This window comes from Leptospira ellinghausenii, from assembly GCF_003114815.1.
GTDB lineage: Bacteria > Spirochaetota > Leptospiria > Leptospirales > Leptospiraceae > Leptospira_A > Leptospira_A ellinghausenii.
On the sequence record NZ_BFAZ01000010.1, the window covers coordinates 230686 to 275635 of the forward strand.

A 44950-nucleotide genomic window follows, 5' to 3' on the forward strand; every position below is an offset into this window, starting at 1 on the left:
GATTCGAGGTGCCGCTGGTGCTGCTATCTTGAATGCTGAGTTATTGTATAAAAAAGGATATTTTAAGTAAGGATTATCAAACCACATGTTGGATCCAAATCTCCCAGAATTAAAAGTCATGGACTACACGGCCTGCCTCCAAAAGGTGCAGGCTATGGATTCTCGCGGAGATTTTTCCTACAAGGGGATCTATAAAGTTCTACTTGTTATCTTTGAATGGACAGATAAATTTTTACAAAACAAAGTTTTGCCTAATGTCGAACAGATTGAACGGGATAGTTCCATTGACAGAGATCGGACAGAAAACTATGTGATCGATCTAAGTTATAAACAAAACCCTGCAATCATCAAGAAATTAAATGTTTTGGAGTTCCATCCGAATGAAGCGGGGGATCCAGAAAATCCTAAAACCTACATCAAACACAATACAGTTTTTGCAAGGCCAACTACATCTGATGGTGGAACGGCTTTCCGATACGCACTTGGTTTAAACGAACTTTCAACGTCTGCCATCAAGGGATGGTTCAATGAAAAACGTAAGTATGTTGGTAAAGAAAAAATGCGGAAAGTCATCAAGGCGGCTGTTGATGCCAATAGACTTTTTGACACATATGCTTCTACGGAATTAGGAAATTTGTTCCAATGCCCTTATGACAAAACAAAGGTGCAAAAAGATGCAACGATTGTCATCCACCTCAAGCCAATTCTCAAACAATTGGTAGATGATAAAATTTTATTTTTCTTTCGAAACGACTCTGCTTCTAGGCCAGCAAACAAAAGTGTATTCTTATACAATCGGCCATCGGAGATTTCGGATCGGTATGATGCTTATGTGGATTATGCTAAAAATACCATTTATCCTGCGTTAAAAAATTTGGGTGTAATGGGTGAGATCACTGAAGACTCTTGGAATTCACCTAAAAACATATTAACCGAAATCAAAGGATATATGAATGAATCGTATGGTGACCAAAAAACTCTGATGGAAGAGTGTTTGGTGTTAAATGAAATCATCGAAAAAGATAGAGAAAAAGAAGAAAAACAAAAACGAAAACAACAAATTGAAGATCTAATGGCTTTCCTTGCAGAAGCAGGTAGGATTGTTGAGGTAAATTTACTTCGTGTGAGTGGAGAACCTCTGACAGATGAATTTCGAGCTATGTTATTGTCTCAGCCAGACGTTTTGTACGCTGAATATGCAGACAAACGAGTGTTCAATGAATTTATTTTGCATAAATCTTGTATCCCACAGGCGATTGAATCAGCAAAACGAACTTTCCAAATCAAACATTCTGATCTAGAAATCCGTGTGCTGAATCAAATGAATGTAACACTGCATTTGAATGATGAAAGCCCAAAAAGGCTTTTAGAAGAAATTGAAGCTCAAAGTTTGTTTCAATTTTTGCCATTTTTTACAAGGTTATGGAGGATGATTATGGGTAATATGACAGTCCATAAATTCGAAATCCCTCCCATCAAAGCGAGGCTCCAACAACAACTCACAAAAGATTTAGCTAGTCAGAAAGTTAAAAAGATATCACAAGAAAAAGAAAAACTCGTCAAAGCTAGACTGAAAGAAAGAGAAGAAGCAGAAAAAGACGCAGAACGAAAATCAAAACAAAGCCATACGCAAACCTCAACTTCAAACAATTCACAAGATGATGATGAAGATTCAGAACCAGTGAAACAAGGTAGTCCTGAAGAAGAGAAAAAATGGAAAGAATCCATTGAGTCCATTGTGCGTATCTTGGATGAAGCTTGGGAGTTTGGTGTGTATCCTGATCGTGAATATGTTTTATCCAAACTCAACGGAAAGTTTACTGAAGAGAATTTGATCTTTTTTCTAAAAAAATTTGGCGGAAAAGAAATCTACAGTTTCCCAATCCGTAACCAAAGAGAAAAGTTTCCTTGGCCCATTTTGATATCAACTGGGTATTTGAAACGACATGGCAAAAAACTATTTGATAAAGTTTCTGCAGAAAGTGAACGCCAAAGAAATGATAAGTTCCCCAACCAAGAAAAATTCGACCTTGCGGAATCGCAGTTAGATTTTTTAAACCGAATTTTACCCAAATTAAAACCATAAAATTATGCCAGCAATTGAACAACTAAGAGCAAGAAAAACAAAGATCGTATGCACCATCGGTCCTGCGACAGCATCCAAAGAAATGATCCGAAGTTTAGCTTTGGCGGGGATGAATATCGCAAGGATCAACATGAGCCATGGTGACCATGAATTTCATCGTAAGATCATTCGAATCATTAAATCTTTAAACAAGGATGAGTTACACAAACATCCAATTTCGATTCTATTGGATACACAAGGACCTGAAATTCGAACTGGGGATGTACAGAATGACTTACACTTAAAGGTGGGAGAAACATTTACATTTCATATCATACCAGGTATGGAAGCTGAAGCGCAGAGTGTTTTTGTAAACTACCGAGATATCGTAAAAGATTTAAAAGTAGGTGATAAGGTCACAGTTGATAACGGTTTGATTAACCTCGCCGTCCAAGAAATCAGAGAAAATGAATTGATTTGCACTGTGTTAGACGGTGGAAAACTAGGATCCAGAAAACATATCAACTTACCTGGAATTCGTGTAAACATTCCTTCGATCACACCCAAAGACCAAAAGGATATTCTCTTTGGATTAGAAGAGGATATTGATTTTGTAGCTCTTTCGTTTGTTCGATCAAAAGAAGATGTCTTACAATTGCGAGAGATCATCGAAGAAAAAAAACACCATGCACAAATCATTGCCAAAATTGAAGACCAAGAAGGTCTAAAAAACCTAGATGAGATTATCAAAACTTCTGATGGAATCATGGTGGCGCGTGGAGATTTGGGTGTTGAAATTGAAATTGAAGAACTCCCGATTGTGCAACGACGGATTGTCAAACGTTGCCAAGAAGAGGGGAAACGAGTTATCGTTGCGACTCACTTACTCGAATCAATGATCCACAATCCCTCTCCTACTAGGGCAGAAGTCACTGATGTTGCGAATGCAGTTTACGAAGAAGCAGATGCCATCATGCTTTCTGGGGAAACAGCAATGGGGAAATACCCAGTTCGTTGTGTTGAAATGTTGGATAAAATTGCACGTCGAATGGAGATGTCGATAAACTTAGGTCTTGCGGCACAAAGAAAACCTAAAGACCAAAAGGAAGAAATGGCAAGATCAGCTGCTAGTTTAGCGGATTCGATGCAAGCACATGCGATCATAGCCATCACAAGACGTGGAATCACTGCGAATAATTTAGCATCCTTTCACCCAAGGTATCCAATCGTTCATGCATTCACCAATATGACATCCGTTAGGCGAAAGCTTTGGTTAACACGTGGAGTTATCCCTTACCGAGTGGATTTTTCTTCTGATCCAGAAAAAACGATTAATCTTGCAATCCAAACACTTGTGAATAATGGTTATTTACAAACTGGTGAAAAGGTAGTTATTTTATCCGACATCATTGCCGGAGAGGATCGAGTCGAAACGATTCAAGTCCGCGAAGTAAAATAAGTTCATGTCATTTTGGAAATCGATGATTGGGTTGGTATTTTTATCAACAATTGTCGTTCTTCCAATTTATTCGGAAGATAGAAGTTCTGATGTTCCTGAATGGTTGGGTGAGTTCAAAAAGTTAGATGAAAAGGAACTCGCTAATAAAAAAGAAGGCTGGTATGCAACTGGCTTACCCCTTTTTGGGAATGATGCAGTTAATGGATCTGGACTTGGGCTTTTAGCCAATATATTTTATAACGGAACAAAAAATGATTCCTCCTTCAAGTATACACCATACGAACATATGTTCAATGTCGGTGTATACCGAACCAATCGTGGCACTGAAAACAATTACCTTGCTTGGGATGCTCCTTATTTTTTAGATACAGCCTACCGATTACGATCCTATGTGGGCCATGATGCAAGTTATTATAACCAATATTTTGGTGTTGGGACCGAAAGTTTACAACCATTGTATTTCAGAGATCGGAATGCAGATGGGAGCAGAATTGTTCGAAACGCAACCTATTCAGATTTTGAGAATGCCAATTCGTATGCAAAGAACAGAGGCCCAGGACGTGAATTAACATCGACTCAACATTATCATGACTACCAATTTGAAACAACCTATGGTCAATTCAACGCTGATAAAACGATTTTCCAAGTTTTTAGAGTTTGGGGAGGTGTTGAGTTTTCGAAAAATGTTGTTAGGCAGTATGACGGTAATTCGGTTGCTGCTAAAGAGCCACTAACCGGGATTACGGTTCCTGCAATTGAAGATTCTTCAAAATTAACAGAAGATTCAAACTCTGGGAAAATCATAGGTGTACATGGTGGAAATTTAAACTATGTGAGGAGTGGCATTGCTTTTGATACCAGAGATTATGAACCTGATCCAGATCGGGGTTGGCTTATCGAATACAATGTCAATAAAGCGGAAAGAACAATAGGTTCGGATTTTAATTACCTAAGACATTTTGGTCAAATTAAGAATTTTTACCAACCATTTCCTAAATTATTCGAAGAGTTTGTCATCGCACAACGGGTTGCACTGACTAAGATAGAAGGCGAAGTGCCTTTTTTTGAATATCGATATTTATTTTCTATTGATGGACCTATGGGAGCATTAGGTGGACAGAACACATTACGTGGGTATAGGCAAGAACGTTTTGTAGGTCCTGTGATCGGTTTTTATAATATTGAACTTCGTTATCGGGTTGGAAGTTTTTCACTTTGGGATCAGTTTTTCCAATTGAGCATTGTTCCATTTTACGATGTTGGTCGAGTTTGGGATAAAATCAAACAGGTAAGCACAATGGATTATAAACATTCACGTGGATTAGGATTACGGCTGATTTGGGACCAAGCCACCGTAATCCTAATGGACTATGCTTATTCACGTGAAGACCAATTATTTTATTTAGACATTGGCCATACTTTTTAATTTTTTAGTTAAATCTTTCTTTTCGAATCACTTCTACATCGTTCATAAAGATCACCATAGGATATTTCTCTAAATATTTTTCTGAAATAATTTGAAATATCTTTAGTGCTTTACCTTCCGAAACCAATGATTCTAATCTTATGTTTTTTCCTTCCCAAGATGTTAGGTGCTCGTTATTGATTCCCTCTCCTTTTGCTTCACTGATCGTATATCCTTTGACATTCATAGATTTGAGCTCTGACACTAATCGATCTTGGAGAGCTTCATCAGCAATCATTGTAATGAGTTTTGCTTTTTCTAATTTCATTTTAAACTCCGTAAAGGTATTTCGAAACAGTTAAATAGAACGGTAATCCAACTGATAGGTTAAAAGGGAAGGTAATGGCAAGTGATGCTGTGAGATAAATGGCGGGACTCGCTTCCGGAATCGCAATCCTAACAGCTGCAGGTGCAGCAATATAGGATGCACTTGCACTGAGAGTTCCAAGCACCATGGCTCCACCCATCGAGAGACCTATGAACTTTCCTAAGTACAACCCAAACATGGCGGTGCAAATTGGGAAAAGAATACCAAACCCAATTAAAAATACACCAGCTTTTTTTAGATCGGCAAGTCTCCTACCTGTTACAATTCCAACTTCCAATAAGAATAAAATTAACATTCCACGGAATGGTGCTTCAAATAGGGGAGCAAATTGTTCATGACCTTTTTTCCCAGAGATCATTCCTATGATAAGGCCTCCCAATAGTAATAAGGTTCCTTTCCCTGTTAGCAGTTCGTGTAAAATTTTTCCCCAAGAAGATTCTTCGGTCTTATCAGTTGGATTCATTTTTACAAGTAATAATGCTACAAGGATTGCCGGAATTTCCATGATAGCAAGCATACTAGGCATAAAACCTTCATAGGTAATTTGCAAAGAATCCAAAAAAGCGAGAGCTTCACTGAATGTAACAGCTGATACCGATCCGTAGTGCGCTGCCAGAGCAGCTGCATTTGCTCTGTCATATTTACCGAATTTTGTAAGTAATCCATAGGCGATTAGCGGTATTGAAATACATAATAACAATGCTGCCATCGCTGGTTTATAAAATTCTACTAAGGTTGTATTACTTAATTTAACTCCTCCTTTTAGCCCGATAGCAAATAAAAGATAGATGGTTAAACCTGCATACATACCATCTGGGAATTTTAAATCACTTTTGATGATGGTTGCAATGATTCCTAGTAAAAATGCTAGGAACATTGGTGTTTGTAAATTTGCAACTAATGCATGTAAAATGTCCATCGTGGTTACCTATTTTGTAATAGTAGAGATGTATTCTTCAGAAAGATAATTTACTTTCCCAGTTTCTAAATCGTAAACAGCTCCTACGATTTGTAATTGGCCTTTGTTATAATATTTAGATAGGATGGGGTCTAGTTTACGTAAGGAAACAACTTGGAATGCAACGTTGGCTTTTACTGCGTTGTCCAAATAATCACCTTCCATATGTTTTACTTTTTCTGCAGCGGGTTTAATCGAATTGGTTAAAGCAATGATGTGACCAGGAACATCATCGGCCTTACAAGCAGCACCAACAGCACCACAACTCGTATGGCCGAGAACAACAATCAAATTGACTCCTAACACTGCCACAGAAAATTCAATCGAACCCCAAGAAGCATATGTCGAAACTTGGCCTGCTGTTCTTAAAATGAATAGATCACCAAGTCCTTGGTCGAAAATGATTTCATTTGGAACTCTTGAATCAGAACATCCAACGATGGTTGCAAATGGGTTTTGCTTTTTTGAAACTTCTTTAACACGTTCTACTGATTGGTTTGGACGAATTGATTTTCCTTGTACAAATCTTAAATTCCCTTCTACCAATCGTTGTAGTGCATCTTTTGCCGAAATTCCGGCACTGTTTGTTTGCGCCACTACCTGAGTAGAAATCGATAAAATCAGAAAACTGATGAGGAACTTGGTACCTTTCATTGAAATTCTCCTTAGTGCTTCCAATCCAACTTGGAAGTCCCAAATATACACAAAAATAATTCGCGAATATAAATACACGAAAAAAAATACGTATGATTGAAAAAATGTTCCCTGTCCCAAGTCCAAACGTTTGAAAGTGGCTTTTATTTGGAGAGGGCCGATAGGGAAAAGGGTTGGATAGGGAGCCAAGTGGCTCAATTTTCAATTAATTTTGATTTTGGAGGAATTGGTTGGCTTAAAAAGGAAAAGTGATCTGGTTTTTTTGTATTCCCAGATCTACTTTCCGACTTCGTTTCCAAGGAACCCTTTTTCTATTTCATTGGAATTTCAATGACGAGTAACTCGGATTTTACATCTGCTTGGATTTTGTATTCATCTACTCCCCAAAGTCCCAATGCATCTCTGCGTTCTAAGGTTGTGCCTTCCGTAGAAATTTTCCCTTGGATGAGGAATACATAAATCCCTTGGTTAGGAGCGTGTACTTTGTAAGATAGTGAATGATTTGGTTCCAAAGTAGCGAGCGAAAAGTACGCGTCTTGGTTGATCCATACAGCTTCTTCATCAATTGGGGAAACGACTGTTTGGAATCGGTTCAAACGACCAGCTTCTGGAAATGTTTTTTGGTCATACCTAGGTTGGATATTGGCTACCTTTGGTAAGATCCAGATTTGTAAAAAATTGACTTTCTTATCTGAGCTGTGATTGAATTCGGAATGTTGGATCCCAGACCCGGCAGACATGATTTGTACATCCCCTGTTTTGATGATACCATTCGTACCTGTACTATCTTTATGCGCCAATTCTCCAAAGAGTGGGATGGATATAATTTCCATATTTTGGTGGGGGTGAGTCCCAAATCCCATGCTAGGTTCTACGATATCATCATTTAATACACGAAGTGCACCAAAATTGGTTTTGTCAGGGTGGTACCAGTGGCCGAAACTGAAGGAATGGTGGCTGTCCAACCAACCAAAATTGACATGCCCTCTTTCTGAGGCAGGGTAGAATTTTTTTTGAATGTAGGTTTTGATCGGGTTCGTTGTTTCCATATTAAATAGTTTAATATTAAACTAAAATTTGTCAACTGAGTTTCTATTTCCATTCACTAAAAAAAGAAAATCACTTTCCAATCACTTTGAATCTTAAAGGATCATCCTATGTCGAAAAGATCCTTAGAATCGATTCAAAAGAAAAAAAATTGGTTAGAATTAGGCCCAGTTTATGTCAATCGAGTGAGGTTTTTACTCGCTGGTTTTTATATTATCGCTACTTTAGGTTCGTTCAAAACGTCCACAACCCTTCAAACTACAAGTTATTTAGTAGGTATTACTTGTATGTTTCTCTATGGAGGTTTGCAGGCTTATTTATTTAAAATTGGCAGACTCAATGCCTTTTTCCCGAAGTTATTCATTGTTTTGGATATTACCGTATTATTTGCAGTCACTGCATCTGGACTGATGGGTGGAAGTACAGTTGCTGCCGATTTAATTAAATCACCAACCTTATACGTATTGTATTATTTTTATGTTGTATACTCTGCATTTCTCTTTTCGAAACGGACGTTACTCACGAGTACTTATTACTCAGCTTTTTGTTTGGTATTAATTTTAATCATCGGTTATGGACAAGGTGTTTCCTTTAAAGAGGCAGAAGGATTACAAAGTGAGAAGGGAACTGTTGCCATTTCAAATGAAGTATTTAAAATTTTATTTCTAATTTGTTTCGGTTACCTAACTTCTACTGTTTTAAATTTATTAAATGAAATCAAAAATGAGTCAGATGAAAAACATAAACTTGCTGAACTGGAAAGAGAAAATGCAAACACTCTAAACCAAGATTTAAAAAGAATTGGATCTGAATTATTTAATACACTCAAAAGTATTCGTGAACTTACAAACGATTTTAATTTTCAAATAGAATCTCAAGACGTTTCGATTCGAGATCTTACAGAATTTGTTTCATCATTTTCAGAGAGTATACAAACTTCAGTAGAGAATATTGGAAAACAACATTCTCAAATTACTTTACTCAATCATAAATCGGATACATTAAAGTTGAGTATCGCTGAAATTGGGAAAGTAGTGGAAGATCTCAATTCCAATATGAGTGATTTCCAAGATAGGAGTAATGTACTTTCAGATACTGTAAAAAATTTAGAAGAAAGATTACGTTCTGTCAATATTTCCCAAAAGGAAGTAAGTGAAGTGAATGATATCATGGCAGAAATTGCTGATCGTACCAATTTATTGGCATTAAATGCATCCATAGAAGCAGCAAGGGCTGGGGAACATGGTCGAGGTTTTGCAGTAGTTGCCCAAGAAGTAGCGAAACTAGCAGAAAATTCGAATGAAAATGCAACGAAGATTAAAAAGATCATCACAACTTCTAACCGTTATATTCAAGAGGGAACAGAACTAGCTTCCACTGCCTTTAATCAAACAGAGACCCTTCAATCAAAATATGATCTGCTAAGTGGTGTGATGAAAACTGCGACATCCAAAATTAATTCACAAAAAGATATAAATAATGAAGTGCTGGAAGCTCTTGATTTAATTGAATCGATTTCTAAAGTATTGGACCAGGAATCGAAAATATTAGATAAAGATAAAGAACAAATGGTTGCAGTTGTTCACCAAATGGAAGAAATAAATCGAAAAGTTGTGATAAATGCTAGAAAAATGGGTGATAACACATCAAGTTTGGAAAATCAGGCAAAAGAACTTGCATCTGAATAAACAATTTTAATGAAATCAAAAATTCTAATATTCTTAATGATAGCAATGCCAAGTCTTTTGAAAGCCGAGCCAATTGGGAAAAGATTCGCATTCGTTGTTGGCGTTAATGAATATAAGGATTTGTCCTTGGCAAATTTAAAAACCGCAAAGAATGATGCGCTTGGGATGACAAAAATTTTATTCAGTTATGGATCGTATAATCGTATCCAAACTTTAGTCCAGGAAGGATCCGTTAGTTCCATACCTACTAAATTTAACATTTTAACTCAACTTGAATTAGTATTAGAAGAAACCAATCCGGAAGATCTTTTCGTTTTTTATTTTTCGGGGCATGGTGTTGTTGATTATAATGATAAGGTTTATCTTTTACCAGAAGATGCAAACCCTCAAAAACCATTTGAGACTGGGATAGCCGTTGAACATCTGATTGAATTAACTAGAAAGTTTAAGCTCAAACGGGTAGTTTTTTTTATCGATGCTTGCAGAAATCCAGAAGATGGAAAGGAAGAAGTTGGAAGAAAATACTTAGAAGGAACAAGTTTTAAAGACTCAGAAATTGTCTCTGTGTTTTATTCAACAAAAGTAGGTTATTCCAGTTTTGAAGATCCAAAATCTGGATATGGTATTTATACAAAATATTTAATTTATGGATTAGAAGGTAGAGCGGATTCCAATTTTAATGGTGAAGTAACTTATTCCGAATTATCGAATTATGTAATCCAGTCAATGAAAGATTGGACCAAAGAAAATCAAAAATTACAGAAACCATATACCAAAGAATATGCGGAAAAAGCAGAAGATACGATCTTAACCTATGCAGTGAATCCAGAAACTTCATTGGCTGATGCACCACTATTTAATCCATATAACCCAACTTATGCGTTTCGATCTTTCCTGATTCCCGGTTGGGGACAATATGCAAGGGGACAGGAGGAAAAAGGTAAAATTTACATGTCGATTTTTGCGTTGGGAGTATTGTATGCAGGTTACCAATACAACCAATTCCGATCGGACAAACATGCATATGAATCTGCAATAGGGATCCCTCCGAATCCGAGAATTACTGAGACAGTATTGCTAAATTATTATTTAATCGAACCACACAGACAACAAATGGAAACATCACGAGCAAACTTATCTCATGCTCTAACTGCATTACTCTTCATTTGGTCCGCAAATGTGTTTGATTTTTATCTGTTAGGTCCAAATCCTAAAGAAAAATCGGGTGTTTTTTTAGATTTAGACTTGGAAAATCAAGGTTATATGGGAATCAATCGAGTTGGGAAATTGGGTTATGCGATTAGGTTTTAATTTAATTTCAATCTTCTTGGTTCTGCATTGTAATGTGAAAGCACCCAATCAGAATGTTTTTGATCCGACGAATATTATTGGAAGTTCTGCTGTTGTATTACTCGGATTGGGATTAGGTGATGAATTAAAGATCACTTCCAGATATAAACAAAATGATTATCCAATTTTTGTAAAAACAGAATACCTAGATTTAGATTTAAGTGCTCCAGCTGCCAATTATTTCTCAAAATCAAATTTTAAGATTTCAGATCCTTACCAAAATGATTTAATTTTGCGTGATGTATTCCCACTATCGGATTCCCGGTTAAGAGTTTTGTTTTCTGTGTCATCCAGGTCTGAATGGAGAGAGCCAGTTCTTTTATCCATCACAAAACCAGAAACAATGAATGAGTTTTCTTTCCCAGGGAAACAACTCGAGTTTCGATTTCCATATCCAAGATTTTATGGTTCGATCTCGGAAGCAAAGGGGAAAATCTCAGCATCATATTTAAATGATGGAAGAATCATTTTGGTTGGTGGAGTTAACCCTTCTGGCTCAACATTGTCAACGGTAGAGATTTGGGATCCAGAGACGGGTGTATCAAAGGTATTACCTTCGTTAAACGAGGGTATGACGGGTCTATCGATCTGTGTTCAAAAAACCGGGAAGGTGTTTGTTTCAGGTGGGAAAACTGTAGCTGGGAATGTATCTACAACCACTCAAATTTCAGACAAAATTTATTCTATCGATCCATCTACTGAAACTGTCACAGAACTTTCCTTCCGTATGGTCCGGAGGCGTTTTGGTCATTCCATGGTTTGCCTTGGTGATGGAAGTATCCTGGTTTCAGGCGGACAATTTCAAGTAGGAGTCGATCCATCTGCCATCACAAAAGATCATGAATTGATTTCGTTAGCTGGAAATTCCTCTGTTTTACTCGATGGAGCATCAGACTTCCCAATAGGAATTATTTTCCATGCAATTGAATATGACGAAGCGAATTCTCGCATTTTATATTTTGGTGGCAGAGATCGACTGGATTCATACGCATTTTTTTCCAACACAGTTTATACAATTAACACAAACAACTTCAGTTTGACGAGTTTACCAGGAAACTTCGCAACTGCAAGATCAAACGTAACCAATTTAAAAATGCCGAACATGGATCGTGTGTTATTCGGTGGGATGAACCGCGAAGCTACTGGTTCAAAGGCGATCGAATCATGGAACGAAAGTTTATCATCTACTACTAGTCTTGGGTTTACAAGTCGATTTAAAAATGGTAGTTCAATCGTTAGATTTTCTGATGAACAAGTATTTTTCACTGGAGGAGTCGACACTTATTATAAATCGGGAATTTTAGAGATATATGATCATTTTGAACGTAAGAATTTTATAGTAGACACTATGATGTCTCCAAGATCGGAACATTCCGCCTTTTTAACGACAAAGGGCATTGTGATTTTTGGGGATTCAGCTTTGACTGATAATAGGGTGGAAGTGTATGGGAAAGATTAGATTTTTCTTTTTCGCCTTACTTTTGATATCCTGTAAAATACCTTCAGGATCGAATCCATTAGATCCTTCGTCTCCAGTAAATCTTGGATTGTTGATGTTAGGTGGCGATTCGGTTGTGAAAATGGAGTTCTCTTCCAATCGTGTTCAGCCTGGAGGAGTCCTGTATGTTTCAACAAATCATGATTTTACAACGAAAGCAAATGGTTTAAGATTGCCTATCTCCAATTCAGGAATGAATCCAATTTCACAAGTAATTCCACGAAGTAAATTTTTATATGAAATTCGGATGTCGCCATCAGTAACAACTGGTAAATTCACTTTAAATTTAAAAGACTATTATCTGAATGAATCCCTGTTGGTGAATCCAGAGTCTTTTGAATTTGAGATAGATTCAAATCCTCCGTTATTACAGTTAAAAACTGGGAATAGTATTGATATCTCTGAGTTACAAACTGGTTTTTTGGATATAGAAGCAAATGAAGAAATTGTTTGGGATGGAAATATATCTCAAGTGAATCTTTCGGGGAATGCAAAAAATACGTTGGTTGTATCCGATATCATCGTCTCACAAAAAAATATTCGATTGTTGTTTGCGGGGAATCCAAACGCCAATGGAGGAATTCTTACCATCAGTTTTAATGGCGTAAAGGACAAAGCTTCTAATACCCAAGGTACAATTGCAGTGCCAGTAAAAGTTTTTGCATTTAAAAGTGGTCCCAATATGAACATTGCTAGGCGTTCTTGCGTAGGAATGGAACTCAATGATGGGCGTAAAATGGTTTTAGGTGGTAGAGCAAAGTCTGGTGTTTTGATTAATGGGAACGGTACATTAAGTAGTGCAGAATATTATAATTCTGTGACGAAGGAATTCACGTTTGCTCCCGATATGATTTACCGTCGGCAGGAATTTGCTATCGTTAAACTTTTAGATGGAAGGTTATTGGTTTCAGGAGGATTTGGGGGAAAGGTTGGAAACCCATCGAATGGAAGTTTAAATTCCACTGAAATATTTGATCCCATTACTAATTCATGGACAGAAGGACCATTACTTACGACACCTAGACAACTTCATAAAATGACTGTATTACCAAATGGTGATGTTTTAGTTGTTGGAGGGCTTAGTCCATTTTCTCCGTTTCAATCTGTTTCGATGGTAGAACTGATTCATGTTACTGCTGATCCTTACAGTATGACGGTCGAAACGATTGGTAATCTTGTTGATTCTCGCGGCAAACAATCACAGGTGGTTTCGGTAATTGCTGGTAAGGTGATCATTACGGGAGGGGAAAGATCGGATGTAACAGGGCCGAATCCAACCGATTATTATGCGCGTTCGATTGATAGCATTGAAATATATGATATCAGTACGAAAACCCTATCGACTTCCTCTACAAAAGTAACAAAACGTTTCAATCATTTTACTCATGCATTAAGTAATGGTGAAGTTTTAATATTAGGTGGAATTAGTTCCCGTTTTGATGACAACCAGCCAATATTGCGAGCCCAGATTTATAATCCTATGACGGATACCATTCGTGACCATAAAAATCTTTTATTTGGAAGAGAATGGGGAAGTTCCTTTATGTTTCCATATGGTAAAGACCAAATTATTATTGCAGGTGGTTTGGAATATCGAACTGTCAATGGTAATACATATGATACAATTTTGGATACAGAATCATGGTCCGAATCTGATCATCGATTTTATCTGACTGGTAGATCTCTAAATGCAAGATGGGATGGATGCGAAATCCAATATTCCTCCACTGGTGGTGGAATGATATTAGGTGGTAGGATAGGAAGTATACTTGCAAATACGGAGGAATATAGTTTTGAATAAAATTTATTTCTCATTTGTACTCTTATTCTTTGGATGTATTGTTCCGGGTGACTTTAAGAATGTTTTTGATCCAAAATCAATTTCAGGTCTTTTACTTGCTTCCGTGGGAAATGCTGGTGCATTTGAATGCAAAGAAAAGTCAAATACCAAATCATTTGGCAATATTGACCAAGTATTATTGCAATGTAACCGAGAACTTGCATCCTTAGACACGTCATTCCTGGCCGATCTTAACGAACAAACATTTTCAAATATTAGTTTTACCAAAATAGGCAATGATCAACTTTTGATTCAATTTGACCCTATTACAAGTGATGGTTGTTACGAAGTAAATTTATCGAGTGTTGTATCTGGTTTAGGTGAAACATTATCTCAAAGTAAATATCCTATTATTGTAGATACACAACTACCAACAGTTAGTTTAGTTTCGTATTTACCAATTACCGATTATACATTTTTTACTGCTAGGTATTGGGATTTTGAGAGTACTGAGCCTCTCAATCAATTTGGTCTTCCTTCCTTAAGTGGAAAATTAGCTCCTTTTATTGTATTTCGTTCTATCCAAAAAATAAGTGATACTAAATTTCGTGTTTATTTCGAAACTAATTTTTCTTCGAATGAACCTGGCTCCATTACCTTTAGTTTTCCAAATGCAAATGATAAGGCACTCAATGTAGTAACCAATACAATCACAATAAGACTCATAGGATTGGTTCCAGGACCAAGTTTAAACTTTGGACGTTCTGAATTTGATGCATTTCAAAATCAGAATGGAGATGTAATTGCAATTTATGGATACAATTCCAGTGCCGAGATCCTACGTCGTGGTACAAACTCTTTCCAATTAACAAATCCTAGTTTACCTGAAATCCATCGTGGTGAAAGGGGAGTAATGTTAGATGGGAAACGATTGCTGATTACGGGTGGGATCAAGTTTGCAGTGGCGACTGCTCTCACTGAGAGTTATGTATTTGATACGGAAACCACATCCTTTACCCAATCTGGTTCTATGGTGGAACCTCGGCACATGCATGATATTGTAAAATTACCGAATGGGAAGGTAATGGTGATTGGTGGTATTAGCAATTATACACCTGTTTTACCAGGTATGTATTTTACTACATTAAACACGGCCGAAATTTATGATCCAAATACAGAAACATTCACTCAACTTTCAAATCGATTAAAAACACCAAGGTCATTTTCTTGTTCGGTGGTTTTGAATGATGGAAGAGTGATGATCATTGGTGGAACCGACGGAGTTTTTGCTCCAAAAGATACGACCGAGTTTTTTGATCCAAATACAGAAACATTTAGTTGGGGACCTAATTTGCCAACACCAGTTGGTGCATTAAAATGTTTAAAACTTTCTGACGGGAATGTTCTGATTTACGGTGCACAATTGTCAAATTTAAGTAATGCGACTATGTTATATGATGTTTCAAAGAATCGAATATTGACAGTTGCAAATTCATTGTATAGAAGAGAATGGAGTTTTGCTTTAGAACTTCCAGATGGTGGAGTTTTATTTTATGGTGGAGCTTATCGTTATAATACAAGTGAACCAAGTCGGATGATTGAAAAATTGGATTATGCCAAGAGTAATAGTTTTTTTGAAATGGGAATGTCCAGGATCAGTGTATCCAAACATAGTGGTGTAAAATTTTCAGATGGAACCTTCTTGTTTTTAGGAGGAGAATCTGGTGGATTTTTCAATCATGGAACTGATTTTTACGGATTGATAGAATAAAATGCCACATGACAAGGGACAAATTTATGGTTCATTTAAAAAGATTTGTATCCCTGAAGTTTTGCTCCCAATGGAAGCAAGTGAGCTCAGACCAAAGTTATTAGAGTTAAAATCTGAATGGGAAAACAACAAACTCACTGGTAGTGAAGTTTCCTATCAAATTGTATTATTATATTTAGAAAAAAGGGTCAAACGACATCCATTTCTCAGAATGGGACAAAAACTTCCAAATCGTGATTCTTCAAAAGACTTTTTAGAAGTAGTTAGGTTTTATGGAATGCCAGATACGGTTCGATATGCGCTTTGGAAATGGAGTCGATCTGAATGGAACATACAACTCATAGATTATAATCCCAACTCTTTGGAGATGTTGGAATCTCAGAGTAAAGGAATTCGTTATGCAACGATTAGTTGGGATGATGCATTGGCTGGCACTTTGGTAGAAGGGAAAAGAGACGCTTTTGAACATCTACTCCACGATTTAGCACATGCGTATATGTTTTTTCGTGAAGATTATGATTTTATTGGTCAAACGAAATTCTTTCAACTTATGTTGGATGAGTATGATGATTATAAATCTTACTTGGAAAACGATCTAAGATTTAAACAAAAATTTGAATATTGTATATCCGATATGAATTCTCATCCAGCTCATTTATCTGCGTATTGGAATGCAATTCGTAGGGAAGCTGGTATTCCAGTATTTGAACTAGAAACAAAGATTTAAAGTTTTGGATTGTTTTTATGACGATTTAAATCACGATTAGTGTTTTTTTGAATGGTTGACTTGATAACATCTTGGAGAGAGATCCCCATTTGATTGGCTAGACAAGTTAAAACAAATAAAATATCCCCAATTTCACTTGGAATCTGTTCTGCTGATTCACCTGATTTAAAAGATTGATCTCCATACTTTCTAGCCATCAATCGAGACAATTCTCCTACCTCTTCTACAAGAATTGCTAAATTTGTAAGTTCCGAAAAATAGCGAACACCAATTGTTTGAATCCAATCATTTACTTCGTTTTGTAACTGATTTAGGGTGATCTCATTTTGGTCCAAGTTTTTTCTCCAATTCTTTGGAAAGAATATTTGAAAATTCAATCATACCTTGTTGGTTTAAGTGAATTAAATCGAAACAGAATTGTCCATTTTTGTCACCTAACGAATCTTGTAAGTCCATTTCATCAAGTGTTTGATGCCCTTGTAAGGCTTCTGACAATCCATCCTTCCAAACTTTCATTCGTCCTTCGTTATTGACTTTACGGATAACGTCTGAATAAGGAGCAAAAACATTGATGATGTGAATCTTTCGATTCCCAATAAAATCGTACATTTTGGTAAGCCTTCGAAAATAACGTTTGGTATCTTCGGTAGCATCTGAATCTTTGGGGACAATACTTGCAATACCACAAGTTTCAAACAACATCCTTCGATGATCAGGATTGGAACCTTTTGGAATTTCGATGGGTAAGTGTAGTGCAAGTCGGTTCATACAATCTTCAACACTTGTTAGATTGTATTCATCAATCGATTCGGGATGATCATTTTCATAATCCCAAGGATTTTCATTTGGATTTTTATTTTTGCGTGAGATCGCTTTGAGTCGTTCATTGAAATTAATCACAAAATCAGACATATCTTTTCGATATGCTACTGATTTAGAAATTAGATAGAGATAATTCGAAAAATTTAATTGGTATTCAAAATCTAAAACGGTTGGTATCGCTTTAAAATTTCCGAGTTCGGATAACATTGCAAGTGTAGGGTCTACTACATAATTGCGATCAACCCAAGGCATGCCAGGTTCCATTACATGAAGAATGATTTTAACATTAGGGAATTGGTCTAAGTATTCTTCTAAAATACGATGTTGGACCACTAATTCTGATCCTCTGACAGCAATGGATTGTGTTTTCCATCCTAATTTTTTCAAATTCTCATTGAGAATACGAATGCTAATGCCTTCGAACGCAACAGATGTTCCAACTATCAGAATATCAGGATTTAGAACTTCCTTTTTTGATACAACATGTTCCGTAACACGATTGATATTGGATGCATAAGAATTCTTTTTCAAAAACGGTTTGTAAAAACCCAGTTGTAATATGAGTTCAAAAAGCAGAAGAAAAATAAATACAGTAACTATCTTCTTATCTTTCAAAAAATGGATTGTTTCTTTTGTTAAGCTCATAATTAAAATTGAAAGTAGAGGAAGTTCTGACTTTCAGTTACTCCAAATAATAGTAAAAGTAATAGATTCACGATAACAAAAATTGAATATTTCATCCAACTTCCTGTAAGTAAAGTTGGGATTTGTCTCTTAGAGAAAATATAACTTGCTGTAAAACATATGACTAATAGAATCCCAAATCGATAATTCATCCAACGTGTAATGGGAACTCCCGAATCATTCATGAATAATAAAGCTTTCATCATCGGAATTGCTTTTTCCATTGTCTCTGCTCTAAACATGATAAAACCAAATGCTAAACAAAACATGGTAAAAATCCGAGAGAATAATTCGTATGATTTTCCACCTTTTTCATTTAAGAATTTTGAAACAGGAGTGTCACCGTAGAACTTATGAGTTAGTAACATAGTCCCTTGCCAAATGCCCCAACCCACATAATGGTAAGCAGCGCCATGCCACAATCCAGCAAATAACCAAGTGATCATGATGTTACGAATGTACATAATGACACTGACCCTGGATCCACCTAATGGGATATAGATGTAATCTCGTATCCAAGTGGAGAAGGAGATATGCCATCTAGACCAATGGTCTGCAATATTTTTGCATGACATTGGAAAATTAAAATTAGCATTAAATTGAAATCCGAACAATCGGGCGACACCAATTGCAATGTCCGTATAACCCGCAAAATCAAAATAAATTTGCCATCCAAAAGCCAAAGCACCTGTCCATATTTCGATAGAATTCAAATTTTGATAGTTTGCAAATGTAGAATCTACTACTTTTGCTAAATTATCAGCAAAGACAATTTTTCTTGTAAATCCGATTAAAATTAGAGCAAAAGCTGCTTCTATATGTTCTTTATGAACACTTAGTCGATAATCCAAATCACGGAAAAACGTTTCTGCACGAACAATGGGACCTGCAACCAATTGAGGGAAAAAGGCTACATATAAAGCAAAGTCTAAAAAGGATTTGCGGGCCTCAATCTTACGGTTGTAAACATCAATCGTATAACTCATAGATTGGAATGTATAAAAAGAGATACCCACTGGTAATATGATATTTTGTTTTTCAAACTGAAAGGATCCTAATAAGTGGATATCGTTTATCACTCCTAATAAAAAATCGGTGTATTTGAAAAAACCAAGTGTTCCAATGTTAACTACAAGAGATAAAACAAGTAACCATCCTCGTTTAGAATCACCGTCTTGTTTTGATTCAATCGCTCTTGCTGCAAAATAGTCGATGATGGTTGAAAAAATTAGAATAAACACATATGGATTGATTTTTAGATCACAATACATTCTGTCCGAGAAGTATTTTAATCCACTGTCCGCCATCGCCGAACATGAGATTGATGATGGTTGCCATGCCATGTAAAAATAATAACTGGCAAGTAAGAAGAATAACCTTTGCCATCTATTTTTTAGGATATTGCCAATGATAATGGTGATCAAAAAGAAGACTAAAAATTCAAGTGAGTTAAATAACATAATGGATTACCTATCTGTATATGGATTCTTCTGCTAATTTTTCGACAGGTCCCTGGATTCCTTCTGTGTAACCAAACTTTGGTCCAATGGATCTAGGTAATGTTGAAAAAGTGAAGTTTGTTAAGAAATAGAAAATAAAAAGAAAAGAATAAGACATATGTAAAATTGCATTGGAAAATTTTGGCAGGACTTTGATTTGGAAAGAACTTAGGATATAAGAATTTAGAATCCAAAGGCCAATGATGGTTCCAACCCAGAATTCAAAAAAATACCCTTCCCACCATGTATAAAATCCAATGGAAGGAACTAACCAAAAGAACATAATTAAGATTTCTGGTTTGAATTTTGTCCACATTGTACGGAAATTCAAAATTCCTAAACTCAAACTAAAAATCCAGAACAAAAGATTTAAATTGTAGGGTAGGTGTTTTGGATTTTGGAAATCAAAAAGATTCACTCGTAATTTCGGAATCACATTTTGGAAAACGAGGAATGCATCTCCGATCCCTCGATAAAAGTACAATACATAATTTTTGTCCTCTCCTAGGCTTGTTCCCCAGCGGTTGATGGCTGCATATAAGAACATCCAAAATGAAAAATGTTTTTCATCAATTGGACCTAACCCTCGTTTTAAGATGATGAAACCTACAAATAAGTAAGAAAGGATAGTTGCTGCGCCTAAACATGTTAAGTAGATGAAAATAATCCTTAATTTTTTACCTAAACTTCTATTAGGAGACAAAAATATTGCCATCGGTACCATTCCAAAATGAATCACATTTGATTGGTGGAAGTAAATAGAAAAAAGTTGGATTAACCACAAAATCGCTATGTGTTTTTGATTTAATCCCTTTCGTAAGAAGTAAATAGTAAATAGAAATAATAAAGCCATCAAACAAGAATGAATGAGTGGTGTATCGTTGTGTAGACTGTAAAACCAAAATGCTTGGCTCACTTGGATGACCATCGCAAGTACTACTGCAAGAAAAAAATCTTTGTATAACTTATAATAAATCCAAATGAAAACACCCAAGAAAAAAAGAGAAAAAGTTAATATTCTCAATCTTAAAAAAAACATAATATCCGTTGTAGGGTAAATGGAACGTATCATTTTCCAATACAATAGACCCGAGGATTCAAATCCGAGATGGTGAGGATTAAAAAAAGCAGATTCAATCCTATCTTTTTGGATATTTAGCGCGTATACACATGAATCCCAATCAAAGGCTCTGGATAAATACCTGAGGTGGAATAAAAACAGTCCTAAGAGGAGTAGGATAATAAAAAGTTTTTTCAAACTGAGTTTGCCTTCTTATCGTTTTAACAATCGATTGATGATGATTTTATTTTTTTTATATGGGAAAAAATAAGGAGATGAAAATATCTCTTTCCCTTCTTTTTTCCAAACCAGTCGGTTGAGTCCCAAAAAATCAATGAGTCCACCATGTTCATATGATAATGATAGACCTTCTACATCTAATTGGTATTGGTTTAGTTTTTTGCCAAGTCCAGAATGACTGATTTGCCAAACTTCGTTTTTGACAATTACAGTGCGCACATTCCACTTTGAAAGTAATCGACTAATATCAATTAATAGAGAGAAAGAAATATAAAAGTAAACAAAAGCGGATAAATAGTGATAATACCTGAGTTCATCTAAAAATGGAATTTTTAAAACTTTTGTGATTTCCAATACACCAACAAACCAAAAGAAAAAATTTCCAAGGAAATGAATATAAGGTAAACTGAAATAAAAGAAAAGTGATGCGCCTACAATCAATATAAGAGATGGGATTGGGTTTGTATACAATTCATCATAAAGCGAAGTACCAAAATACTTTGATTCTTTTTTGGATTTGTATTCTTTCCATTTTGAAAGTAATCGTAGGATATGTTTCATAAAAATAGTACCTCTTCAATTTTTTTAGCGGTTTCTTGCCATGTCCACTTCTTTGTTGGGAATTTTGGCGTTCTTTCTTTGGTGTTGTTGGACATGATATGAAATGCATTTGCCCAAGCATTTGTATCTTTTGCGGGAATGTACAAATCACACTGATCCGATAAAATTTCTTTGAAGACTGGAATGTCGGATGCAACACAACGTTTGTCTTCTAACATCGCTTCTAATAGGGGTAATCCAAAACCTTCATGTAAAGACGGGAAAAAAAATGCCTTACAAGATTGGAATGCAGAAGCCAAAGTGTTTTCATCTGGGTTTTCTATGAATTGGATTCCTTTGGCTCTGATCTCTCGATCATTTAACTTTTGGTAAAGTAAATCACCTTCTTCTCCCCAACCTTTTCTTCCCATAATCAGGAGAGAATTTTTATCTTTTGGGTATTTGGTTTTGAATTGTATGAATGCGTCCACCAATCGATTGATATTTTTTCTAGGTTCTAATGTGCCCACTGTTAGAAAAAAATCTTTTGGGAATTTGATTTTTAACTTAGATCGATTGGTTTTGACCTTAGTTACACCAGGGTAAACAACAATGCATTTGTCTTTGCAATTGGGCCGAAATTCGATGATTTCTTCTTTTGTATTTTTGGATAAACAAAAGATCATATCAGCATTTTTTAATGTGATAGGGGATAAAAATTTATGTTGCCAATAATTCCATTTTGCCATGGTTTCTGGAGCGGAAATAAAATTGAGATCATGGTAGTTTACGTAACTGGGAATTGGTAACTTAAAGATAGGCAACATTTGGATGGTTCCCCAAAACACTTCGATTTTATTTTGTTTTAGCCTTTTTGGTAAAATAAAATTTAGATAGAGGGGGCCTGGGATAGACTTTGGTTCAACCACCAAACATACGTTTGGGTATGACAGATCATTAAAAACAACATGGATGGGTTTGTTGCTAAAAAAATAAAATTCTTTGTCTTTATGTTTTGGTATGATTACCTTTAGGACTTCCGCCAAATAACGAGAATTCCCGGTAATGCCATAAGCAAGGGGTCTGGCATCAATTCCGATTTTTGTTTTCATTGAGTGCAAACCTAACAATATAAAAATACAAAAAACTAGTAGAATAAAAAAGAATGGAAAACATAGAAAGGAAGGATTCGACTTTTTGACCAACAAAGGTTCTATGACTGAAAATAGGTAAACATAAAATCAAAATTAGAATATACAATTCCTTAGTTTCGATTTGGTTCGAAAAAACCTTGTTGAGTATAAAATAAACAGGGATCAAACAAATGATATAACTATGGATCCAACTGATCCCACTAAAAAGGGCAGAGATTAAAAATAACAAGGAGATAATCGTCCATTTTTGGTTTGGTTTTCTCCACAAAAGTAGTAATGGTATTCCATAAACAAAAATGAAAAGCAATTGGATTAGTTTGAGAACAGAAATGGAAAGGTTCAAAAAAGGTAATCCGTAAGTAGGTTGGTTGATAAAATCAGCACCTGAAACAAAATACTTCGCAAGTGTTGAACTTAATGATTGGTTGTTTTTCCAAGAACGTAGTAGTGGATTGTTTAAAGCATTCCCAAGAATTTCAGTCATCCATTCTTTTGACATTTGAATTGTATAATCCCAATGATACAACAATGGAAGAGCATTCCATAAAACCAAACCAATCAAAAACCAGAAAATCCGACTGTATTTTTTTTCATAAACAAAAACAAAAAGAAAAACAAGAGGAGTGATCTTGATACTCACAGCTAACGCAAGTAATAAGCCACCTAAAAAATGATTTTTAACCAAAATAGAAATCAATACAAATAAGATGAGGAGGATACCTACTTGGTTGTTTTGGATATGGCTTTCTATGAATCGAAAATTAAAAAGGATTGTAAGGATTAGAATTAAATATGGAAACTTTGTTTTTTGGAGATTCAACTCTTTGTTTTGAAAAAGGAGGAACAATAGAATTAAAAATGAAATCCAACTTACGATCTCAAATACAAGAGCTGCATTCGTTTCTGATAAGTAGGTGATTGGAATGAGTAAAAAAGAAAATACGGGAGGGTAGATGTAGGTAGCCGTTTCATTTTGAAGGGCTAGAAGTAAAGGTAGATTTTCAGGCCGAAATAAATCTTCTGCTGTTTTGATTTTGGATTGGAGGTCAAAAGCTACATCGAATCGGTATAAATTTTCTCCTGTTACCCATCGTTCACTCGCATGGTAATAGTCCAAAAAATCAGATTTTTGGTGGGAACGATTCACAGAAGTGACTAAAAGGAATAAAAAAAGAACAGTGAGGATCCATTTCCCCTGTCTTTCCATAAGTTCTAAAAATTTCCACATAGTTCTCCTACCATTCCCAATATTTCTGGTTAATTGACAAGGTTTTCCTAAGGTGATTCCAAGATGGATTTTTTAGAAGAATTTGATTTTCATTTACCAGAAGAACAAATTGCGCGTTTCCCTGCTAAAAATCGAGATGAATCGAGATTACTCCTTGTAGACAAATCGAAGGAAACGTTTTGGGAAGCACCACATTTTCGCAACATTGGGCAATGGTTACGACCTGGCGATGTTTTAGTATTTAATGATACAAAAGTTTCGTATCGCAGGGTGTTTTTACAAGTGGAATCAGGTCGAATTCACGAATCCATTTTTTTAGAAACTGTGGATGATTCTTCCTTAGTTTGGACTTGTATCCTGAAAAATAGGGCAAAATTAAAGTTAGGTGATAGCTTATGGCCTGTGGGATTCCCAAATTTTCGTTTTCGATATGATGGGAAAGAGGAAGAATTGTCATTACTCGTATCCGACAAAGAAATTTCAGATTCAGACTTTGAGATTTTTGGAACAATTCCAATCCCTCCTTATTTAAAACGCAAAGTCAACGAAGAAGATAAAATACGATACCAAACCATCTTTGCAAAAAAATCAGGTTCTGTTGCAGCACCAACAGCGGGCCTTCATTTTACAGATTCCTTAAAAGAAGAACTTGTCCAACAGGGAATCGAATTTGTTCCAGTGAACCTGCAAGTAGGTTATGGGACATTCCGTCCATTGACCGCCGAACAATGGCAAACTAAAACCTTACACAAAGAAAAATATGAGATCACGGAAGAAACAGCGAGTCGATTGAACACTGCAAAAAAAGAAGGTCGTCGTATCATTGCGATCGGAACTACGTCTCTTCGTGTACTCGAAACTGTATTTGATTCTCAACAACAGAAATATAAGGTAGGTCTGGGTCAAACTGACATATTTTTGTCGCCAGGTGACAACATTAAATCCGTACAAGGACTGATCACAAACTTTCATTTACCGAAATCGAGTTTGTTATTACTCGTTAGTGCCTTTGCAAATAGTCGACTCGTGATGAATGTTTACCGGTATGCATTACAGAACCATTTTCGTTTTTACTCATATGGTGACTCTATGTTCTTATTTTAAAAATAGGTTTACATTCACTTTGGATTAGGAAATATGTTTTTACAGTTTCTTTATGAACTCCCCTCAAGCTTCTGTTTTTGTTTCACTCATTTCTGGCTTTGGTCTTCTTGCAGTGGTCACTTTGACACCGATCCAAGAAAACCAAGTCAAAAAATTGGAAAACTCAACAAAACTCTCGTTAGCTGAAAAAAAAACTCTAAATTCTCAGATTGAATCCAATCAAAGTTACTCCTATCCAAAACAATCTGAATTTTCAAGAGTCCCACGTGAGACCCTCGTATCTTTTTCACTGGGAACTCCTGGCGTTTCCTTTCGTCGCGGGGTTAAACGTAGCAATTTTTCTTACTCTTATTCACGAATTGATTCCGATTTTTCTCCTTCTTTGTATTCGGCACTAGATGCAAAACAAAGTGGAGAACCATCTTTATCTCAATTCATTTTAAATGCGCCATTAAATCCATCTGCGAGTTTGATTTTCCGTCAAATAGAAGCAAACAAACGTACGTTATATGATCCAAAATTACTTTTTGAATACCAAGGTAATTTTTCTGCTTCTCCCTTCTTAAAAGTACAAACTTCAGTTTATAATGTAAAAACTGATAACGCAGTAGTATCGAGTGGAATTGATGGTGGTAAATTTTCTTTTTTTTTCGGCTGTGACAAAATCCAACTAAACCTTCGTTATAATTATGTGAACCAAAGACCCAATGCTTCCAATGGCCAACTTAGTTTTATTCCAGCACAGGACATTGCTTCCCTCGGATTCGTTCTCTTTTTGGGTCCAAACAAAAATTATTCACTCTATGTTGGTAACCAAATTTTTAATGTTTTTAATGACCCTTTATTACAAGTGAGAGACCAAAATGGTCGATCCCCCGAAACATTTTCAGCATCGTTTCGTGGCAAACACCCAGGCAAACTCAAAACGACTTTTTTTCTCAATTTTCAAAATCAATTTTATAAAGACGGTATGCTAGTTGGGGTTCCTGGTGGATATATGGTTGGGAATGCTTTTAATGGGAAATCGTTTTATGAATATGTTACCTCACTTGGAATGGAAGTTGCGTTTTAATTTTATCCTTCTTTGTTTGATTTCAATTCCACTTAGCTCTTGTTATCTGGGAGAGGAAAGGGAATCAAAACCCAAAAAACCAACCACTCCTCCATTAGAACAACTCGCCACTTCTTTATCCGAGAAAGGATTTTATTTCCAACCAGAGAGACTTGTTGTCCTGACATTCCTCGACAATGAAGGGAAAAAAAGTCCATATGGAGATATCCTCGCAGAAAAACTCACTACGGAACTCGTGAAAAGAGACCGCTTCCAAATTTTAGATCGATTGGCAAACCAAAAGGTATTAAAAGAAGCTGGTCTCAGTTTGGATTCTCCTACAGACACTGCCACCTTGCGTAAAATAGGTGAAGTTCTCAAATTGGATGTCATTATCACAGGGATTGTGACTCCTTACCAAGACGGAGTTTTTGTCAATACAAGGCTCATTGAAATCAAAACAGGACTCATCCTAAAGGCGGATGAGGTTTATGTCCGAATTGACGGTTGATGCCATTTCACTTCCCTAAAAGAACCAATTTTACTGATTTTAGCTTCTGTAGTTTAATTTTCGATTGATTCCCTTTTTTCCTACGGTCTGATAGGTATAAGAGGTTCAGATGGCATTTGATATAGAAATGATCGCGGCTCGTTATTCCAAAATGGAAGCGGCCATCACACAAGCCAGGAAGATTGTGGGTCGACCCCTCACTCTCACAGAGAAGATTTTATACAACCACCTTTGGGATGGAAACCCTTCCAAGAGTTTTGGACGTGGTGCAGATTATGTTGACTTTGCGCCAGACCGAGTGGCGATGCAAGATGCAACAGCACAGATGGCCCTTTTGCAGTTTATGCAAGCAGGCAGAAAAAAAGTGGCAGTGCCTTCTACAGTACACTGTGACCACTTAATTACAGCAAAAGAAGAATCAGGCAAAGACCTTGGCATTGCTGTTACAGAGAACAAAGAAGTTTATGATTTTTTATCTTCCGTTTCCAATAAATATGGAATTGGGTTTTGGAAACCAGGTGCTGGGATCATCCACCAAGTTGTTTTAGAAAACTATGCATTCCCAGGTGGGATGATGATTGGAACTGACTCCCATACAGTGAATGCTGGTGGACTTGGTATGGTGGCAATCGGTGTTGGTGGAGCTGACGCTTGTGATGTGATGGCGGGACTCCCTTGGGAACTCAAATGGCCAAAAGCAATAGGTGTCAAACTCACAGGAAAACTCAATGGTTGGACTTCTGCAAAAGATGTCATTTTAAAAGTAGCAGGGATCCTCACAGTCAAAGGGGGAACGGGTGCGATTGTAGAATACTTTGGTCCAGGTGCGGAAGCTCTTTCTTGCACAGGAAAAGGTACAATTTGTAACATGGGTGCCGAAATTGGAGCAACCACTTCCACATTTGGATATGATGCTTCTATGGAACGTTACCTACGTTCTACTAACAGAGCTGATGTGGCAGATCTTGCCAACAAATACAAAGCACACTTAACTGCTGACCCTGAAGTGTATGCAGACCCAGCTAAGTACTTTGACCAAGTGATCGAAATTGATCTCAATACACTAGAGCCATACGTGAATGGTCCTTTCACACCAGACCTTGCGACTCCCATTTCCAAAATGAAAGAAGAGGCAGCGAAAAATGGTTGGCCGCTCAAAGTAGAAGTAGGTCTTATCGGATCTTGCACAAACTCATCGTATGAAGACATCTCTCGTGCGGCTTCCCTTGCCAAACAAGTGGCTTCCAAAGGTCTCAAAACCAAAGCCGAATTTACCATCACACCAGGTTCGGAACTTGTAAGATACACAATCCAACGAGATGGTTTTATTGATACTTTCAACCAAATTGGTGCAAAAGTATTTTCCAATGCTTGTGGACCATGTATTGGGATGTGGTCTCGTGTGGGGGCTGAGAAAAAGGAAAAAAACACAATTGTTCACTCCTTCAATCGCAACTTCCAAGCACGCCAAGATGGTAATCCAAACACCTATGCTTTTGTGGCATCACCAGAAATCACAACAGCACTTGCGATTGCAGGGGATTTAGGTTTTAATCCACTCACGGATTCTTTAACCAATGAAAAAGGGGAAAAGGTAAAACTAGACCCTCCTACAGGAGAAGAACTTCCTAGCAAAGGTTTTGCGGTTGAAGATGCAGGTTATGTGGCTCCAGCAGCAGATGGATCTGGTGTGCAAGTGATTGTGGACCCAAGTTCCACTAGACTACAACTCCTTGCTCCATTCAAAGCTTGGGAAGGAACAGACCTCAAAGGATTGAAACTTCTCATCAAAGCCAAAGGGAAATGTACAACAGACCATATCTCAATGGCGGGCCCTTGGTTAAAATTTCGTGGTCACTTGGATAATATTTCCAATAACCTCCTCATCGGTGCTACAAACTTCTTTAATGGCAAAACCAACGAAGTGAAAAACCAAGTTTCAGGAAACTACGAACCAGTCCCTCAAACCCAAAGAGCTTACAAAGCACAAGGGATTGGGTCGATTGTAGTTGGAGATGAAAACTATGGGGAAGGTTCTTCTCGCGAACACGCGGCGATGGAACCAAGGCATCTTGGTGTAAGAGCAGTACTTGTAAAATCGTTTGCACGGATCCACGAAACAAACTTAAAAAAACAAGGGATGCTTGCACTTACGTTCGCCAACAAAGATGATTACGATAAAATCCAAGAAGACGATTCAATCGACATCATCGGTCTCACTTCTTTCCAAGAAGGAAAACCACTCAGTTTGGTTCTCAATCATAAAGATGGAAAAAAAGATGAGATCCAAGTGAACCATACTTACAATGCGCAACAAATCGAATGGTTCAAAGCAGGTGCTGCTTTGAATTTGATGAAAGCGTAAAACAACTCGATGAAACACTTGCCAGAGTCATTTCTGGCAAGTCCTTCTTTTTCATGCCAACTCCTAAATCCAAAAAAAATATAAATTCAAATTCCGAAACCAATCCAAACAAATCGAAGGCCTCAGTTGGACAAGAAACAATGGATGAATCCATTGTATGGACAGGGGAATCTTCCAACCAAACAAAAGCACAAAAAGAATTTAATGACGCTCTTCGCAAACACAAAGAAACTTTAGAACGTTCCAAAGAAATAGAACCTTTATTCCAATTGGTGAACGAAACGTACTTAAACGTTGTTTTACCAGAATTAAACAAACAGAAACAATTGGAACGGGAACGATTTGAACTGATGTGTTCGATCTTAATGGAAGAAAAATTATCTTTTGGGAAAATGCAAAGAGAGTTTTTACGCCGGTATTTGCTCGATATGTGTAATGATAATTTGACAGAAGACCCAGAATTTTATACTCCATTTCGAGACCAGTTGGAAACCAAATTTGAAAAATTAGAACGGATTCGTTACAAAAACCAAATGGAGTCTCGGATCAAACAAACCTTTGGAATGGATATTGATTTGGATGATTTCAATCGCACCCAATTTGATTCCGATGAAGAAAGAGAATCTCACGAAGAAAAATACAGAGACTTCCGAGAAAAGTATGAAGAATATAGAGCAGAATATTTTCGAAAATCAAAGTCTGGATTCAAAGACAAAAAAAAATCCAAAGCACAACTGGATAAAGAAAAAAAACAATTAGAAGCAGAACGGTTGTTAAGTACTGACATCAATACCTTATTTAAGAATCTAGCTAAACTCATCCATCCAGACAAAGAACAAGATCCTGTATTACGTGAAAAAAAAGCAAAACTGATGACCAAACTCTCTGGTGCCAGGGATAATATGAATATTGCTGAAATTTTAGAAATCAAACTCCAAGTAGACGAACTCATTCCAAACCAACAAACTGATGTATCGTTTCATGATACCTCCATCAAACGATTTGTTGGGATCATCAAATCTAAAATCCGAGAATTGGAAGATTCGATACGGCAAAGATTTTTTTCCCATCCTCTCATGGCAGATTTCCCTTCCAGTAAAATCACAAAAGAATCATTGGATGTGTATCTAAAACGAGTGAAACTTGATAACCAAATGGTGACAAAAGCGTATCAAAAAGAAGTGGATCAGTTAACCAAAGAACCAAAGTACATTAAAGAGATGATTAAAGAGCTGCAAAGTTTAGGAGTCCAATTCTAATGAAAGGATTTTTAAAACAAAAACAAACAGGCCTTGGTAAAAATGGAAAAGAATTTGGAAGTGAATACTGGTCCGAAATTTACGGGAATGGTCTAGATGTAGACGGTTCTTATAATGCCAAACAACATGCAGACTATCTAAAAGCTCTTTTCCAACTTATGGAAATTCCAGTTTATAAAATAGCCGACTTTGGTTTTGGAAAGGGGATTTTACTTCGTGAGATGGTAAAGGTTTTTTCGCCAGTGAAGGTGTATGCAGTGGATGCGTCTAAAGAGGCTTATGAAGATTTGAAGAAAAAAGATTGGGTCAAACGATCAGATAAGTTTCATATTTACCATGAATCATTGGAAACATTAATTTTGCCAAAATTGGAAAAGGAACCAGTGGAACTTGGGATTTGTAATTCCGTGATCCAATACTTATCTGATAACCAAATTCCATCTGTTTTAGAAAAAATGGCAAAGTATTGTAATTATTTATATTTTACAGTTCCAACAAATGTAGATTATGCGGTGATGAAAGAAGAAATGTCCTTTGTGGATCCATATGCATTTTCCAGGACAAAACAAAAATATAGAAAGTGGATCGCAAGGGACTTCGAAATTGTTGGTTACAATCTATTACAAAGTAAATGGTTAGGTGAAAAAGGATTTAAAGAAGATTTTTTTCGGATCTAAATCGATTCTGATTTTGGAAAATAGTGCTCGAGACTAAACAAGTATGACAGAAATTATTCTCTTCGAACAATACTTATCCTTAGACTATTCGATTTTTACAATCCTTGGGTATCCCTTATCGTTATTAGAATTTTTAGGTACTACATCTGGACTTGTCTGTGTGTACTTAGCTTGTAGGAATCATATCCTGACTTGGCCCATAGGAATTTTTAATTCGATTTGTTTTTTCTTTTTATTTTTCCAAATCCAATTGTATTCGGATATGTTGTTACAAGTTTATTTTTTTGGATCTAGTATTTATGGTTGGATCATTTGGAGAAAACGAACCGGTCAATTTACGAAGATTGTATCATTAGGGAGAAACAAAAACTTTTTTGTGATTTTCCTTTTGATCGTCGGAACCTTTGGCCTTGGGTTTTTTACAAAACACTTGCCCATTTGGTTCCCAAGTTTGTTTGCCAAACCACCTGATTATTTGTATTGGGATGCATTTACAACTGTAACAAGTATCATTGCCAATTTACTGCTTGCCCAAAGAAAATTGGAATCTTGGTTTTTATGGGTGTTTGTGGATATCGTTTGTATTGTTTTGTATTCTCTGAAGAATATTCCTTTTGTGACAGTTGAATATGTGATTTTCCTTCTCATTGCTTTTTATGGTTCGTGGCATTGGTACAAGGAGTATCGGGAGAATCAAAAATCGACTTCTATATCGATATGATTCGGAAACGATCAAACAGATACTGTATTCAATTGTTTGATCGTTTGATGGATTCGAATTCCTTTGGTTTAGACTTTGATTTTGCGATTTTCTGGTCGTAAGTACCAGGAAATCGCAGTTAAACTTAACAGTAACAAAGATGGTAAAACTTCTGTTATGGGATGTCCACAAGTGATGTGAGAAATTGCCGCTCCAGACATCGCAAAGAAGAACCCTGCATACGCCCATTCTTTCAGTAGTAAAAATTTTGGAACCAGTACGGCGATGACCCCAAGTAATTTCCAAACACCTAGAAGAGTGAGAAAGTAGGTTGGGTATCCCAATTGGTTTATCTTTTCCACTTCTTCAGGAAGTTTCAAAAGTTGGACGATGGCTGTGGAACTCATACCCAGTGATAACCAAAGGGTAAAGAACCAATATAGAATTTTGTTTGTTTTCTCTGACATAAATGATCTCCTAAATAAAAAATGTAATCCCTAATTTGAATGGATTCAGTATTCCTAAACAAAACTTGAACTATCAATGATTCTTTTAATCGTTTAATCCTTTTCCAATTAAGATATTGGGGATATGTTTTGTGATTCTTTCTTCTCTTGTTTCTTTTCGTTTTGCAGAATTAAAGAAGAGTAGGTACCCTCTTTGCCTACCGGGAGTTAACTCTTGGAATGCGGTCTGTAATTTTGGATTTTGTTCCAATATTCTTAAAAACTCTTCTGGAACTTCAAACTCTGAAGTTTTTTTCAAAATTGGTTTTTTCCCAGCTTTTTCCAACTCGATTGCATCTCTCATAAATGCCTGAATCGTGTTTTTTGATTTTGTAATTTGTTCTGCTGATTGGAAACGCATTTGCCTAGCAGCTTGTACGTTTTTTGTTTGTTGGATGAGAATTTTTTTTGAGTCTTTTAACAATGCACCTTTGAAAAATAAAATCGCAACGTATTCTTTGAATCCATGTAATAAAAATACATTTTGACCATTTAATGTGTAACAAGGTTGTCCCCATTTAATTTCTTCAGTGAGTTTACTCTCGAGTGCAAGGGAACGTAGGATTTGGAATTCTTTTTTCCAAGATTTTACTTCATCAAAAAAAGAGTTTGGATTTTTGGTGTTACTTTTTTTTGGCTTTGGTTCCATATCATTTAACCTATGTTATAATTTAATCCATTCACTGTTTTGTGATTGTTTGCAATCGGTTGTGGGCCATATTGATCCCTTGGGCAAATGGCATCTTCAGTAGTTTGTCTCTTTGTTCCACAGATTGAAATACAATTTGCATTGTGAGTTTGGATTTGTTTTCGGAAATGGATTCGATGGTAAAAAATTCGAGTTGGATGGGGAATCCTGTATTTTCCATTTCAAATGTGCGGACAAAACTTTGGTTTTCAATCAGGTTTAACAATACACCATTGGCTCGAAAAAGGACTATGCCCTCTGGAGATTTTGTTTCAAACACATAACTTCCATGATTTCGTTTTTCAAATTGGATTACCTTGTTTCCCATCCATTGTTCGATGAGTTCTGGTTCTGTATGAGCCTTAAAGACAAGAGATGCTGGTAAATCAAATTCACGTTCAATCATTAACTCTTGTTTGCCGTCTTCGGCGATCACTTTTGTTTTGAGTTCCATTCCAAATTCCTTATTCTCAAACGATTTTCATTATGCCTTCGGTTTATATTGTTTCATCACGGATTCCAATTTGTTAAACCTGTCGTCCCAGAGTTTACGGAAAGGTTCGATGAAATGGGCAATTTCCTTCATCTTATTTGGGTTTAGGTGGTAGTACATCTCACGGCCAATGGGTTCTCTTTGTAACAGATCACATTCGGTTAAGATGAGTAGGTGTTTGGAAATGGTAGGTCGTTTGGAATCAAATTGGGAAGCAATCGCTCCCGCTGTCATGGATTGGGTGGCCACAAGGAGGAGGATGGCCCGCCTTGTGGGATCTGCAATTGCCTGAAACACATCTCTTCGTAAATCCATTATGTAGCCATTTGACTAATCAATTATATGTAGTCATTTGGCAACACATTTTTTTGCCTGCATTCAATGCTAAATTTGGAAAACCAGATTCTATCCTGCGCCAGGGAAACGGAGGGCGAAGGTCCTAGTGGCGATTCGCCAACTAGGACGGGAGCGAACGCGGACCCCGGAGTGGCCCGGTCGTTAATGTTTGGGAGTTTGGCTTTCGAACCAATCCGAGGCGCCCAAATCTTTGCCCTAATGAATGGATGATCTGGAAGTCCTTAGACCGGCTTTTTTCTTCGGATCCTTTTGGATTGGCGAGGTCCTGACTGTCATGAGTTTGTGGCATGAAACAACAGAACGGAAATAACAAAAGGTATTTGGGCTTACGAATTCTTTTTGATTTTGTCGGCAACAAACGCTTTGTAGGCGGGGCTACCAAAACTCACATCCATCCGAATGATTTCTGGTGCAATGTAAGGATGGTGTTTCATGATATATGCTTCGATCGCATCATACTTGTCAGCTTTTGCCTTGAGTAGGATTTTGTTTTCGGTATCGACTGTGATTTTGCCTTCCCAAAGGTAAACCAGTTCGACTTCAGGGAAAATGGTTCCTGAGACGATGATCCCTTGTTCCAACATTTCAGAGATTTGTTCTTCCGCCATGTCGCGGTCGCCTATTGTGGTAAATACTAAAATTTCTTCCGATGCCATGTTGTCCTACTGTTGGTACTAGGATCGGATGTGGAAGGGCAAATCCTTATTCTTTTGGTGTGTCCTTTTGCAAATAACTTTGGATTCCATCTTTGGCTTTGTCTAAAATGCCAGATTCACGAAGGCTACGAACCACTCTTTGCCAGAATTTTACTTTGCCTTCTAATTCGATCCAACCAAGTGTTAAGTCCATTCGTTTGATCTTGAGTAACATCCTTAATTCGGACAAAGTCATATCTTTTGGGTCTTTGTCGAGGTAACGGTTGTGGTCTTGGAAGGGGTTAAATACCATACAAATTATTTACGGAAGACAAAAGATAAAAAGAGGATTGCAAAAACTAAAAATCCAAACCCAGTTCCGAAACTCGCAAGGATGGGATCCCCACTTACTAAAAACTTTTGAATGCTTAAGAATACTCCGTACGAAGTGTACACAAGCCCAAGAAAGATGAGAATGAGAGCAGTGAATACCCAAACCGTTTTTTTAACAAATTTTTGCACATAAAACTGTACATTTTTTTGTAAATATATCACCATCACTTCGATGTATGATACAAGTTTGGCGATGAACTCTTCGAAGGTGGCTTTTAAACCACCTTTTTTGCGTTGTTTAGAGTGTTTTTCGTCCAATTATTTCTTCTTAAAAAACCAACCAAGGGCAAGGCCAAGACCAAGTCCAACTCCAAAACCAATCACAGCTGCTTTTTGTGGATTTTCTTTTACATAGGAACCCACATTATCGATCACTTCTTTGGCACGAATGGATGCTTCTTCGCTTGCTTTTCCTAACTTTTGTTTGATGTCACTTACTTGTTCCATATACTTCTCCTTGGCTCTTTGTTCAATTTCCTTGGCTTTTTTCTCATACAACTTAATTTCGTCGATGAGGGACTTTTCTTTTTTCACTTCTTCCATAACGTATGTTAGTCTGGTACAACTATGTTTTCAAAATTGTCAGTGAAACGATATCCAATTCCCCAAATGGTTTCAATCCATTCTGGTTGCGCGGAATTTTTTTCCAGTTTGGAACGAATGCGTTTGATATGGCTATCAATCATCCTTTCAAAACCATCCCATTCCACTCCCCAAACGGATTCCAAAATCATTTCACGAGAAAAAACTTTTCCTGGTGAACCAGCGAGTAGTTGTAAAATGTCGAATTCTTTCCGTGAGATGTTGATGATGTTTTCGTTTAACGTAACACGACGACGAATGGAATCAATTTTTAAGGCACCACGAATGATCTCACCCGCTTGGCCCACATTTGGTTTGATCCCAATTTTTTTATCCCAACGACGAAAAAAAACGTCTACACGAGTTTTGAGTTCCCGAACGGAAAATGGTTTTGTGATGTAATCATCAGCACCTAACTCGAGTCCCATGATTCGATCAATTTCTTCCGTTCTTGCAGAAAGGATAAAAATTGGAGTACTTTCGTCTGATTTCCGAATGCTACGGCAAATTTCCATACCATCAATGTCTGGAAGTGAAAGGTCAAGAATCACTAAATCAGGATGATTGGATTTATAAAATTTCAATCCATCTTCGCCATTTTCAAAAACGGAGGTGGTGTAATGAGCAGAATCGAGAGATTTCCGGATTAGGTTCCCGATGTCCGGATCGTCCTCAATTACCAAAATATTTTTCATGTTTTTCCCTTGAGTTCTTTCTCAATTTGGTTCTTGTAGTAGAAAAAAAAAGTAAAAAATGGAATCGGGAACACAAAGAGAACTAAAATCGTGGGCAATGTTTGCCATCACAGGAACAAGGCTACGTCCCTTGGAAGTGACGGAAAAATTAGGCCTAACTCCCGACTATTACCATGGTGGGGATGTAAAAGACATCGAAAATATGACAATTCCGAGTCATTGGCAGCTCAATTCTAAGTTAGGACCTGAATTCGCTGCCCAAGATCATATTTGGGACATCCTCAAAACTCTTGGACCCGTTCGCAAAGAACTGAAAGAGTTCACAGAAAATTTTACTTCTACGATTTACGTCTCGGTTGAGTTTGCGTCTGAGTTTACCAAAGGAGTCACTCTCGACAGAAGGACGATGCTTTTGTTAGGTGAAATGGGTGTCGAATTGGAAATTATCCCCTGGGAACTCGGTGGGACTCCCTGAGGGTGGTTTCATTGGGGAATACCAATCGGATGAGGCCAAATCGTTTGAGGTAATGGTAACTGGATAGGGTGAGACCATTCAAAACCAAAACTCTTTTTTTCAATCGAAGGTCTCTTGCCATATTCAAGAGTTTGGTGAGAAGGGTGATGGGTAAATAGGGCATATTCGAGAGGTCGATTTGGATATGGGATCTGGTTTGGAAAAATAACATATGCATCACAGAGTCCAATTCTTCTTCCATCTCCGCATGTACGTCTTTGGAGGAGATGACAATTTCATAGGCGTTTTGGATTTCCCTTACATTTAGGTATTTGGTTTTTTTTGCCATCGGAGGTTAGGTTTGCACGTTCTACCAAAAGAGACACTCATTTTTCGTTCCAAAGTTTTACAAACCGTACGAGAGATTTTGACACGAAACGAATTTTTGGAAGTGGATACTCCCTCTCTGAAACCCATCGTCGGTATGGAACCGTACTTGGATCCCTTCGAAGTGCACTCTCCCTCTGGAAAAGAAAAGGGTTATCTCATCACTTCTCCCGAGTACAGCTTAAAACAAATGATGGCAACGGGCCTCACTCGTATCTTTGAGTTGGCCCATACCTACAGGTCAGGCGAAGTGGGAAGTTCGTACCATACAAAAGAGTTTCTCATGTTAGAACTTTATGCAGAAGGAATGGATGATGAAGTGCTTCTACACTTTATCGAAAAATTTTTACGGGAACTGATCTTTACAGTTGGGATACCAAAACTTCACAACCAATTGTCCAAACCAGGATTTATCCGACGTTTTACAGTACAGTCAGTGTTTCTCATCCACCTTGGGCATGGATTTGAAAGAGAAAATTTGATCCCAACCATCATGAAACAAAAGTTAACCTCTGCATCCTTTGAGGAATTACAAACTTGGCAATATGAAGATTTGTTCTTTTTGGTGTTCTTAAATTGTATCGAACCGAAACTAGGGGAAGGGATTGTTTTTTTGTATGATTACCCTCCGGAATGTGCCGCTCTTGCTAGAATTGAGAAGGGAGTTGCCAAACGATTTGAAATTTATTGGGACGGATTGGAACTTGCCAATGCCTTTTATGAATTGAATGACCCAAAAGAACAACGAAAACGATTTGCAGACGAACAAGCATTACGTGCAAAACTCGGGAAAGAAGTATTTCCAATGGATGAGGATTTTTTAGAGGCTCTCGGAAATGGATTTCCTAATTGTTCGGGAATTTCCATTGGGATGGATAGACTGATTTTAAAACTTTTGGGGAAAAGCGGACTCGCGGAAGTGAGCCCGTATTGGATGGAATTGTAAAAGATTTATTCCTCTTCGGATTGGAACTTCTCACAAGCTTGTGGGATTTTCCCTTCTTCTAATTCAGCACAGGAAAACGCAGCCATTTCCTTTGTACATTGTTTCATGTCTTCTATGTCTTGTTTGGTGAGTTTTTTGGTTGGTTTTTCGTTACTTGGCTTTTGGCCTTCAACGACGTATTGTTTGTAACGAGATTCACAGACATTTCCATTCACAAATTGAGATTCAACCATCTTCCTTTGTTCTGGCGGAAGGTCTTTGAGTTTTTCTTTCATACATTCCGAAGTTTTGGCACACATTTTTTTGGAGAGGGCCTGGAATTCTTTCGCGTCCTTTAATGTTTGTGAGGTGATCATGAGGGGGAAAAATAAAAATAGGAAAAGAGAAATTTTTTTCATAAAAATAACATATCCCTTTTCGACCATTGGTAAAGAAAAAATTTAGAAAAAGGATTGCATCCAAAGGAAATCAAACTAAGATTTTCGCCCATGAAACGAATTGTAACATTACTTCTGGTCTCGTTTACCGTATCCCTTGTGGCACAAAATTTGACAGAACGAACACCTGTCAGTTTTCCCTCTGAACCAAACACAATTGAAGAATTCAAATCCATCCAAGCGGCCACCGCCACAACTCCAGAAGGTGGAGTTGCCGTTTTAGTCCTTGCCATTTCCCTCTACGGAAAAAATCCAGAATTAGGAAGAAAAGCAGTGGTACTTTCTGTCCTTTCCAAAAACAGACAAAAATCGAATAAACCAACAGCGATTGATGGAGTGGATTTAGGAGGAAGTGATTCCTATTTACTGGGGCAACTCGACAAATACAAAATGTTACCAAATGGGTATTGGAAAGGGGCAGAACCGTCTAACGGGTATACACCGAAGCTTCCTCTCACAGTCGAAACCTACACCAATCCTTATTCAGGGGAAGAGTCTTCTGGAAGGATCAAACTCTTTGTTGCCACAAAAGGTGCTTCCAGTTACCGTCCTGTCACTGTGGAAAAAGACTCCGACGGACTTTGGCGTGCCAAAGAAATGAGTTCTTTGTTTGTAGGGATGATGCCCGCCAAATAGATGTTCATTGATCTACTTTCATTCCATCCAGTGGTATTGGCACTTCTTGCCACTGGGTTTACTTGGTTTTGTACTGCGTTTGGAGCAGGGTTTGTGTTTTTTTTTCGCACAGTTCCAAGGCCTGTGTTTAATGCGATGCTTGGCTTTGCCTCAGGCATTATGATCGCTGCTAGTTTTTGGTCACTCTTACTCCCTTCGATTGAACTTTCTGAAACTGCTGGCGGGCCTGCTTGGTTCCATGTGAGCCTTGGGTTTTTATCAGGTGGGCTTTCCTTGTTTGGACTCCACAAACTCCTCCCACATTTACACATTGGTTTAGAAGAAAACCGACTCGAAGGAGGGAAGTCTTCTTTCCAAAGGAGTTTGTTACTCATCCTTGCCATCACTTTGCATAATATCCCAGAGGGACTTGCAGTAGGTGTCGCCTTTGGTGCATTAGGTGATGGGTTTACTTACGAGGCTCTTATGGCGGCAGTGGTGGTTGCCTTTGGGATTGGGATCCAAAATATCCCCGAAGGGGCTGCGGTTTCCATTCCACTCCTTCGAGAAGGGTATAGTGCCAAAAAAAGTTTTTGGTATGGACAACTTTCTGGATTTGTCGAACCCATTGGTGGACTTCTTGGTGCGGCCCTTGTGTTTTATGTGGAAAGTATCCTTCCGTTTGCTCTTTCTTTTGCGGCAGGAGCGATGATCTTTGTGGTGGTGGAGGAATTGATTCCAGAATCACATACGGGGAAAGAAACCGAAATGTCAACACTCGGTGCGATGTTTGGATTTGTGCTGATGATGGCTTTAGATGTGGGACTTGGGTGAAGGTGGTGATACAAATGTTAAATGGTAATCAAATTACGAGTATACTTATTTTCTTTTTGTTTGTTTCCTGTGCGATTGACATCAAACAAGTCCCGCAACCTAGAGAATCAGAAAATACTATTTATCCATACATAAACCAAGAAGTTTATATAGGTAAATTTGAAGTTTACACTTCTGATAGTGTCAATTATACAAAGGCTTGGAAGTATACTTTCAAATCGATTCTAAAAAACAATCGAGTTAGCAATCAAGTGTTAGATGTCTCTAACGATCGAAATGCTAAAGAGGAAGTAGACAAGTATCTGATCGATATTGAGGTGTATCCTAATTTCGAATCAAATTTTATTATGTGGAAAACGTGGCCAGCATTTTGGCCTTTCACTGGGTACTGGCCATTACAAGTACGTGATCATCATTATGAGGTAAAACTATTGTGTAAAATTTCCGTTAACGGTGTCCCTCGCACAAATATTGAGATCATAGAAAATGCCAAAAAAACGATAGAAATTTATGGGTTTTATCGTACTAGTGAAATCGAATCTATGATTGAAGTTGCCAATTTGAAGGTATTGGATCGATGCGCAAAAGAAATCATAAATCATTTGCAATAAATTTACTTTTGTTATTCGGAGCTTGTATCTCCATACCTGAAACTCCAAAAAATGACAAGGAAGAATGTGTTGCTCAGTATTTTCATGCGAAACGTCAAATGCGAGAGATTCAAGTAGAAAATAGAAATGTCACTACAGCAATTTCTGCAATATCCTTTGGTGTTGGTTTTTGGACAGGACCAATTGGACTCACGCCATTATTGGTGTTGCCATACACTCAGTATAAAAATAAAAAAGCAGCAGATTTGATTCAAAGTGAATATGAGTCCAATTATTGCAATTGATGAAAAGCATACATTATGGGAGTCATTTTACCACAAGGTTCTAAATGAAAAACTTCTTGGTGCACTTCTACATACCAAAAGAGATGAGAAAAAACATGAAATGGATCATTACTCTGATTTGTGGAATCATTTTGGTATTCTGTTGTTCGAAAAAGGAAAAACCCATTACGAAAGCCGAAGAGTCTATAGTGCAAACAATCATAGTAGACAAAGAGCTTGGAGAAGGCAGTTACTATAAAGATTTCCTAAATGCCATCAAAAATCAAGACTGTAATACTATCTTCGATCTTTAGATGATACTGATTATTTTAGTACAGGAGAAAAGACAGATGGTAGATTCAGAAGAAATGACGGATATTTAGAAGAAAAATCGAAGTTTTCCGTTTGTGAACTATTTTTTGATACAATGACTGTACAAAAGAAAATAGCCATCTTGTTTAATACGGACGAAATTGAGCCATCATTCATATCACCCCGAGACTGGCTAAAGAAATCTATGGAAATTAGGTTCATCGCAATGGCAGCAACAAGTGATGGAGATGAAGTCAATATTGTTTTTTTGGGAGGAAGATACTTTCATCCTGAAGATCATTATAGGAATTCAAGAGATTTAGATTTTTTGTTTCGTTGTCCAGAAGGATTTCATAAAAAATGTTTTCTATATTCGTATACTTTGCATTGATATTTAGGTTAAGTGTTAATCATCTCAAAGTAAGGTTCTGATAGGGTTTGTTATGGGCAGTATTTAAAATGAAAGAAAAGTTTTTACTATTAATATTGTTATTGATCATTGGGACAGCTGCCTGTGGCCAAAAGTCTGAAGAGATTGTGGAACAGTCGACATTCCGAATATTCGGGAGTTGGTATGACGAAATCATCTTTGATCGAATCTATGGGTATGATCCAAATTCTAAAAACGCTATTTATAGAAGAGGCCCAACTTATTTCCCGATTAAAGGATTTAGTGTTTGGAAAAAATAAATGTAGCTTTATATTTAAAAAATATTCTCCTGATCCCGTATGGGGGACATGGCAGTCATCACCAGGAGCAATCAAATCCATGTACAAACATTATCGGGAATGATTGATTCCAAGGCTTACCGTAAGTAATAAAAAATGAAATTCAAAACTAAAATTTTCCTACTCATGTTTGTTAAATCTCCTATATTCTTGTCATGTTCGCAATGGATAGATATATCTAACAAAAAAGATACGACAAGTATTGTGGAGCGAGTGCCAAGGTATGAGGACTTTGTAATTGATTCAAACAATCGAATCGACTACTTTTTCAAGAGGTTCAATGTTAAAAAGGAAAGCGAAGTAGTCGAAAAAAGAAAATCATCAGAAATCCAAACAACGGCAAAGGAAAGGGAAAGTATAAAACTTAGATTTTACCGTCACAGTTTATAGTTCTGAATGGATAGTGCCAGTTTCGACCTAAAAACAAACCGAGGATTATTCCCAAGAGATCGAAATACTTGTCCTCATAAATGTTACGAGTTTATCCCGTATTTAAACTTAGGAAACTATATCGTTAGAAAACCAGATGTCAATCTTAGAAAAGAGCTGAATCGTAATGGCGAATCATTCGGTAAAATGAAATTAAACGAAGAAGTACAAGTGATCGAAGATACAGGTCCAATAGAAGAAATTGATGAAAACATTGCCCCTTGGGTGAAAATCAAAACCAAGAATGGTCTAGAAGGATATGTGTTTGGAATTTTTTTGAAAAAATCAAAAGAGTTTTGGAATTAAAATGGATTTGGAAAACTAAATGTCTACATGGAATCAATCAGTGATTTTAAACTGTATGATTGCCATTGCCCAGTTCGATCTCTCTCCCTCTTAACAAAAGAACTTCTTTCGCAATTTTAGATAACGCTTGTCAATGGGAATGCAGTTTTTTACAATTGCCCTCTAACGACAGTTCTGTATAATAAATCGTGATTGAGAGTTTTATGAAATCTAAAATTGTTTTGAGCCTTCTATTCCTTCTCCTGCAATGTGCCAATACTTCGTATTACCAAACTTGGGGAAAACAAAAAGTCCGATTGAATGGGTTTACCAAAGAAGAAGGGTACCAAAAAATCCAATCCTTCAATTTCACCTACACACGAGTGTATCTATTTTGGGGACTGTCCAATGTGAGGGACCAAACTTTGGATGAATTTTTCTCTGAACTCTATTTAAAGTATCCCAATGCCCATATTGGAGATTTAAAAATCACAGAGGAATATGAGTTTATGGATGGGATTTACGATTTGATTACAGTCGGAATTGTTAGGCCTTATTCAGTCCACATTCGTGGAAATCTTTATGCGACAAACAAAGGTGGCAATCAATGAAGTTTTCCTTCCACAAATTCAGATTTTGTTTAGCACTTTGTTTTTTGTTTCTACTTATGGGTTGTGCAACCTACCGGTATGAACTAACCGAAACCAAAATCCCTGTTAGTTTTTCCAATGAGCTCGAACCAAACGAAAAATACCGTCCTTTTCACATCGAAGTAAAACTCTCCTGGTATTTGTTTGACACGCAAGCCATCGACACGCTCCAGTTAGATGAAATATTCCGAGAAGAACTCCCAAATGCTAAAAAAATTGTGAACCTTCGGATAGAGTCGAAAGAAAATGTTGCCGACTCTGTGATCCGAACGCTCACAACAGGAGCACAAGTTTTGTTTGCTTCTAACCGAGCTTTATACTCTCGCCGAACCATCATTATAGAAGGTTTGGTTGTGGAATAGGGGCAATTTCATATAGTGGGATAGGATGCAAGAGGAGAATGGATTGTGAATGATTCCAACAAAGAAGAAGAACTCACTCGTTATCGATATGAAGATTTCGAACTTGGGAATCGTTGGTCTACTATTTTAGAGAAAAAATAGATGAAATTAGTCTTAGTATTCTTGCTTACTTTTTCAATTGTTTTGGCAAACGATAATAATGATTTGGAACAAGTTAGAAAGAAGATAGAACTACAAAACAATGGTTTTATGGCCGGTGATTTGATTACATCTATGGAGGATGATTGGTTTAATAGTTTAATTTATTATAAACAAGGAGGGTATTTTAAAGAGTTATTAAAACTGAAAGAAAGAGCAGAAATCATTCATAAATTTGGCGATCGGCGTCGTTGGTTTGTGAGCAAATGGCAGGGGAAAGAACCAGCCGTTTATGTTTCTGCCTCGTATAACGAAGATTCAACCTTATCTAAAAATAAACAATCGACTGATTTAAAGGACGATTATCTCTTTTATTTTAAAAACTATTGCGAATTCGATGGAACGATTGATGTACGTTATGCAAAGATCAAAAAATGCGTTTAACATATTACGATGCTCCAATTACTTTGACCAATAATGCCATGAATATCAAAATCATTGGCAAATTTAAGAAAATCATTAGCTACGATATCGAATTAAAAGAAGATGAAAAGATCATCAATGCCATGCAGTCTTTTAAGCCCGTTAAGCCAACAACTCCTCCTGGAAATATATTTGCCATTCAATTGAAAGTTTTGGAAGTTTATCCTGGCGAACCAAATCTGCCGTTATGTACCTCAGATTACTATATGGGATTCAAAGGTTGGGGGAGTTACGAAAAAGTACTCAGTGAAATTGATGAGCTTCCAGAGTTAAAAGGGAAACGGAATCCGTATGCTAACTAGAATTATGAGAAAACGAATTTGTTTAGGTATTTTGATGATGGGGTGTTTCCTTCTCGTATGTGGTAAGCTCGATACGAAATCCTTTGATCAAAAGGCAGAGGGAACACCAAATCTAGAAAACCAATCTCGGGAACAGGGACTTTGTTTAGAGCCGTATTCAAATGTGAAAAGAGGAAGGAATTCGTTTCTTATTTTTTTGCGAGATAAATATGCTATCGATTACACAGAACAGGAACTCAACCTATTATGGGGCTCAAGATTTTTCTTATCGAGCACGAACTTACGTATGAGAAGACCTCACTCAACTTCCTTGTATGAATTTAACGTAACGAAGGATGATTTGGGCATACTCACGATCGAGCGAAATGGTAAAAAAATTTATTTAGCTGGAATCATCTCTGAGAGCAAAGGCAATAGGTTTACGTATTGGATATATACAGATCAATCTAGTGCAAAATCTGCGATAAAAAGCCGAGACAAAGATCCCTACCAAACTACAGAAATTGGTTACTTTTACATTTACGACAAAATGAAATTCGAATCCGAGTGTCTCAACCAAAAAGAAATCGATCAAAATTTTGAACAGGCTGTGTTAGAAAAATCAGAAGGCCCTGAACCCACGGATGAGTTTAGCAATTGAATGACAGATGTTCGTTGGGGAAGGGTAGGTATCTTCTTTG

The 44950-nt window shown here is 37.0% G+C and carries 53 protein-coding genes (1 of these 53 cut by a window edge); 31 read left to right on the forward strand and 22 right to left on the reverse strand.

What is annotated here, in order from left to right; genetic code table 11:
- The 4 genes in view from asd to omp85 are tightly spaced (at most 15 nt apart) and all read left to right on the forward strand, a layout consistent with a single transcriptional unit that may run on beyond the window.
- A protein-coding gene (gene asd / locus DI076_RS18000; protein WP_108961223.1) for an aspartate-semialdehyde dehydrogenase crosses the window boundary here: on the forward strand, positions 1–70 show its end. Its footprint begins 980 nt before the window's first position; only the last 70 of its 1050 coding nucleotides appear in the window; its start codon lies off the left edge, out of view; it ends in the stop codon at positions 68–70.
- A gap of 15 nt (positions 71–85) precedes the next feature.
- Positions 86–2086 carry a hypothetical protein gene (locus DI076_RS18005; RefSeq protein WP_108961224.1) on the forward strand — a complete coding sequence of 667 codons (2001 nt, stop codon included), beginning with the start codon at positions 86–88 and terminating at the stop codon, positions 2084–2086.
- Positions 2087–2090: 4 nt separating this feature from the next.
- Complete coding sequence (pyk, locus tag DI076_RS18010) at positions 2091–3524, forward strand: pyruvate kinase (RefSeq protein WP_108961225.1); 1434 nt, start codon at positions 2091–2093, stop codon at positions 3522–3524.
- A gap of 4 nt (positions 3525–3528) precedes the next feature.
- Complete coding sequence (omp85, locus tag DI076_RS18015; protein WP_108961226.1) at positions 3529–4950, forward strand: Omp85 family outer membrane protein; 1422 nt, start codon at positions 3529–3531, stop codon at positions 4948–4950.
- Positions 4951–4954: 4 nt separating this feature from the next.
- On the opposite strand, the gene DI076_RS18020 is transcribed toward omp85, so the two are convergent.
- The 4 genes from DI076_RS18020 to DI076_RS18035 all read right to left on the reverse strand — a co-directional run bounded on the left by DI076_RS18020 (position 4955) and on the right by DI076_RS18035 (position 7978).
- Complete coding sequence (locus DI076_RS18020) at positions 4955–5257, reverse strand: P-II family nitrogen regulator (RefSeq protein WP_108961227.1); 303 nt, start codon at positions 5255–5257, stop codon at positions 4955–4957.
- Position 5258: 1 nt separating this feature from the next.
- Complete coding sequence (locus DI076_RS18025; protein WP_108961228.1) at positions 5259–6236, reverse strand: sodium-dependent bicarbonate transport family permease; 978 nt, start codon at positions 6234–6236, stop codon at positions 5259–5261.
- Between the two features lie 9 nt (positions 6237–6245).
- A complete protein-coding gene (locus tag DI076_RS18030) occupies positions 6246–6929 on the reverse strand; it encodes a carbonic anhydrase (RefSeq protein ID WP_108961291.1) in 684 nt (227 codons plus the stop codon).
- 311 nt (positions 6930–7240) lie between these two features.
- Positions 7241–7978: a pirin family protein gene (locus DI076_RS18035; protein WP_108961229.1), complete on the reverse strand. Its 738-nt coding sequence runs from the start codon at positions 7976–7978 to the stop codon at positions 7241–7243.
- Between the two features lie 108 nt (positions 7979–8086).
- Between DI076_RS18035 and DI076_RS18040 the strand changes: the two genes are divergently transcribed.
- From DI076_RS18040 to DI076_RS18065, 6 genes are read left to right on the forward strand one after another with little or no spacing between them, the layout of a single operon-like run.
- Positions 8087–9664 carry a methyl-accepting chemotaxis protein gene (locus DI076_RS18040; RefSeq protein WP_108961230.1) on the forward strand — a complete coding sequence of 526 codons (1578 nt, stop codon included), beginning with the start codon at positions 8087–8089 and terminating at the stop codon, positions 9662–9664.
- 45 nt (positions 9665–9709) lie between these two features.
- A complete protein-coding gene (locus DI076_RS18045; RefSeq protein ID WP_282432609.1) occupies positions 9710–10975 on the forward strand; it encodes a caspase family protein in 1266 nt (421 codons plus the stop codon).
- Positions 10959–12473 (forward strand): Kelch repeat-containing protein, encoded by a 1515-nt coding sequence (locus DI076_RS18050; RefSeq protein WP_108961232.1) that lies wholly within the window; start codon positions 10959–10961, stop codon positions 12471–12473. Before DI076_RS18045 ends, DI076_RS18050 begins: the two co-directional genes overlap by 17 nt.
- Positions 12460–14313, forward strand: a complete 1854-nt coding sequence (locus DI076_RS18055) for a Kelch repeat-containing protein (protein ID WP_108961233.1) — start codon at positions 12460–12462, stop codon at positions 14311–14313. Before DI076_RS18050 ends, DI076_RS18055 begins: the two co-directional genes overlap by 14 nt.
- Positions 14306–16063 (forward strand): Kelch repeat-containing protein, encoded by a 1758-nt coding sequence (locus DI076_RS18060; protein WP_108961234.1) that lies wholly within the window; start codon positions 14306–14308, stop codon positions 16061–16063. Before DI076_RS18055 ends, DI076_RS18060 begins: the two co-directional genes overlap by 8 nt.
- Position 16064: 1 nt before the next feature.
- Positions 16065–16790: a hypothetical protein gene (locus tag DI076_RS18065; RefSeq protein WP_108961235.1), complete on the forward strand. Its 726-nt coding sequence runs from the start codon at positions 16065–16067 to the stop codon at positions 16788–16790.
- Here the strand turns inward: DI076_RS18065 and DI076_RS18070 are convergent.
- The 7 genes from DI076_RS18070 to DI076_RS18100 are packed head-to-tail and all read right to left on the reverse strand — an operon-like array spanning position 16787 to position 24017.
- Positions 16787–17125, reverse strand: coding sequence for a nucleotide pyrophosphohydrolase (locus DI076_RS18070; RefSeq protein ID WP_108961236.1), 339 nt, complete (start codon positions 17123–17125; stop codon positions 16787–16789). The genes DI076_RS18065 and DI076_RS18070 overlap by 4 nt on opposite strands.
- Positions 17112–18257, reverse strand: a complete 1146-nt coding sequence (locus DI076_RS18075) for a hypothetical protein (RefSeq protein ID WP_108961237.1) — start codon at positions 18255–18257, stop codon at positions 17112–17114. Before DI076_RS18075 ends, DI076_RS18070 begins: the two co-directional genes overlap by 14 nt.
- Before the next feature lie 2 nt (positions 18258–18259).
- The gene (locus tag DI076_RS18080; RefSeq protein ID WP_108961238.1) at positions 18260–19756 is read right to left on the reverse strand and encodes an MBOAT family O-acyltransferase; all 1497 of its coding nucleotides are present in this window, start codon (positions 19754–19756) and stop codon (positions 18260–18262) included.
- Between the two features lie 10 nt (positions 19757–19766).
- Entirely contained in the window at positions 19767–21053 is a 1287-nt protein-coding gene (locus DI076_RS18085) for a hypothetical protein (protein WP_108961239.1), read from the reverse strand.
- A 15-nt stretch (positions 21054–21068) separates the two neighbouring features.
- Positions 21069–21656 (reverse strand): LIMLP_18675 family protein, encoded by a 588-nt coding sequence (locus DI076_RS18090; protein WP_108961240.1) that lies wholly within the window; start codon positions 21654–21656, stop codon positions 21069–21071.
- Positions 21653–22747, reverse strand: coding sequence for a glycosyltransferase family 4 protein (locus tag DI076_RS18095; protein ID WP_174705101.1), 1095 nt, complete (start codon positions 22745–22747; stop codon positions 21653–21655). The genes DI076_RS18090 and DI076_RS18095 overlap by 4 nt, the downstream gene beginning before the upstream one ends.
- The gene (locus DI076_RS18100) at positions 22725–24017 is read right to left on the reverse strand and encodes a glycosyltransferase family 87 protein (protein ID WP_108961241.1); all 1293 of its coding nucleotides are present in this window, start codon (positions 24015–24017) and stop codon (positions 22725–22727) included. The genes DI076_RS18095 and DI076_RS18100 overlap by 23 nt, the downstream gene beginning before the upstream one ends.
- Positions 24018–24080: 63 nt before the next feature.
- Here DI076_RS18100 and queA point away from each other — a divergent pair, with 63 nt between their 5' ends.
- The 7 genes from queA to pnuC all read left to right on the forward strand — a co-directional run bounded on the left by queA (position 24081) and on the right by pnuC (position 31705).
- The gene (gene queA / locus DI076_RS18105; RefSeq protein ID WP_108961242.1) at positions 24081–25121 is read left to right on the forward strand and encodes a tRNA preQ1(34) S-adenosylmethionine ribosyltransferase-isomerase QueA; all 1041 of its coding nucleotides are present in this window, start codon (positions 24081–24083) and stop codon (positions 25119–25121) included.
- 52 nt (positions 25122–25173) lie between these two features.
- The gene (locus DI076_RS18110) at positions 25174–26193 is read left to right on the forward strand and encodes a hypothetical protein (protein WP_108961243.1); all 1020 of its coding nucleotides are present in this window, start codon (positions 25174–25176) and stop codon (positions 26191–26193) included.
- A complete protein-coding gene (locus DI076_RS18115) occupies positions 26153–26683 on the forward strand; it encodes a FlgO family outer membrane protein (protein ID WP_108961244.1) in 531 nt (176 codons plus the stop codon). Before DI076_RS18110 ends, DI076_RS18115 begins: the two co-directional genes overlap by 41 nt.
- A 109-nt stretch (positions 26684–26792) precedes the next feature.
- The gene (locus DI076_RS18120; RefSeq protein ID WP_108961245.1) at positions 26793–29048 is read left to right on the forward strand and encodes an aconitate hydratase; all 2256 of its coding nucleotides are present in this window, start codon (positions 26793–26795) and stop codon (positions 29046–29048) included.
- A 140-nt stretch (positions 29049–29188) separates the two neighbouring features.
- Entirely contained in the window at positions 29189–30307 is a 1119-nt protein-coding gene (locus DI076_RS18125; protein WP_108961293.1) for a hypothetical protein, read from the forward strand.
- On the forward strand, positions 30307–30984 hold the full coding sequence (locus tag DI076_RS18130; RefSeq protein WP_108961246.1) for a class I SAM-dependent methyltransferase: 678 nt from the start codon (positions 30307–30309) through the stop codon (positions 30982–30984). The genes DI076_RS18125 and DI076_RS18130 overlap by 1 nt, the downstream gene beginning before the upstream one ends.
- A gap of 43 nt (positions 30985–31027) precedes the next feature.
- On the forward strand, positions 31028–31705 hold the full coding sequence (pnuC, locus tag DI076_RS18135; RefSeq protein ID WP_108961247.1) for a nicotinamide riboside transporter PnuC: 678 nt from the start codon (positions 31028–31030) through the stop codon (positions 31703–31705).
- A gap of 68 nt (positions 31706–31773) precedes the next feature.
- On the opposite strand, the gene DI076_RS18140 is transcribed toward pnuC, so the two are convergent.
- The 9 genes from DI076_RS18140 to DI076_RS18185 form a co-directional block, all read right to left on the reverse strand.
- Positions 31774–32151 carry a DoxX family protein gene (locus tag DI076_RS18140; RefSeq protein ID WP_108961248.1) on the reverse strand — a complete coding sequence of 126 codons (378 nt, stop codon included), beginning with the start codon at positions 32149–32151 and terminating at the stop codon, positions 31774–31776.
- Positions 32152–32236: 85 nt separating this feature from the next.
- Complete coding sequence (locus DI076_RS18145; RefSeq protein WP_108961249.1) at positions 32237–32839, reverse strand: YdeI/OmpD-associated family protein; 603 nt, start codon at positions 32837–32839, stop codon at positions 32237–32239.
- 31 nt (positions 32840–32870) lie between these two features.
- On the reverse strand, positions 32871–33332 hold the full coding sequence (locus DI076_RS18150) for an SRPBCC family protein (RefSeq protein WP_108961250.1): 462 nt from the start codon (positions 33330–33332) through the stop codon (positions 32871–32873).
- A 30-nt stretch (positions 33333–33362) separates the two neighbouring features.
- Positions 33363–33686: an ArsR/SmtB family transcription factor gene (locus tag DI076_RS18155; RefSeq protein ID WP_108961251.1), complete on the reverse strand. Its 324-nt coding sequence runs from the start codon at positions 33684–33686 to the stop codon at positions 33363–33365.
- A 368-nt stretch (positions 33687–34054) separates the two neighbouring features.
- On the reverse strand, positions 34055–34384 hold the full coding sequence (gene cutA, locus DI076_RS18165) for a divalent-cation tolerance protein CutA (protein WP_100728772.1): 330 nt from the start codon (positions 34382–34384) through the stop codon (positions 34055–34057).
- Positions 34385–34430: 46 nt separating this feature from the next.
- Complete coding sequence (locus tag DI076_RS18170) at positions 34431–34676, reverse strand: hypothetical protein (protein ID WP_100727715.1); 246 nt, start codon at positions 34674–34676, stop codon at positions 34431–34433.
- A gap of 5 nt (positions 34677–34681) precedes the next feature.
- Entirely contained in the window at positions 34682–35014 is a 333-nt protein-coding gene (locus DI076_RS18175) for an LBF_4227 family protein (RefSeq protein ID WP_108961253.1), read from the reverse strand.
- Positions 35015–35299 carry a DUF883 family protein gene (locus tag DI076_RS18180; RefSeq protein WP_100720452.1) on the reverse strand — a complete coding sequence of 95 codons (285 nt, stop codon included), beginning with the start codon at positions 35297–35299 and terminating at the stop codon, positions 35015–35017.
- Between the two features lie 8 nt (positions 35300–35307).
- Complete coding sequence (locus tag DI076_RS18185) at positions 35308–36033, reverse strand: response regulator transcription factor (RefSeq protein WP_012476707.1); 726 nt, start codon at positions 36031–36033, stop codon at positions 35308–35310.
- Between the two features lie 58 nt (positions 36034–36091).
- Here DI076_RS18185 and DI076_RS18190 point away from each other — a divergent pair, with 58 nt between their 5' ends.
- Entirely contained in the window at positions 36092–36508 is a 417-nt protein-coding gene (locus DI076_RS18190; RefSeq protein ID WP_108961254.1) for a DUF4279 domain-containing protein, read from the forward strand.
- Here DI076_RS18190 and DI076_RS18195 read toward each other — a convergent pair.
- Positions 36477–36836, reverse strand: coding sequence for a hypothetical protein (locus tag DI076_RS18195; protein ID WP_108961255.1), 360 nt, complete (start codon positions 36834–36836; stop codon positions 36477–36479). The genes DI076_RS18190 and DI076_RS18195 overlap by 32 nt on opposite strands.
- A gap of 12 nt (positions 36837–36848) precedes the next feature.
- Between DI076_RS18195 and DI076_RS18200 the strand changes: the two genes are divergently transcribed.
- A complete protein-coding gene (locus DI076_RS18200; RefSeq protein WP_108961256.1) occupies positions 36849–37820 on the forward strand; it encodes an amino acid--tRNA ligase-related protein in 972 nt (323 codons plus the stop codon).
- A gap of 5 nt (positions 37821–37825) precedes the next feature.
- On the opposite strand, the gene DI076_RS18205 is transcribed toward DI076_RS18200, so the two are convergent.
- Positions 37826–38218, reverse strand: coding sequence for an LA_2478/LA_2722/LA_4182 family protein (locus tag DI076_RS18205; protein WP_108961257.1), 393 nt, complete (start codon positions 38216–38218; stop codon positions 37826–37828).
- A 90-nt stretch (positions 38219–38308) separates the two neighbouring features.
- Here DI076_RS18205 and DI076_RS18210 point away from each other — a divergent pair, with 90 nt between their 5' ends.
- From DI076_RS18210 to DI076_RS18270, 12 genes are all read left to right on the forward strand, one after another.
- Positions 38309–38893, forward strand: a complete 585-nt coding sequence (locus DI076_RS18210) for a DUF6935 domain-containing protein (RefSeq protein ID WP_108961258.1) — start codon at positions 38309–38311, stop codon at positions 38891–38893.
- Positions 38894–39706 (forward strand): ZIP family metal transporter, encoded by an 813-nt coding sequence (locus DI076_RS18215; protein ID WP_108961259.1) that lies wholly within the window; start codon positions 38894–38896, stop codon positions 39704–39706.
- A 14-nt stretch (positions 39707–39720) separates the two neighbouring features.
- Complete coding sequence (locus tag DI076_RS18220) at positions 39721–40317, forward strand: LBF_2127 family putative lipoprotein (RefSeq protein WP_135358398.1); 597 nt, start codon at positions 39721–39723, stop codon at positions 40315–40317.
- A complete protein-coding gene (locus DI076_RS20370) occupies positions 40284–40601 on the forward strand; it encodes a hypothetical protein (RefSeq protein WP_245918568.1) in 318 nt (105 codons plus the stop codon). Before DI076_RS18220 ends, DI076_RS20370 begins: the two co-directional genes overlap by 34 nt.
- 517 nt (positions 40602–41118) lie before the next feature.
- Positions 41119–41283, forward strand: a complete 165-nt coding sequence (locus DI076_RS20195; RefSeq protein WP_167396556.1) for a hypothetical protein — start codon at positions 41119–41121, stop codon at positions 41281–41283.
- Positions 41284–41351: 68 nt separating this feature from the next.
- Positions 41352–41582 carry a hypothetical protein gene (locus tag DI076_RS18240; protein ID WP_108961263.1) on the forward strand — a complete coding sequence of 77 codons (231 nt, stop codon included), beginning with the start codon at positions 41352–41354 and terminating at the stop codon, positions 41580–41582.
- A 435-nt stretch (positions 41583–42017) separates the two neighbouring features.
- Entirely contained in the window at positions 42018–42356 is a 339-nt protein-coding gene (locus tag DI076_RS18250; RefSeq protein ID WP_108961265.1) for an SH3 domain-containing protein, read from the forward strand.
- 203 nt (positions 42357–42559) lie between these two features.
- Positions 42560–42946, forward strand: coding sequence for a hypothetical protein (locus tag DI076_RS18255; protein ID WP_108961266.1), 387 nt, complete (start codon positions 42560–42562; stop codon positions 42944–42946).
- A complete protein-coding gene (locus DI076_RS18260; protein ID WP_245918569.1) occupies positions 42943–43347 on the forward strand; it encodes a hypothetical protein in 405 nt (134 codons plus the stop codon). The genes DI076_RS18255 and DI076_RS18260 overlap by 4 nt, the downstream gene beginning before the upstream one ends.
- 141 nt (positions 43348–43488) lie before the next feature.
- On the forward strand, positions 43489–43929 hold the full coding sequence (locus tag DI076_RS20375) for a hypothetical protein (protein WP_245918570.1): 441 nt from the start codon (positions 43489–43491) through the stop codon (positions 43927–43929).
- Positions 43920–44270 (forward strand): hypothetical protein, encoded by a 351-nt coding sequence (locus DI076_RS20380; protein ID WP_245918571.1) that lies wholly within the window; start codon positions 43920–43922, stop codon positions 44268–44270. Before DI076_RS20375 ends, DI076_RS20380 begins: the two co-directional genes overlap by 10 nt.
- Complete coding sequence (locus DI076_RS18270; protein ID WP_135358399.1) at positions 44260–44910, forward strand: hypothetical protein; 651 nt, start codon at positions 44260–44262, stop codon at positions 44908–44910. Before DI076_RS20380 ends, DI076_RS18270 begins: the two co-directional genes overlap by 11 nt.
- Positions 44911–44950: the final 40 nt, after the last annotated feature.

Coding starts and splice junctions, on each gene's coding strand:
- DI076_RS18005 (WP_108961224.1), top strand. CDS start 86: ATGTTGGATCCAAATCTCCCAGAATTAAAAGTCATGGACTACACGGCC.
- pyk (WP_108961225.1), top strand. CDS start 2,091: ATGCCAGCAATTGAACAACTAAGAGCAAGAAAAACAAAGATCGTATGC.
- omp85 (WP_108961226.1), top strand. CDS start 3,529: ATGTCATTTTGGAAATCGATGATTGGGTTGGTATTTTTATCAACAATT.
- DI076_RS18020 (WP_108961227.1), bottom strand. CDS start 5,257: ATGAAATTAGAAAAAGCAAAACTCATTACAATGATTGCTGATGAAGCT.
- DI076_RS18025 (WP_108961228.1), bottom strand. CDS start 6,236: ATGGACATTTTACATGCATTAGTTGCAAATTTACAAACACCAATGTTC.
- DI076_RS18030 (WP_108961291.1), bottom strand. CDS start 6,929: ATGAAAGGTACCAAGTTCCTCATCAGTTTTCTGATTTTATCGATTTCT.
- DI076_RS18035 (WP_108961229.1), bottom strand. CDS start 7,978: ATGGAAACAACGAACCCGATCAAAACCTACATTCAAAAAAAATTCTAC.
- DI076_RS18040 (WP_108961230.1), top strand. CDS start 8,087: ATGTCGAAAAGATCCTTAGAATCGATTCAAAAGAAAAAAAATTGGTTA.
- DI076_RS18045 (WP_282432609.1), top strand. CDS start 9,710: ATGCCAAGTCTTTTGAAAGCCGAGCCAATTGGGAAAAGATTCGCATTC.
- DI076_RS18050 (WP_108961232.1), top strand. CDS start 10,959: ATGCGATTAGGTTTTAATTTAATTTCAATCTTCTTGGTTCTGCATTGT.
- DI076_RS18055 (WP_108961233.1), top strand. CDS start 12,460: ATGGGAAAGATTAGATTTTTCTTTTTCGCCTTACTTTTGATATCCTGT.
- DI076_RS18065 (WP_108961235.1), top strand. CDS start 16,065: ATGCCACATGACAAGGGACAAATTTATGGTTCATTTAAAAAGATTTGT.
- DI076_RS18075 (WP_108961237.1), bottom strand. CDS start 18,257: ATGAGCTTAACAAAAGAAACAATCCATTTTTTGAAAGATAAGAAGATA.
- DI076_RS18080 (WP_108961238.1), bottom strand. CDS start 19,756: ATGTTATTTAACTCACTTGAATTTTTAGTCTTCTTTTTGATCACCATT.
- DI076_RS18090 (WP_108961240.1), bottom strand. CDS start 21,656: ATGAAACATATCCTACGATTACTTTCAAAATGGAAAGAATACAAATCC.
- DI076_RS18095 (WP_174705101.1), bottom strand. CDS start 22,747: ATGAAAACAAAAATCGGAATTGATGCCAGACCCCTTGCTTATGGCATT.
- DI076_RS18100 (WP_108961241.1), bottom strand. CDS start 24,017: ATGTGGAAATTTTTAGAACTTATGGAAAGACAGGGGAAATGGATCCTC.
- queA (WP_108961242.1), top strand. CDS start 24,081: ATGGATTTTTTAGAAGAATTTGATTTTCATTTACCAGAAGAACAAATT.
- DI076_RS18110 (WP_108961243.1), top strand. CDS start 25,174: ATGAACTCCCCTCAAGCTTCTGTTTTTGTTTCACTCATTTCTGGCTTT.
- DI076_RS18115 (WP_108961244.1), top strand. CDS start 26,153: ATGAATATGTTACCTCACTTGGAATGGAAGTTGCGTTTTAATTTTATC.
- DI076_RS18120 (WP_108961245.1), top strand. CDS start 26,793: ATGGCATTTGATATAGAAATGATCGCGGCTCGTTATTCCAAAATGGAA.
- DI076_RS18125 (WP_108961293.1), top strand. CDS start 29,189: ATGGATGAATCCATTGTATGGACAGGGGAATCTTCCAACCAAACAAAA.
- DI076_RS18130 (WP_108961246.1), top strand. CDS start 30,307: ATGAAAGGATTTTTAAAACAAAAACAAACAGGCCTTGGTAAAAATGGA.
- pnuC (WP_108961247.1), top strand. CDS start 31,028: ATGACAGAAATTATTCTCTTCGAACAATACTTATCCTTAGACTATTCG.
- DI076_RS18140 (WP_108961248.1), bottom strand. CDS start 32,151: ATGTCAGAGAAAACAAACAAAATTCTATATTGGTTCTTTACCCTTTGG.
- DI076_RS18145 (WP_108961249.1), bottom strand. CDS start 32,839: ATGGAACCAAAGCCAAAAAAAAGTAACACCAAAAATCCAAACTCTTTT.
- DI076_RS18150 (WP_108961250.1), bottom strand. CDS start 33,332: ATGGAACTCAAAACAAAAGTGATCGCCGAAGACGGCAAACAAGAGTTA.
- DI076_RS18155 (WP_108961251.1), bottom strand. CDS start 33,686: ATGGATTTACGAAGAGATGTGTTTCAGGCAATTGCAGATCCCACAAGG.
- cutA (WP_100728772.1), bottom strand. CDS start 34,384: ATGGCATCGGAAGAAATTTTAGTATTTACCACAATAGGCGACCGCGAC.
- DI076_RS18170 (WP_100727715.1), bottom strand. CDS start 34,676: ATGGTATTTAACCCCTTCCAAGACCACAACCGTTACCTCGACAAAGAC.
- DI076_RS18180 (WP_100720452.1), bottom strand. CDS start 35,299: ATGGAAGAAGTGAAAAAAGAAAAGTCCCTCATCGACGAAATTAAGTTG.
- DI076_RS18185 (WP_012476707.1), bottom strand. CDS start 36,033: ATGAAAAATATTTTGGTAATTGAGGACGATCCGGACATCGGGAACCTA.
- DI076_RS18190 (WP_108961254.1), top strand. CDS start 36,092: ATGGAATCGGGAACACAAAGAGAACTAAAATCGTGGGCAATGTTTGCC.
- DI076_RS18195 (WP_108961255.1), bottom strand. CDS start 36,836: ATGGCAAAAAAAACCAAATACCTAAATGTAAGGGAAATCCAAAACGCC.
- DI076_RS18205 (WP_108961257.1), bottom strand. CDS start 38,218: ATGAAAAAAATTTCTCTTTTCCTATTTTTATTTTTCCCCCTCATGATC.
- DI076_RS18210 (WP_108961258.1), top strand. CDS start 38,309: ATGAAACGAATTGTAACATTACTTCTGGTCTCGTTTACCGTATCCCTT.
- DI076_RS18215 (WP_108961259.1), top strand. CDS start 38,894: ATGTTCATTGATCTACTTTCATTCCATCCAGTGGTATTGGCACTTCTT.
- DI076_RS18220 (WP_135358398.1), top strand. CDS start 39,721: ATGTTAAATGGTAATCAAATTACGAGTATACTTATTTTCTTTTTGTTT.
- DI076_RS20370 (WP_245918568.1), top strand. CDS start 40,284: ATGCGCAAAAGAAATCATAAATCATTTGCAATAAATTTACTTTTGTTA.
- DI076_RS20195 (WP_167396556.1), top strand. CDS start 41,119: ATGGCAGCAACAAGTGATGGAGATGAAGTCAATATTGTTTTTTTGGGA.
- DI076_RS18240 (WP_108961263.1), top strand. CDS start 41,352: ATGAAAGAAAAGTTTTTACTATTAATATTGTTATTGATCATTGGGACA.
- DI076_RS18250 (WP_108961265.1), top strand. CDS start 42,018: ATGGATAGTGCCAGTTTCGACCTAAAAACAAACCGAGGATTATTCCCA.
- DI076_RS18255 (WP_108961266.1), top strand. CDS start 42,560: ATGAAATCTAAAATTGTTTTGAGCCTTCTATTCCTTCTCCTGCAATGT.
- DI076_RS18260 (WP_245918569.1), top strand. CDS start 42,943: ATGAAGTTTTCCTTCCACAAATTCAGATTTTGTTTAGCACTTTGTTTT.
- DI076_RS20375 (WP_245918570.1), top strand. CDS start 43,489: ATGAAATTAGTCTTAGTATTCTTGCTTACTTTTTCAATTGTTTTGGCA.
- DI076_RS20380 (WP_245918571.1), top strand. CDS start 43,920: ATGCGTTTAACATATTACGATGCTCCAATTACTTTGACCAATAATGCC.
- DI076_RS18270 (WP_135358399.1), top strand. CDS start 44,260: ATGCTAACTAGAATTATGAGAAAACGAATTTGTTTAGGTATTTTGATG.